At 67.6% G+C, this 57522-nt stretch carries 50 protein-coding genes and 1 pseudogene (2 of these 51 running past the window's edge); 19 read left to right on the forward strand and 32 right to left on the reverse strand.

Translation table 11 applies throughout. The features are described from left to right. From WT16_RS01055 to WT16_RS01065, 3 genes are all read left to right on the forward strand, one after another. A protein-coding gene (locus WT16_RS01055) for a TetR/AcrR family transcriptional regulator (RefSeq protein WP_063532529.1) crosses the window boundary here: on the forward strand, positions 1–730 show its 3' portion. It extends 227 nt beyond the left edge of the window; the window shows 730 of its 957 coding nt (coding positions 228–957); the start codon falls outside the window, past its left edge; the stop codon is at positions 728–730. A 184-nt stretch (positions 731–914) separates the two neighbouring features. Next, a complete protein-coding gene (locus WT16_RS01060; RefSeq protein WP_063532530.1) occupies positions 915–2687 on the forward strand; it encodes an AMP-binding protein in 1773 nt (590 codons plus the stop codon). 59 nt (positions 2688–2746) lie between these two features. Further along, the gene (locus WT16_RS01065) at positions 2747–3718 is read left to right on the forward strand and encodes a DUF1571 domain-containing protein (protein WP_063532531.1); all 972 of its coding nucleotides are present in this window, start codon (positions 2747–2749) and stop codon (positions 3716–3718) included. Between the two features lie 136 nt (positions 3719–3854). On the opposite strand, the gene WT16_RS01070 is transcribed toward WT16_RS01065, so the two are convergent. Next, positions 3855–4133: a PXPV repeat protein gene (locus WT16_RS01070; RefSeq protein WP_015600364.1), complete on the reverse strand. Its 279-nt coding sequence runs from the start codon at positions 4131–4133 to the stop codon at positions 3855–3857. A 310-nt stretch (positions 4134–4443) separates the two neighbouring features. Between WT16_RS01070 and hfq the strand changes: the two genes are divergently transcribed. Continuing rightward, positions 4444–5040, forward strand: a complete 597-nt coding sequence (gene hfq / locus WT16_RS01075) for an RNA chaperone Hfq (RefSeq protein ID WP_006026564.1) — start codon at positions 4444–4446, stop codon at positions 5038–5040. A gap of 165 nt (positions 5041–5205) precedes the next feature. Here the strand turns inward: hfq and WT16_RS01080 are convergent, their stop codons facing one another. From WT16_RS01080 to WT16_RS01145, 14 genes are all read right to left on the reverse strand, one after another. Next, a complete protein-coding gene (locus WT16_RS01080) occupies positions 5206–5916 on the reverse strand; it encodes a DUF2968 domain-containing protein (RefSeq protein ID WP_063532532.1) in 711 nt (236 codons plus the stop codon). Between the two features lie 88 nt (positions 5917–6004). Further along, the gene (locus tag WT16_RS01085; protein ID WP_006026562.1) at positions 6005–7396 is read right to left on the reverse strand and encodes a sigma-54 dependent transcriptional regulator; all 1392 of its coding nucleotides are present in this window, start codon (positions 7394–7396) and stop codon (positions 6005–6007) included. A gap of 16 nt (positions 7397–7412) precedes the next feature. Further along, positions 7413–9224 carry a TadG family pilus assembly protein gene (locus WT16_RS01090; RefSeq protein WP_063532562.1) on the reverse strand — a complete coding sequence of 604 codons (1812 nt, stop codon included), beginning with the start codon at positions 9222–9224 and terminating at the stop codon, positions 7413–7415. 8 nt (positions 9225–9232) lie between these two features. After that, positions 9233–9622 (reverse strand): DUF3613 domain-containing protein, encoded by a 390-nt coding sequence (locus tag WT16_RS01095; protein ID WP_059929663.1) that lies wholly within the window; start codon positions 9620–9622, stop codon positions 9233–9235. A gap of 21 nt (positions 9623–9643) precedes the next feature. Then, positions 9644–10588, reverse strand: coding sequence for a tetratricopeptide repeat protein (locus WT16_RS01100; RefSeq protein WP_059929665.1), 945 nt, complete (start codon positions 10586–10588; stop codon positions 9644–9646). 36 nt (positions 10589–10624) lie between these two features. Further along, the gene (locus tag WT16_RS01105; protein ID WP_059929743.1) at positions 10625–11644 is read right to left on the reverse strand and encodes a type II secretion system F family protein; all 1020 of its coding nucleotides are present in this window, start codon (positions 11642–11644) and stop codon (positions 10625–10627) included. Positions 11645–11649: 5 nt separating this feature from the next. After that, positions 11650–12645, reverse strand: coding sequence for a type II secretion system F family protein (locus tag WT16_RS01110; protein ID WP_015600665.1), 996 nt, complete (start codon positions 12643–12645; stop codon positions 11650–11652). Next, a complete protein-coding gene (locus WT16_RS01115; RefSeq protein ID WP_015600967.1) occupies positions 12638–13978 on the reverse strand; it encodes a CpaF family protein in 1341 nt (446 codons plus the stop codon). The genes WT16_RS01110 and WT16_RS01115 overlap by 8 nt, the downstream gene beginning before the upstream one ends. 3 nt (positions 13979–13981) lie before the next feature. Then, positions 13982–15220, reverse strand: coding sequence for a transcriptional regulator (locus WT16_RS01120; RefSeq protein WP_015601278.1), 1239 nt, complete (start codon positions 15218–15220; stop codon positions 13982–13984). Between the two features lie 66 nt (positions 15221–15286). Beyond that, positions 15287–16609, reverse strand: a complete 1323-nt coding sequence (locus WT16_RS01125) for a type II and III secretion system protein family protein (protein WP_063532533.1) — start codon at positions 16607–16609, stop codon at positions 15287–15289. Between the two features lie 63 nt (positions 16610–16672). Next, on the reverse strand, positions 16673–17584 hold the full coding sequence (cpaB, locus tag WT16_RS01130; RefSeq protein ID WP_015602285.1) for a Flp pilus assembly protein CpaB: 912 nt from the start codon (positions 17582–17584) through the stop codon (positions 16673–16675). Between the two features lie 87 nt (positions 17585–17671). Continuing rightward, on the reverse strand, positions 17672–18139 hold the full coding sequence (locus WT16_RS01135; protein WP_006026552.1) for a TadE family protein: 468 nt from the start codon (positions 18137–18139) through the stop codon (positions 17672–17674). Next, positions 18136–18636 (reverse strand): prepilin peptidase, encoded by a 501-nt coding sequence (locus tag WT16_RS01140; RefSeq protein ID WP_059929671.1) that lies wholly within the window; start codon positions 18634–18636, stop codon positions 18136–18138. Before WT16_RS01140 ends, WT16_RS01135 begins: the two co-directional genes overlap by 4 nt. A gap of 81 nt (positions 18637–18717) precedes the next feature. Next, entirely contained in the window at positions 18718–18915 is a 198-nt protein-coding gene (locus WT16_RS01145) for a Flp family type IVb pilin (protein WP_006026550.1), read from the reverse strand. Positions 18916–19554: 639 nt separating this feature from the next. Between WT16_RS01145 and WT16_RS01155 the strand changes: the two genes are divergently transcribed. The 4 genes from WT16_RS01155 to WT16_RS01170 all read left to right on the forward strand — a co-directional run bounded on the left by WT16_RS01155 (position 19555) and on the right by WT16_RS01170 (position 24987). Continuing rightward, positions 19555–21156 (forward strand): collagen-like triple helix repeat-containing protein, encoded by a 1602-nt coding sequence (locus WT16_RS01155; RefSeq protein WP_063532563.1) that lies wholly within the window; start codon positions 19555–19557, stop codon positions 21154–21156. Between the two features lie 49 nt (positions 21157–21205). Beyond that, positions 21206–22468 carry a collagen-like triple helix repeat-containing protein gene (locus tag WT16_RS01160; protein ID WP_063532534.1) on the forward strand — a complete coding sequence of 421 codons (1263 nt, stop codon included), beginning with the start codon at positions 21206–21208 and terminating at the stop codon, positions 22466–22468. Between the two features lie 173 nt (positions 22469–22641). After that, positions 22642–24297: a ShlB/FhaC/HecB family hemolysin secretion/activation protein gene (locus tag WT16_RS01165; protein WP_197486445.1), complete on the forward strand. Its 1656-nt coding sequence runs from the start codon at positions 22642–22644 to the stop codon at positions 24295–24297. Between the two features lie 228 nt (positions 24298–24525). Continuing rightward, positions 24526–24987, forward strand: a complete 462-nt coding sequence (locus tag WT16_RS01170; protein WP_009912631.1) for a DUF2147 domain-containing protein — start codon at positions 24526–24528, stop codon at positions 24985–24987. A gap of 147 nt (positions 24988–25134) precedes the next feature. Here WT16_RS01170 and WT16_RS01175 read toward each other — a convergent pair whose 3' ends face one another. The 6 genes from WT16_RS01175 to typA form a co-directional block, all read right to left on the reverse strand. Then, positions 25135–25545 carry a transposase gene (locus WT16_RS01175; protein ID WP_059929677.1) on the reverse strand — a complete coding sequence of 137 codons (411 nt, stop codon included), beginning with the start codon at positions 25543–25545 and terminating at the stop codon, positions 25135–25137. A gap of 174 nt (positions 25546–25719) precedes the next feature. Beyond that, positions 25720–26817: a cell division protein ZapE gene (zapE, locus tag WT16_RS01180; RefSeq protein WP_006026544.1), complete on the reverse strand. Its 1098-nt coding sequence runs from the start codon at positions 26815–26817 to the stop codon at positions 25720–25722. A 107-nt stretch (positions 26818–26924) separates the two neighbouring features. Further along, positions 26925–28355, reverse strand: coding sequence for a dihydrolipoyl dehydrogenase (gene lpdA / locus WT16_RS01185; RefSeq protein WP_015601780.1), 1431 nt, complete (start codon positions 28353–28355; stop codon positions 26925–26927). A 99-nt stretch (positions 28356–28454) separates the two neighbouring features. Next, on the reverse strand, positions 28455–29732 hold the full coding sequence (odhB, locus tag WT16_RS01190) for a 2-oxoglutarate dehydrogenase complex dihydrolipoyllysine-residue succinyltransferase (RefSeq protein ID WP_015601426.1): 1278 nt from the start codon (positions 29730–29732) through the stop codon (positions 28455–28457). A 137-nt stretch (positions 29733–29869) separates the two neighbouring features. After that, positions 29870–32734 (reverse strand): 2-oxoglutarate dehydrogenase E1 component, encoded by a 2865-nt coding sequence (locus WT16_RS01195; protein ID WP_009912636.1) that lies wholly within the window; start codon positions 32732–32734, stop codon positions 29870–29872. A 353-nt stretch (positions 32735–33087) separates the two neighbouring features. After that, positions 33088–34914, reverse strand: coding sequence for a translational GTPase TypA (gene typA / locus WT16_RS01200; RefSeq protein WP_006026540.1), 1827 nt, complete (start codon positions 34912–34914; stop codon positions 33088–33090). Between typA and WT16_RS34665 the strand changes: the two genes are divergently transcribed. The 5 genes from WT16_RS34665 to WT16_RS01220 all read left to right on the forward strand — a co-directional run bounded on the left by WT16_RS34665 (position 34867) and on the right by WT16_RS01220 (position 40191). Beyond that, a complete protein-coding gene (locus tag WT16_RS34665; protein WP_231892009.1) occupies positions 34867–35007 on the forward strand; it encodes a pyridoxal-dependent decarboxylase in 141 nt (46 codons plus the stop codon). The two genes, typA and WT16_RS34665, sit on opposite strands and share 48 nt — an antisense overlap. A 200-nt stretch (positions 35008–35207) precedes the next feature. After that, the gene (locus WT16_RS01205) at positions 35208–35705 is read left to right on the forward strand and encodes a MarR family transcriptional regulator (RefSeq protein ID WP_015601381.1); all 498 of its coding nucleotides are present in this window, start codon (positions 35208–35210) and stop codon (positions 35703–35705) included. Positions 35706–35804: 99 nt separating this feature from the next. Further along, positions 35805–37301, forward strand: a complete 1497-nt coding sequence (locus WT16_RS01210; RefSeq protein WP_063532536.1) for an efflux transporter outer membrane subunit — start codon at positions 35805–35807, stop codon at positions 37299–37301. 69 nt (positions 37302–37370) lie between these two features. After that, positions 37371–38609 carry an efflux RND transporter periplasmic adaptor subunit gene (locus tag WT16_RS01215; RefSeq protein ID WP_063532537.1) on the forward strand — a complete coding sequence of 413 codons (1239 nt, stop codon included), beginning with the start codon at positions 37371–37373 and terminating at the stop codon, positions 38607–38609. 22 nt (positions 38610–38631) lie between these two features. Beyond that, complete coding sequence (locus WT16_RS01220) at positions 38632–40191, forward strand: DHA2 family efflux MFS transporter permease subunit (RefSeq protein WP_015602236.1); 1560 nt, start codon at positions 38632–38634, stop codon at positions 40189–40191. A 102-nt stretch (positions 40192–40293) separates the two neighbouring features. Here WT16_RS01220 and truB read toward each other — a convergent pair whose 3' ends face one another. The 8 genes from truB to WT16_RS01260 all read right to left on the reverse strand — a co-directional run bounded on the left by truB (position 40294) and on the right by WT16_RS01260 (position 51375). Further along, entirely contained in the window at positions 40294–41202 is a 909-nt protein-coding gene (gene truB / locus WT16_RS01225) for a tRNA pseudouridine(55) synthase TruB (protein WP_231892013.1), read from the reverse strand. Between the two features lie 55 nt (positions 41203–41257). Further along, positions 41258–41626 (reverse strand): 30S ribosome-binding factor RbfA, encoded by a 369-nt coding sequence (gene rbfA, locus WT16_RS01230; RefSeq protein ID WP_063532539.1) that lies wholly within the window; start codon positions 41624–41626, stop codon positions 41258–41260. A gap of 105 nt (positions 41627–41731) precedes the next feature. Beyond that, positions 41732–44659 (reverse strand): translation initiation factor IF-2, encoded by a 2928-nt coding sequence (gene infB, locus WT16_RS01235; protein WP_063532540.1) that lies wholly within the window; start codon positions 44657–44659, stop codon positions 41732–41734. Positions 44660–44750: 91 nt separating this feature from the next. Further along, on the reverse strand, positions 44751–46226 hold the full coding sequence (gene nusA, locus WT16_RS01240; RefSeq protein WP_015601074.1) for a transcription termination factor NusA: 1476 nt from the start codon (positions 46224–46226) through the stop codon (positions 44751–44753). Then, a complete protein-coding gene (rimP, locus tag WT16_RS01245; RefSeq protein ID WP_004193908.1) occupies positions 46223–46684 on the reverse strand; it encodes a ribosome maturation factor RimP in 462 nt (153 codons plus the stop codon). The genes nusA and rimP overlap by 4 nt, the downstream gene beginning before the upstream one ends. A 304-nt stretch (positions 46685–46988) precedes the next feature. Further along, on the reverse strand, positions 46989–48650 hold the full coding sequence (gene rluB / locus WT16_RS01250) for a 23S rRNA pseudouridine(2605) synthase RluB (RefSeq protein WP_063532541.1): 1662 nt from the start codon (positions 48648–48650) through the stop codon (positions 46989–46991). Positions 48651–48713: 63 nt separating this feature from the next. Continuing rightward, positions 48714–50063 carry an SMC-Scp complex subunit ScpB gene (gene scpB, locus WT16_RS01255; RefSeq protein WP_063532542.1) on the reverse strand — a complete coding sequence of 450 codons (1350 nt, stop codon included), beginning with the start codon at positions 50061–50063 and terminating at the stop codon, positions 48714–48716. Positions 50064–50472: 409 nt separating this feature from the next. Then, entirely contained in the window at positions 50473–51375 is a 903-nt protein-coding gene (locus WT16_RS01260; protein WP_006026529.1) for a LysR family transcriptional regulator, read from the reverse strand. Positions 51376–51794: 419 nt separating this feature from the next. Here WT16_RS01260 and WT16_RS01265 point away from each other — a divergent pair. Together WT16_RS01265 and WT16_RS01270 are read left to right on the forward strand one after the other, a co-directional pair. Beyond that, positions 51795–52181: pseudogene (locus WT16_RS01265) on the forward strand (transposase); the annotation flags it as partial. 214 nt (positions 52182–52395) lie between these two features. After that, complete coding sequence (locus tag WT16_RS01270) at positions 52396–52647, forward strand: hypothetical protein (protein ID WP_061083874.1); 252 nt, start codon at positions 52396–52398, stop codon at positions 52645–52647. Between the two features lie 160 nt (positions 52648–52807). Here the strand turns inward: WT16_RS01270 and WT16_RS01275 are convergent, their stop codons facing one another. Next, entirely contained in the window at positions 52808–53125 is a 318-nt protein-coding gene (locus tag WT16_RS01275) for a hypothetical protein (RefSeq protein ID WP_009912654.1), read from the reverse strand. 201 nt (positions 53126–53326) lie between these two features. On the opposite strand from WT16_RS01275, the gene WT16_RS01280 reads away from it, so the two are divergent. The 3 genes from WT16_RS01280 to WT16_RS01290 all read left to right on the forward strand — a co-directional run bounded on the left by WT16_RS01280 (position 53327) and on the right by WT16_RS01290 (position 54972). Next, positions 53327–54049, forward strand: coding sequence for a YdcF family protein (locus WT16_RS01280; protein WP_063532543.1), 723 nt, complete (start codon positions 53327–53329; stop codon positions 54047–54049). 244 nt (positions 54050–54293) lie between these two features. Next, on the forward strand, positions 54294–54566 hold the full coding sequence (locus WT16_RS01285; RefSeq protein ID WP_006026525.1) for a hypothetical protein: 273 nt from the start codon (positions 54294–54296) through the stop codon (positions 54564–54566). A 148-nt stretch (positions 54567–54714) separates the two neighbouring features. Then, positions 54715–54972, forward strand: coding sequence for a hypothetical protein (locus WT16_RS01290; RefSeq protein WP_063532544.1), 258 nt, complete (start codon positions 54715–54717; stop codon positions 54970–54972). A gap of 52 nt (positions 54973–55024) precedes the next feature. Here WT16_RS01290 and WT16_RS01295 read toward each other — a convergent pair whose 3' ends face one another. Both WT16_RS01295 and bamC read right to left on the reverse strand, forming a co-directional pair. Next, entirely contained in the window at positions 55025–55315 is a 291-nt protein-coding gene (locus WT16_RS01295; RefSeq protein ID WP_006026524.1) for an antibiotic biosynthesis monooxygenase, read from the reverse strand. Positions 55316–55877: 562 nt separating this feature from the next. After that, positions 55878–57083 carry an outer membrane protein assembly factor BamC gene (bamC, locus tag WT16_RS01300; protein WP_006026523.1) on the reverse strand — a complete coding sequence of 402 codons (1206 nt, stop codon included), beginning with the start codon at positions 57081–57083 and terminating at the stop codon, positions 55878–55880. Positions 57084–57397: 314 nt separating this feature from the next. Between bamC and WT16_RS01305 the strand changes: the two genes are divergently transcribed. Next, positions 57398–57522 carry the beginning of a DUF2844 domain-containing protein gene (locus WT16_RS01305; protein ID WP_063532545.1) on the forward strand. Its footprint extends 364 nt past the window's final position, so 125 of the gene's 489 nt are visible here — the first part of the coding sequence; its start codon is at positions 57398–57400; its stop codon lies beyond the right edge, outside the window.

Below are 57522 nucleotides of genomic sequence, written 5' to 3' on the forward strand. Positions count from 1 at the left end.
GCGCATCCTCGATCGGTTCGACGCGCAACTCGGCCCGCACGTCACCTGCGAGCACGTGCTGGGCGCGATGTTCATTCCGGCGCTGCAGGCGTCGCGCGATCCGCAGCGCGGCGGCCGCGCGTTCCTGAGGCTCATCGGCCGCGCGTACACCGATCCGTCGGCGTTCGTGCGCAACTTCCTGACCGCGCACTACGCAACCGTCGCCGGCCGCTTCTTCGACGCATTCCAGCGCGCGCTGCCGAACCTGCCGCGCGCGGAGCTCGGCTGGCGGCTGCACTACGCGATCGGCGCGCTGTCCGGCGCGCTCGCGGGCGCGGAGACGGAGAGCCTCATCGACGAATTCACGCAAGGCCGCACGATGAACGACGTGCAGATGATCGCGCGGCTGTCCGCGCTGATCGTCGCGGCGCTGAACGCGCCGATGCCCGACGCGACGCAGCTCGCGATCTTCGCATCGGTGCTCGACGGCGCAGCGGCCTCGGCCAGCGCGACGATGCAGCCTGCCGGACCGCTTGCGCCCGCGCCCGCCGCCGCGCCGTCCGCAGCCCCCGCACTCGTGCCGGCCGCCGCCGTGTCGGCGCTCGCGCCAAGCGCCGTGCCGCCGGCTCCGGTCGCGCCGGCGTCCGCCGCGCCGATGCCGGCGGCCCCCGCGGCGCCGGCGTCACCCCGCACCGAGGCGTTCGCGGCCGAGCCGGTCGGCGCGGCCGCACACGAGACGCACGCGACCTGAGAAGGCTCGCGCACCGCGAACGCCGGCCGCGCGGTACGCGACTGCACGGGGCGGCGCTGACATATCGCGACCCGGCGCCCGCCTTTTCGGCGCCCACCCCGGCACGCGCATCGCGCGGCGAGTTCGCGCAACGCGCCGCCGACGCCCGCGCGCCGGCCCATACCAACGATTCAGGAGACAAGCGATGACCGCCCCCGTTGCGCCCGCCCACGCCCACACGCAAGCGCCGAACACCGACGGCATCTGGTACGCGTCGTACCCGAAAGGCGTGCCGCACGACATCGACGTCACGCAGTACGAATCGCTTGCTCAGTACTTCGACGAATGCACGACGCGCTATGCGCAGCGCATCGCCTTCATCAGCGCGGGCGCGCGGATGACCTATGCGGCGCTCGCGCACAAGGCGGCCGCGTTCGCGTCGTATCTGCAGAGCCTCGGCGTGAAGCCGGGCGACCGCGTCGCGATCATGCTGCCGAACACGTTCCAGTATCCGGTCACGCTGTTCGGCACGCTGAAGACGGGCGCGATCGTCGTCAACGTGAATCCGCTCTACACGGTGCGCGAGCTTGCGCATCAACTGAAGGACAGCGGCGCGCAGACGATCGTCGTGTTCGAGAACTTCGCGAAGACGCTGCAGGACGCGCTGCCCGAGACGCAGATCAAGCACGTCGTCGTGACCGCGCTCGGCGATCTGCTCGCCGACGGCCTCAATCCGAAAGGCCGGCTGATCAACTTCGTGCTCAAGCACGTGAAGAAGCTCGTGCCGGCGTATCGGCTGCCCCAGGCCGTGCGCCTGCGCGCGGCGCTCGCGGCCGGCGCGAGGAAGGCGCCCGCGCCCGTTGCGATCAAGCGCGATGATCTCGCGTTCCTGCAATACACGGGCGGCACGACAGGCGTCGCGAAAGGCGCGATGCTCACGCACGGCAACCTGATCGCGAACCTTCTGCAGGCGAAGACGTGGATCGAGGATCAACTGACGGGCGACGTCGAGACGGTGCTCACGCCGCTGCCGCTCTATCACATCTATTCGCTGACGGTGAACGCGTTCATCTTCCTCGGCCTCGGCGGGCGCAACATCCTGATCGCGAACCCGCGCGACACGAAGATGATGATGAAGATCCTGCGTCACGAGACCTTCACGGGCATCACCGGCATCAACACGCTCTACAACGCGTTCCTCGACAACGAGGAATTCCGCAAGCGCGACTTCTCGAAGCTCAAGCTCGCGATGGCGGGCGGCATGGCGATGCAGCGCGCGGTCGCCGAGCGCTTCGAGCAGGTGACCGGCTGCCCGATCGTCGAAGGCTACGGGCTCACCGAGTGCTCGCCGATCGTCACGATGAACCCATACGACGCGAACGAGAAGCGCGCGTTCAGCGGCTCGATCGGGCTGCCCGCGCCTTCGACGATCGTGCGCTTTCGCAAGGAGGACGGCGCATGGGCGAACGTCAGCGAGCCGGGCGAGCTGTGCGTGCACGGCCCGCAGGTGATGCGCGGCTACTGGCAGCGCCCCGACGAGACCGCGAAGGTGATCGACGCCGACGGCTGGCTCGCGACGGGCGACATCGGCGTGATGGACGAGCAGGGCTTCATCCGCCTGATCGACCGCAAGAAGGACATGATCCTCGTGTCGGGCTTCAACGTGTATCCGAACGAGATCGAAGACGTGCTCGTGTCGCATCCGGGCATCCGCGAAGCGGCGGCGATCGGCATTCCCGATCCCGTGCATGGCGAGCGCATCAAGGTGTTCGTCGTGCCTCGCGATGCGTCGCTGACGGTCGAGGACGTGCTCGCGCACTGCCGGAAGAACCTGACGGGCTACAAGATGCCGAGGGCCGTCGAGTTCCGCGACGCGCTGCCGCAGACCAACGTCGGCAAGATCCTGCGCCGCGCGCTGCGCGACGAGGAACTCGCGAAGCTCGCGAACGCGCCTGCCGATCCGTCGGCGAAGCACTGATCCGGGCGGACCGCGAAAGCCCCTCAACAGGATTCTTGATCGCGTTCTGGGAGGAATGCATGTCGTACGCGTCACCACAACACCCGTCTTCGTCGTCGCGAACACGATTCGCACGGCGCCGTCTCGCCGCCGCGTCGGCCGTGGCCGCGCTCTCGCTCGTGCCCGTGCTCGGCCAAGGCGCCGCGCACGCGCAGGCCGACGCCGAGGCGAGCGCCGCCGTCGAACCCGGCGCGCCGGGCGCGGCGCTGCCGCCCGAGCTCGCGAAGGTCGCGAAGCTGCCCGCCGACCAGCAGGCGCGCTGGCTGCGCACGGCCGCGCGTCAGGGCACGCTCGAAAAGCTCGACGACGCGACGCTCACGGCGCTCTTCGAGTCGCTCGATCCGCAGACCGTGCCGGATTACGTCGCGGCGGGACCGATCGGCCATCCGTCGTACCAATTCACGATGCTGCGCCAGGAGCGCATCAGCGGCAAATGGCCGGATACGCCCGACCACATGTTCGTCAAGGTGACGCGCGGCCCGCTGCGCGTCTACGCGAAGTGGCTGCCGGACGGCGCGCATTCGGGCCAGGAAGTGATCTACGATTCGACGAAGCGCGCCGACGAAATGTACGGCCACCTGGGCGGCCTGCTCGGCAAGCTGCCGATGTGGACGGCCGTCGACGGCACGCTCGCGCGCGCGCAATCGAATCACCAGGTGCGCGATCTCGGCACCGAGTTCGTCGCGAACCTGTTCCTGAGCGAGGCGAAGAAGTACCGCGACGCGGGCGTGCTGAAGCCGACGCACGTCGAGGCGAAGACGATCAAGGGCGTGCGCGTCGTCGCCCTCACCTACGAGACGCCCGGCGGCCGGCCGCAGTTCTACGCGAAGAAGGAAACGCTCGGGCTCGACTTGCGGCAACCGTACTTCCGAACCGTCGAATCGTACGACAACGACGGGCGCCTGTTCGAGAAGGTCGTGTTCGAGAAGATCACGCCGAAATCGCTCGACGAAACGGCGTTCGATCCGAAGAATCCCGATTACGCATTCTGATTCGTCATCGCCGTGTCATGAACGGCGGCGGCGGGCTGCGATGAAAAACGCCGCGCGGACCATCACGGCCCGCGCGGCGTTTTTTTCGTTGCGGCGGCGCGACGGGCCCGTCGCGGCGGCAGGCCGGATCGCGTGGTCAATCGTCATCGTCGTCGTGATGGCGGTGCCACTTGCGCCAGTGCTTGCGATAGTGCTTCCAGTAGTCTTCGTCATCGTCGCCGCGCCAGCCGCCGTAGTACGCCGGGTAGCCGACGACCGCGGGCTGCGGCGCGACATAGACGGGTTCCGGCGCCACATACACCGGCGCGACAGGCACGCCGACGCCGATCGACAGATCGACGCCGCCCGCCGTCGCGGCGCCCGATGCCATGAGCGCCGCGACGCCCAGCATCGTGCTCGTCAGTAATTTTTTCATGTTCGTCACCTCACCTCGTTTCGCCGGCATGGCCGGCCTTCTGCACGCACTCTATCGGACCTGCGCGGCGGCAGGTGCAACGGCCGTGCGAGACCTGTAACCCGACGTAACGAAAATGCGCGCCAACGCGCATTGGCCGATCGGACGGATCGCGCAAACGCGCGGGACCGTCTATAGTGGGTAACGATTGGACACAAACGCTCGCGCGCGCATCGGGTTCGAACAGGGTAAAATCCCGCCAAACGCTGTGTAAGTTCGCATGCGGCGAAACGCATAACTCTTAATTGACGCCGGCACCTGCCGCTTTTTAATGGCCAATCCTGCAGAATCCCATCCGCAAAACGACTTCATCAATGCCGCGCGCAAGGAACGCAAGCGCGTCGAAATTTATCTCGTCAACGGTATTCGCCTGACGGGATGCATCGAGTCGTTCGACCAGTACCTGGTGATGCTGCGCACGCCCGTCGGCCTGCAAGGCATCTATAAACGCGCCATCTCGACGATCCAGCTCGACACGGGCGGCTCCCGTCCGGGCGGCGGCCGCGGCCCGCGCGCGGGCGGCCCCCACGGCGGCGGTGGTCGCCCCGGCGGCCGCGAAGGTGGCGGTCACGGTCCGTACGGCTCGCACGGCGGCCCGCGCGGCGAAGGCGGCGGCTATGGCGCTCGCGAATCGCGCGGCGATGGCGGCTATGGCTCCCGCGAACCGCGCGGCGACGGCGGCTACGGCTCGCGCGAACCCCGCGGCGACGGCGGCTATGGCGCGCGCGAACCGCGCGAGCCCCGCGAGTCTTACGGCGCGCCGCAAGAAGGCGCATCGGCGCCCTCCGGCACGCAGGAGCGCAACGGCAACGGCCCCGTGATCGTCACGCGCCGCCGCCGTTCGCTCGGTCCGACCGACGGCCAATAAACCGGCCCCGCCAAATCGAAAGGGCAAGCCATCACCGGCTTGCCCTTTTTTGTCTCAGGCCCGTTCCCGGCGTGAACGGGCCTCAGTCTCGCGAGCCCGCGCCACGGCGAATCCCGGGGCCTGCGCGAAGCGGGACCGTCCGATCCCGCCCCGTCCGTGGTGCGATCACCGCATCTTCGGCAATCCTGCGTCGGCTTGCCGCTGCAACGAACGAACCTGCTGCTGCAGCTTGCGCAGTTGATCCTGCCGCTCGTTCTTCTGCTCCCGCAGCGCGGCCGCCTCGTCGAGCTTGTCCTTCTGCCGGCTCGCGACGGCCGCGCGCTGCTCGCGCGCGATGCTCAGATCCGCCTGCAGCCGGCTCGCCCGCTCCTGCACGGCGGCGATCTGCCGATCGGTCTGCGCTTTCTGCGATTCGAGCTTCGCGGCCTGCAGTTCATTGACCGCGAGCGTCTCGGATTGCTTCGCGAAATCGCGGTAGACCGCTTCCGCGCGCGCCTCGCTCGCCGTCCTGATCACGCGCCAGAACGCCCTTTGCTGGAACAGCGCGACAAAATACGTGCCTTCCTGGATGTTGAGCAGCAAGCTCGCGCCGTAGCTGCCGTTGTACGTCGTGCGCATTTCGGTCAGCTCGCGCGCCTGAATCTGGCGCTGCAGCTCGTCGATCGTGCTCCTGCCGTTCGCATCCGCGCTCGCGGCCGCCGCCGGCGCGCCGCCGGGCGCCGACAGATTGACGACGGCCGGCGCCGAGACGCCCGGCGCCGCCGCGGCGGATGCCGTCAACGCCGGCGACGCAGCGCCGCCTTCGCCTTCCAATGCCTGCGCATGCGCGCCGCAGAGGCCGCCCGCCGCCGCGATCGCGACGAAGACGCGCCCCATTCCCCGTATGTGGCTCATTCTGTTTTTCCTGCTTCGAAGTGTTGTAGTTTTTCGAATGCATGTTCGTCGGCTGCGTCGCAGCCCTTTTTCATTCGCTTTCCCGTGCCTCAGGCTCCTCGTCGAAAATCTGGTATTTGCGCATCTTTTCCCACAGCACCTTGCGGCTGATCCCGAGATGCTGCGCGGTATCCTGCCGACGCCAACCGTTGGCGTCAAGCGCGGCGATCACGCGGTTGCGCTCGGCCATGTCCCACTTGCTGCGATCGGCGAACACGTCGGGCGCGCTCTCCGCCGGCACCGGCTGCGCGGCGCTGCGCGCGCGCGCGACGAGCCGCTGCAGCCGCGCCGTGTCCCAGCCGCCCGTCTGCCGCACCGTCACGCCGACGCGCTCGGCCAGGTTGCGCAGCTCGCGCACGTTGCCCGGGAAGTACGAATCGGCGACCGCCTCGGCAAGCCAGTAAGGCAGCTCCGGCAGCGCGGCGAGCCGATCCTCGCCGACGACCGACGCGACGAACGACTTGAAGAGCGCGATCTTGTCGACGGGCCCGCGCTCCTCGAGCGACGGAATGCTCAACTCGATCACCGCGAGCCGGTAATACAGGTCCGCCCTGAACAAGCCGTCCTTGACGAGCAGCGGCAGTTTCTTGTTGCTCGCCGCGACGAGCCGGAAGTCCACCTTGACGGGCGCGGTTGCGCCGATGCGCAGCACCGCGCCGTCCTCGAGCACGCGCAGCAGCTTCACCTGCTGGTAGAGCGGCAGGTCGCCCACTTCGTCGAGAAAGAGCGTGCCGCCCGCCGCCTGCTCGAAGTAGCCCTTGTGCGTGCCGACCGCGCCCGTGAACGAGCCCTTCGCGTGCCCGAAGAAGAGCGACTCGAACAGGCCGTCCGGAATCGCGCCGCAGTTGACGGGCACGAACTCCCCCATGCAATAGCGCGAGTGCTTCTCGTGCAGCAGTTGCGCGACCCGCTCCTTGCCGACGCCCGTCTCGCCGTGCAGCAGCACGTTCGTGTCGCAGTCGGCAAACGTGTCGACTTCCTGCAGCAGCGCCTGCATGCAGTCCGAATGCGCGACGAGCGTGCTCGGCTCGAGCGTTTTCGCCGCATGCGCGCGCAGTTGCACCGCGAGCTTCGAGATCATGCCGCGCAGTTCCGCGCACGTGAAATCGAGCGGCAGGATGTGCGAATACTCGGGCGGATACTGCGACGGATCGTGATCGCGCGCCGCGCCGACCCAGACCACCGGCATGCCGATGTCCGCCTGCCAGGTGCGCAGGAACGCCGCGCCGCTCTCGATCATCGACACGCTGATGATCGCGAGCGACGGCCGCATCGCGGTTCGATCGGGCGACAGCGCCTCGTTGTCCGCGCGGATCACTTCGACGTCGAAGCTCGACATGCAGCGCGCGACCCGGTCGACGATGTCGGCCTTGCCCTCCCAGACGTACAGGTCGAGTCCTTCGATTGCGTTCGTGTTTCTCATCGTTATGCGTGAATCTTCAATAAACCGTTTGCGCGGCGCCGCAGGTCAGCGCCAGGTTGTGAACCGTCGCCGCGCCGAGCTGCACGCCGAGCAGGCTCAAAAGCGGCACGACGACCTGATCGAGCGAGCCCAGCACGGGGCCGAGCAGGTTCAGCAGCACGGAGACCACCGGCCCCAGCGCATCGCCGACGGGCACCGGCATTTGCAGCACATAGAGCGTGAGGCCGTTCGGCCCCGTCAGCGATTGCGCGGCGCCCGACAGCGCGTTCGAGATCACCGAGCCCACCGCGTTCGAATTCGTCGTCTGATAATCGTCGGCGTCGCCCGTCACGCCGTTGAACGTGAGCGTCGCGGCGCTGGCCCTCGGCACGACCGCCGGCAGCGCGACGGCCGACTTGACCTGCAGGAGCGGCGCGTTCGCCAGGCCGATCGATGCAATCGTCGCAGGCGCGTCGCAGGCGAACGTCTGCTGCGCGGAAAGATCCGTCGGCGGGTTGCCCACGCACAGGTTCGCGAGGCCCGGCTGCACGACGATCGTCGCGCGGCTCGCTGCGGCGGTTGCAGCGCAACTCGTCGACTGCAGCCACGCGGAGCCCGTCGCGACCTGCAGCGCGATCGGCAGGCTCAGATCGACCTGTATCAGGTTCTGCACGAGGCTCACGAGCGGCGCAAGCGGCAACAGCGCGCCGGTGGGCGACAGCCCCGTGGTGCCGAGACTCACTTTCACATACAACCGGATCTGCGCATTGTTCGCCTGCGTGCGCCACGCCCCCGTCTTCGGGTCCGTTCCCGCCTCGCCGATCACGATCGTCGGCGGCTCGATGACCTGCAGCTTCAGCGTCGCACCCTGGCCCGCCGCGAGCTGCAGCTTCGTCGCGACGTCGACGGCCGGCTTGCCCGCCGCCGCCACCTCGGCCGCGACCATCAGCGCATCGAGCACGTCGATCTTCGCGTCGGCGGCCGCCTGCGTGTCGGACAGCCCGAGCGCGAACACGCCGGGCCCGCCCGACTGGCCGCCGAGGCTGAATTTCCCGCCGCCGGGATTCGCGCCGGCGATCGCCTGCAGCGCGGCGACGCTCGCCTGCAGGTTCGCGTTCACGACTTGCGTGCGCGACAGCGCGGTCAGCATCAGATCGACGAACTGCCCCGCCGTCACCTGCGTCGCGAGCAGTTCGTTGACGGTCAGCACGTTCGCGGCCGCCATCAGGTCGCCGACCTTGATCTGCGTCGACGCGAGCGCCTGGTACGACAGCGCGCTCAGGCCCAGATTCGTGCCGAGCAGCGCATTGAGCACGCCGTTCACGAGGCCGCCCTGCAAGCTCGCGAGCGTCGTGCCGATCGTGAACTGGTCGACGTTGGTCGCCTTCGCGGTCGACGTCGCGCTCACCGTGCGCGACGGGCCGAGGAAGAAATACGGCACGGTCTGCGTTGCCGTCACCTGCACCGCGTTGAGCGGCGTCGACGCCGTGTTGAAGTAGCTCGGCCCCACGTTGCTTTGCGTGTCCCAGCGCCCGCACGCGACCGTCAGCGTGTTGCCGCCCGCCGACGGATCGAAGCCGTTCGAGCTCGCGTTCGCGGCGGCGGCCGCGTTCGGCTGCGCGCATCGATCGTCCATTCTCTGCGCGCCGGCGAGCGCGGCCACGTCGGCGACCCGCTGCAAGTCGCGGCGCACGAAGAACACGTTGCCGATGTCGACCGCGCCGAGCGCGGCGATCGCGACGAGCATCCAGATCGCCGCGACGACCGCGAACGAGCCGCGCTCGCGCGCGATCGCCGCGCGTCCGCGGGCGGAAGGCCGATGCTCGGCGCGACGGCGGGCCAATGGCATGCGATCGCTCACTGCGAACGCGACGCCGGCGTGAGGAGATAGTCCGCGCCACCGCCTCCTCCGCCGCTCATGCCCGCGGCCGATCCGTAGAACGCCGGGATCTTCGTCTTGAACGACTCGAGATAGCGCGCGTACGCGAGCGACGCCGCCTCGCCGATCATCGGCTGCGCCGGCGCCGCCTCGCGGTTGCTGGCCTGCAACGCAAACCATGTCTGTGACGCGTGGCCGATTTCCGATGCGGGCGGCGCGTCGTGTTGCGGCTGCGGCTGCGACGATTGCGCGCGGGCGGCGCCCGCCGCGCACGCGAGCGCGGCCGCGAGCGCGAGCGTCGCCGCGCAAAGCGCGCGGCCGCGCCCGGAGCGGGCAGCGGCGGTCTGGGTATGGTCATGCGTCGTCATGTCGACTCCGTATCACGTCTGTCATTGCGAGAATCGCTGCAAGAGCGGCACCGTCGGCTCGAACGCCGGCGCCGTGGCGGCCGCGACGGGCGCGGGCGCGGCCGCGCCGGCCACGGCGCCCCTGCTGGCCGCCGCCTCGCCGCTCGAACCCGCCGCGCCGCCCGCCGCCGCGTTCGCGGCGATCGCCATGCCCGCGGCAGCGGCCGCGCCCGGCGCGCCCGGGCGCGCGAGCGCCCGCTGCCGCGCGCGCGACGCGGCTGCGATCTTCGTCGCGTCGTTGCGGATTTCCGTGCGCACCGCGGGCGCGAGCTTCAGTTGGTTCATCAGGCCGAGCGCGTCGCGCGTCTGCCCCGTCGCGAGCAGAAAGAGCGCGAGATTGCTGAGGATCTTCGGATTGTTCTGGTCGAGCTCCGCCGCCTTCATCAACGGCACGCGCGCGCCCCCGACATCGCCGCTGCGCATCCGCGCATACGCGAGATCGGACAGCGTCAGCGAATCGGTCGGCGCGAGCGCGCTCGCCTGCGCGAGCGCCTGCGACGCGGCGTCGAAATCGCCCGACGCGCCGGCCAGCAAACCGAGCCCGCGATAGCCGCGCGCGGCAAGCGGCGTGCCGAGCAACTGCCTGTACGCGACCGTGCTCGCGGCCGGCTGGTCGGTCGCGCGCAGCGCGTCCGCGCGCAGCAGGATCGTGTCCGGCGACGCGCCGTACTGCTTCTCGTAAGCGTCGATGTGCGCGAGCGACGCGTAATGGAGCCCCTGCGACTGCATCCGGCCGATGAGGCCGAGATACATGCCGGGCGTGTCGGGCGTCGCGTTCCTGTCGGCCGCGGCCTGCATCAGCGCCGCGCGCTCGGCCTGCGCGCCGATCCCGTAGCCCGACTCCTTGAACGCCCCGCACGCGGCGAGCGACAGCGCAAGCGCCGCGAGCGCCGCCGTCGTCATCGGTGAAAAGCTGCTTCGTCTCATGTCGTTCCTTCCTTCGTTGCGCGGCGGCAAACGCGGCTAGCGGCGCGCGGCCGTGAGCGCGTGCGTGACGGCGAGCATCCCCGGCCCCGCGGTCACGATGAAGAGCGCGGGCAGCAGCGTGAGAATCATCACGCCCGTCATCTTCACCGTGAGGCGGCCGATCCGCTCGCGCAGCATCGCGCGGCGCACTTCGCGCAGCCGGTCGCCGAACTGCTTGAGCGGCTCCTGCACCGCGCCGCCGTGCTTGTCGACCTGGATCAGCAGGCGCACGATCGCGCGCAGATCCTCGTTGTCGAAGCTCGTCGCGAGGCGCTGCAGCGACTGCTCGCGCGTGCGCCCCGCGACGAACTGCCGCTGCGCGATCCCGAGCTCCGACGACAGCACGGGCAGCATCCCCTTGAAGTCGTTCGTGACGACCTGGATGCTCTGGTCGAGCGACAGCCCGACGCCCTGCAACAGCCGCAGCATGTCGACGAGCAGCGGCATCTCGTCGACGACGGACTGGCGGCGCGCCGCCGCGCGGCGGCGCACGTAGATCTTCGGCAGCATGAAGCCGGCGATGACGCAGAGCGCGACCCAGGCGGTCAGATGCGTGCGGACCGTCTCGCCGCCGGCGAGCGCGACAGCGGCGGGCAGCGCGATCGCGCACGCGATCCGCGCGCTCAGGAAGACGCCGCGCGTGTGCGCGTCGACGTAGCCGCACTGCTCGAGCAGCATCCGGTCTTCTTCGGCGACGATCTGCTTGCCGAGCCGCGTGTCGAGCAGGCGCATCCCGAACTTGCCGGCGCGATCGAGCAGCGTCGCGAAGCGCGGACGGCACTCGTCCGGCGCCGCGTCCGCGGCGCTCGCGCGCGCCGCGCCGAGCGCCGACGCCGCACCCGCCGCCGCACGCGCGGCGGCCGCCTCGAGCGCAGCGGCGCGCTGGTCGAGCGCGTCCGCAAGCGTGCGGCCGGTGCGCCGCGCGAGCACGGCCTGCATGATCGCGAGCCCGGCGAGCATCAGCACGCCGATTGAGCCGAGGACGAGCGCGATTGCGCCAAGACGGCTGGGGTCCATCGTGATCACCTCAATCGGGCGAGCCGGTACAGCCAGTAGCCGCCGGCGACTTGCAGGATGAACGCGAGATACACGAGCTGGCGGCCCATCGGATCGAGCCACATCGCGCTGAAATACTTCGGATTCGTCGCGATCACGAAGCTGCCGATGCCCACGGGCAGCGCGCCGAGTACCCACGCCGACAGCCGCGTCTCCGCCGACATCGCGACGAGCTCACGCTCCGCCTGCTCGAGGTCGCGCATGAAGACGGCCATCCGGTCGAGCATCACGTCGGCGCGGCCGCCGTACTTGACGGACAGCCGCAGCACCGAGCCGACGAGCTCGAACTCCTTGATCCGGTAGAGCGTCGCGACATAGACCATCGCGCGATCGATCTCGACGCCCGAGCGCAGCATCCGCGACACGTGGTCGAGGCAGCCGCGCAGCGGCGCCTCGGTCGTCTGCAGCGTCGCCTGGAACGCGGCGGGCACGCTGTTGCCGAGCGTGACGAGGCGCACGATGCCGTCGAGGAACGACGGCAACTGGCGCACGATCCGCAGCCGCCGCTTCTGCATCCGCGACACGAGCCAGAAGACCACGAGCGTCGCGCCCGCGACGAACGCCGCGACGGCGGCGAGCAGCCCGCCGCGCAGGCCCGCCCACAGCGTCGCGACGGCCGTCGCCGCAACGAGCGCGATGAGCGGCGTGCGAATCTCGGACACGCCCGCGCGGTTCGACACGTTCAGCCACGCATCGGCCGCGCGTTCGCGCCAGCGCGCGAGGCCCTCGGCGGGCTTCGCCGCGGGCGCGCCCGCCGCCGGCACCGCCGCCGCGCGCTTCGGCTCGGCCGCGGCCGGCATCTTCGGCGGCGCGCCCGGGCGCGCGCCGGGCTCGAGCCGGCTGTCGATGTAGCGCGCCGCGTGCGCGCGCTCCTTGTTCGCCGCGCCGCGCCGCCATAGTGCGAGCGCCCCGGCGACGCACAGCAGCGCGAGCGCGAGCGCCCAGAGCGCCGCGCTAGACATTGAAGCCCCCGCCGCGGCCGTACGGCTCGCCGCCGAAGCCGCCGCCCGCGAGCGCCTGCCTGAACCGCGCGAGCTTCGGCGAATGCGGATGGATGCCGAGCGATTCCCACGCGTCGGTCTCGTCGCCGTCCACGTTCACGCGCGGCTCGTAGCGATAGAGCTCCTGCGTCGCGATGATGTTGTCGGACAGCCCCGTCACCTCGGTGACCGACAGGATGCGCCGCCGCCCGTTCGACAGCCGCCCGATCTGCACGATGAAATCGACCGCGTTCGCGATCTGCCGGCGCAGGCTCGATTCGGTGCCCTGGAAGCCCGCGAAGCCGGCGAGCATCTCGAGTCGGTACAGGCACTCGCGCGGCGAGCTCGCGTGGATCGTGCCCATCGAGCCGTCGTGACCGGTATTCATCGCCTGCATCATCTCGAGCACTTCGCCGCCGCGCACTTCGCCGACGATGATCCGGTCCGGGCGCATCCGCAGCGTGTTGCGCAGCAGGTCGCGGATCGACACGACGCCCGTGCCGTCGAAGCCGCCCGGCCGGCTCTCGAGCCGCACCACATGCGGGTGGTTGAGCGACAGCTCGGCCGTGTCCTCGATCGTCACGACGCGCTCGACTTCGGGAATGTGGAACGCGAGCGCGTTCAGAAGCGACGTCTTGCCGGAGCTCGTGCCGCCCGACACAAGGATGTTGCAGCGCGCGGCGACCGCAGCTTCGAGCAGCGCGCCGATCTCGTCGTTGAACGTGCCGTTCGCGAGCAGATCGGCGGGCTTCAGCGGGTCCTTGCGGAACTTGCGGATCGACACGACCGGGCCGTCGATCGACAGCGGCTCGATCACGACGTTCACGCGCCCGCCGTCCGGCAGCCGCGCGTCGACCATCGGATTCGACTCGTCGAGCCGGCGGCCGATCGGCGCGAGAATGCGCCGCACGATGCGCAGCAGGTGTGCGTTGTCGGTGAAGCGCACGGGCAGCTTCGTCAGGATTCCGTGCTTCGACACGTAGACGTCGCTGTAGCCGTTGATCAGGATGTCCTCGACGTGCGGATCGGCGAGCAGGTCCTCGATCGGGCCGAAGCCCGCGAGCTCCTTCGTCAGCGCCTGCGCGACCGCGCGCACCTCGTTCTCGTTGAGCGGAATGCGGCGCAGCCGCACGAAGCTGTCGATCTCCAGATCGACGAACTGGTTGATCGCCTGCCGCGACCAGCGCCCGAACTCCGCGCCCAGCTCCTCGATGCGCGTCAGAAGGTGCTCGTGCGCGGCGTTCTTGATGTCGTGAAACTGCTGCGTTTGCGAGAACGGCGTCGCCCCGTCGGCAAATTGAATGTCGTGTGCCATCTCTTACGACCGCTTGGAGGTGGGTTGAATGAAGCGCCTGAGCGCGGAAAAGCCGCCCGCCGGGCGCGGCGCGGCGGCCCCCGTGCCGCCCGTCGCGCGTTCGACGAGCGGCTCGAGCGCGCGCACGTAGGGATCGCGCTCGGCCGCGTCGACGATCAGCTTGCCTTGATTGGCCGCATGCCCGATCGGCACGCGCCGCGACGGCAACGTCGCGGCGAGCGCGAGGCCGAGGCGCTCGGCGATCTGCGCGGGCGCGAGGCCGAGCGCCGGATCGTACTGGTTCACGACGAGCCGCACGTTGTCCGTGTCGACGCCCGCGTCGCGCAGCGATTCCAGCAGCTCGGCGGCCGACACGACGGACGCGACGCCCTGGTCGCACAAGAGCCACGATTCGTCGGCCGCGTTCGCGGTCTGCGCGACGAAGTCGCGGTTCGAGAAGCCGCCCAGGTCGACGATCTGGCAGTCGAAGAACGCGCGCAGGCGGTTCAGCAGGCCGACGCACGACGCGTACGACACGTCGCGCAGCCCGGTCAGGCTCGGCGGCAGCGACGTCAGCGCGACGCCGCTCGGATGGCGCGCGAGCGCCGTGTTCACGAAGGTCCGGTCGAAGCGGCGCAGGTTGCGCACCGCCTCGACGAAATCGAATTCGCAGCGCGTGTTCAGGAACAGCGCGCCGTCGCCCGCCGGCAGGCCGAGATCGACGAGCGCCGTCTGGCGGCCGAGCGCAGCCGAGCGTTTTTGCACCAGCACCGACAGGTTCGCGGCGAGCGTGCTCGCGCCCATCCCGGCGCGCGCGCCGAGGAGCGCGATCAGCCGGCCGTGGCGGCTCGGCTGCTCGCCGACGTGATCGAGCAGCCCGCGCGTGATCCTGAGCGCGTCCTCGGCGGGCGCGGAAAAATCGATGAAGTCGCGCACGCCGGCGCGCAGCGCGGCGAGCGCGCTTTCCGGCTCGCCGAGCGAGCCGAGCGCGACGATCGGCAGCCCCGGATGCGACACCCGCACCGCGGCCGCCGCGGCGCTCGCCGCCTGCGCGCGGCCGCCCGAGAAATCGACGAAGACGAGCACCGGGTTGAGCCCGGCGATCCGCTGCGCGAGCGCCGCCGGCTCGAGCGGCGCGGACTCGACCGCGCCCGCCGAGACGAGCGTCTGCGCGAGCCAGCGCACGTGCTCGCCGTGAGGCGACGCGCAGACGAAGTAGTCGGTGACGGCGGGCTCAGCCAAGGATTGTGTTCTCGCGTTCATGGTGATGCATCCCGGTTGCGCGCCGCATCACGGCGCTCGCGCGTGCGCTGTCGTGGCGTCGCGCGCTCATTTCGAGAACCCCGGCCCTGCGTCCGGCGACAGCGCGCCGCCGAGATACGACCGCCACACCGGCCCGTCGCGCTGCTCGGACAGTTCACCGGGCGTCGCGGGCAGCGACGCGTTCTTCGCGATCGGCGCGACGAGATGCGGCGTCACGATGATCACGAGCTCCTTGTCGTTCTGCTGATAACTGAGGTGCTTGAAGAACGTGCCGATGATCGGCAGATCGCCGAGGAACGGCACCTTGTCGACGTTCGACGTCGTCTCGCGGTCGATCAGGCCGCCGATCACGAAGCTCTCGCCGTCGCCGAGCTCGACCGTCGTGTCCGCGCGGCGCGTCGTGAGCGCGGGCACCGTCACGCCGTTGATCGTGATCGAATGGACGAAGTCGAGCTGGCTCGATTCCGGCGCGACCTTCAGCGCGATCCGGCGCGGGCTCAGCACGGTCGGCGTGAGCGTGAGGCCGACGCCGTACGGCTTCCAGTCGATCGAGATCGTGCCGAGCGACTGCGGCACCGGCACCGGGATCTCGCCGCCCGCGAGGAAGCTCGCGCTCTGCCCGGACAGCGCGACGAGCGTCGGCTGCGCAAGCACGCGCGCGAGGTTGTTCGCCTCGAGGATCGACAGATCGGCGAAGAGGCCGCGCGTCGCGGAGCCGACGACGAGATTGAACGCGGACGCGATCGGAATGTTCGCCGACACCGACATCGACGACGTGCCGCCGCCCGTCACCGACGCGAGGCCGGCGGGCGCGAACGAGCCGAACGTGAAGCCGTTGTTCTGCTTGAAGAAGTTCAGGCCCGCCTGCTTGAGCACCGAGCGGCTGAACTCGACGACGCGCACGTCGACCTGCACGACGTTCTTGCCGCCGACCGTCGATGCGTCGACGACGCCGCCCTTGCCCGCCATTCCCTTGCCGACGGCGAGCGCGCGCGCATGCGCATCGAGCGTCGCGGCCGAGCCGGACACGACCGCCGTGCCGTCGTACGCCTTCACGCCCGGCGCGCCGCCGTCGAGGAGCGCGCGCGCCGAGCCGCTCACGACGTCGACCGTGTAGACCGCGGGCTCGTCGCGGCCGCGCTCCCACACCATCAGGCTCGTCGAGCCGGCCGCCTTTGCGACGAGCAGCACGCCGCCGCGCCCGCCCTTGATGACGAGCACGTCGGCGACGTTCGGATCGCCGATCGCGACCCGCTGCACGCCGCGCCCGACGGCAATCTGCCGCTGCGCGCCCGTCGTGAGCTCGATCGCCCCCATCTCGGCCGCCTGCGTGGCGAACGACAGCAACACGCCAAACGCCATCGTCCATGCAATCAGTTTATTTTTCATCGTGTCGGAGACCGGCGCGAGCCGGCCTTCCCCCTGCCGTCACTGTTCGAAACTGCTTGTCGATCAATAGGCGACCGTCTCGGCCCGCCCACCCCGGATTACCTCGATGCCGCCTCCCGCACGCGGCGCGGCCGCCGCCGTCACCCGCGCGGGCGCGGGCGCCGCGCGCGCCGTCTGCGCTGACGCGCCGCCGCCCGACAGCGCACTCAGCACGAGCCCCGCCGCCGCCTGGTTCGACGCCCCCGCGCCGCCCGGCGCGCGGATCGCCACCGTCTGGGCGGCGACATCCTCGTCGCGCGGGCTGCGCAGCGCGAGCACGAGCCGGCCGCTCGCCTCGGCGAGCGTCAGCGCGTCGACCTGCGCGGTCGGCACGGCGAGCACCGCGGTGCGCGCGCCCGCGCCCGTCGGGCCCGGCGTGCCGTCGCGATCGGCCGTCGCGTCGCCGAACGACAGCACGCGCACCCGCGACAGCAGCAGCCGCGCCTGCGTTTGCGCGATCTCGGCGCCGGTCGCGCCGAAGCCGCCTTCGCGCTTCAGGTTCACGAATACATCGACGAAATTGCCGGGACGCAGCCGGTTGCCGACCGCGTTCGTGTCGTCGACCTTGATCGCGACCGCGCGCTCGCCTGGCGCGATCTGATCGGCGAGGCCCGACATCAGCTCGCTCTCGAGCACCGGCGCCTGCGCGACGATGTCGCTCGCCGGGATGCGCCCCGTGACGAGCGTCGGATTCGGGAAGGCGCCGGCGATCGGCGTCGGCGTCTGCTGCACTTTCAGCGCATCGGCGGGAATGGGCTGCCCGGCGGGCAGCGCGCGCGCCGCGACGACGACGGGCACCATCGCCGTCGCGGCGGCGGGCGCGGCGGCAGGCGCGACGGGCGCCGGCTTGCGCCCGAGCACCCACGCGTATAGGCCGAGCAGGATCGCGATCCCGATCAGCAACACCGCGATGATCTTGGTCAGATGGTTGGCCATGATTGTTATCAGTGCAGCGGCAAGGAAAAACGTTGGAGAAAACCGGTGGCGCGCGGCGCGTCGGTCCGGCCTAGTCGATCGTGTTCTTCATATGATGTTCGTCGGATTGATCTGCACCGTCGCCCGGCTCGTCAGCGTGGTCGGCAGCACCGCGTCGAACAGCGCGACCGCCGGCACGAGCGGATTGGCCGCGTACGGATACGTGACCGTGACCTGGATGCAAAACATCGTCGAATCGTACGAGCACGTGTAGTTCGACGAAGTCGTGCACGTCGCGCCCGACAGCCAGCCCGTCAGATTGTTCGCGGCCGTGCACGCGGCCGCCGCGCGCAGGCCGAGCGCCGCCGCCTGGGTCTGCGCGACCTGATAGTTGAGCGCGGCGCGCGCGCCCTCCGTCGCGGCGAGCGTCAGGCTCTGCTGCGCGGCGAAGATCATGCCGTATGTCACGATCCCGTAGAGGATCAGAAAGAACAGCGGAAACAGGATCGCGAATTCGATCGCGGTCGCGCCGCGCTGGCGGCGCGGCGAGCGGAATCGGCCGAGCGCGCGCATCATCGCGTGCCTCCGGTGTGAATCAGATAGGCGAGCCACGCGGCGGCGGGCGCGACGAGAAACGCCGCATAAGGCGCGGAGCGGCGCGCGCCGAGCGCGAACGCGGGCGCGCCGTTGCGCCCGAGCGAGCCGAGCGGCGTGCGGGTCACGAGCATCAGGCCAAGCGCGTGGATGCCCGCCGCGACGCTCGCGACGATCCATAGCCGCGGCAACGCCGGCAGCCCGCACCACGCGCCGAGCACCGCGAATACCTTCACGTCGGCGGCGCCCATCACGCGCAGCGCGAAAAACGGAAAAAGGGAAACGAGACCGACTGTTGCGCCGACCAATGCGCCGGTCAATGTCGTTTCGAACGGATTTTGTCGGCAGGCTGTAAAAATGATAACGGCGGCGAAACCGGCGAGCACCAATTCATTGGGAATACGGCGATTGCGACAATCTGCAATTGCAACAGCCGCAGCCCAGGCGAAAAAGAATCCAATACTGAAGAGACGAATCATCTCAGCCCCAGCCGCCCAGCGACGTTTGCGGATTGCCGAAGCAATCCGCAATTCGTGGTCATGCGTAATTGGATGTGAAAGTCAGGCCGCCGGCAATTTGCTGGCGATCGTGCTGAACAGCGAGCTCAGATCGGTACCGACCGTGCCGACCGTCGTCGCGATGGCCACCGCGATAAGACCTGCGATCAACCCGTATTCGATCGCGGTCACCCCGGCCTCTTCCTTGAAGAAGCGATGCATCAGTTGTTTCATGTTGATCCTCGTGCCTTGAGTCTTCATTGGCCTTGCTTTTCGCTATCGGCCGACCTTGCCCCCGCCAGTCCGACTTTAATGCCGGCTCGGGCGGTTTCGTTATAACTCCTTTTTTCAAGAGTTTCTAACAATTTGATACAAGTTAACATTTATGTCGGCGGCGTCCCCCTCGTATTCCCTGATGTACTAGGTCGTACAAATAGCGCACGAGCGCATCTTATATCCGAACCCTTTTTTGTTCCACATTTTTCATCGATTTTGATCAGACACTATGACCGTGCGCACGCTTATTTTTACGATCTGTCGGTAGTCCTTACACATAAGGACTTACGATAGGTTAGATCTACATACCTAATTCATCAGTAAAACGCAGGGTTCAAATGTCGACGGCGCGCGACGCGTTTCTGTCGCACGTTACGCCGCATCCGTAACGCGCGCCATGCGGCGTTACGTTACGAACGCATAAAAACACGCCCTCGCCGCACCCGCCCCATCGTTTTTCCCGCGCCATCCCGCTCCGCCAAAACCCTTGTCTGACAAGGGTTTGCCGGATCTCGCCGCACGCACCGAAAAGATCGTCCAACGAAATGGCACGCCAGTTGCAGAGTAGTCGTGCGCAAGTGCGGCAAATCAAGCAACAGACAACACACCAATGCGAGGACGATGATGAACATCAGCACGATTTCCCATGGCACGCTCCGGACGACTTTGATCGCGGCCACCGTGGCAGCCATGCTTTCCCTTTCCGCGTGCGGCGGCTCCGGCTCGATCAGCAAGGGGCTCGACGGCTCGGGCTCGGGCAGCGGCAGCGGCAACGCGATTTCCACGACGGGGGACGGCGGCTCCGGCTCGGGCGGCACGAGCGGCTCGGGTTCGGGCGGCTCCGGCGGTTCCGGCTCGACGGGCGGCCTGTCGGGCGGCGGCGGCTCGACCTCCGGCGGCGGCTCCACGTCGGGCGGCGGTTCGACCTCGGGCGGCGGCTCCACGTCAGGCGGCGGCTCGACGACGTCGAGCATCAACGCACTCGGCACGATCGCCGGCAACACGGGCGGCATCGTCAGCGGCGCCGGCTCGACCGTGTCGGGTCTCGGCACCGTCGTCGGCAGCCAGACGCTGCCCGGCGTGAACCCGCAGACGACGCAGGCGCTCGGCGGTGTCATTCAGAGCCTCGGCGGCGCGGTCAGCGCGCTCGGCTCCGGCGTGACGAGCGGCATCGGCCAGCTCGGCTCGTCAACCAACCCGATCGGCACGACCGTCGCAAGCACGGGCGGCGTGGTCAGCCAGTTGGGCGGCGCCGTCACTCAGACGGGCAACCTCGTGACGAGCCTCGGCAGCGGCCCGCTCGCGCCGCTGTTGCCGCTCACGTCGCCGCTCGGCGGCGCGGTCAGCACGCTCGGCAACACGATCACCGCGGGCGGCACGACGCTCACCACCGCGCTGTCGACGGGCCCCGTCCAGCAACTGACGCAGACGGTCAGCTCGGCGATCACGCCGATCACGTCGATGGTCACGGGCACGACGCAGACGGTCGGCAACGTGACGGGCCTCGGCGCGCCCGCCAACACGCTGCTCGGCACGATCGGCGGAGGCCTGAACCAGGCCGGCGCGCTGATCACGAAGACGGGCAACAACCCGGTCACGACGGGCCTCGGCCAGACGGTGTCGGCAACCGGCAACACGATCACGTCGGTCGGCGGCCTGCTGACGGGCGGCACCGGCTCCACGAATCCGCTCGCGCCGATCACGGCCGCCGTCGGCGGCCTGACGGGCACGCTGAGCGGCGTCGGCGGCGCAACCTCGGGCACCCCGCTCGCGCCGCTCACGAACGTCGTGTCGACGGTCACGGGCGCGCTCTCGGGCGCTGCGGGCAGCGCAGGCTCGAGTTCGCCGCTCGCGCCGCTCACGAACATCGTGTCGACGGTCACGGGCGCGCTCACGAGCGCCGCGGGCAGCACAGGCGGCAGCAGCCCGCTCGCGCCCGTCACGGGCCTCGTGTCGACCGTCACGGGCGCACTCTCGGGCGCCACCGGCGGCGCGACGTCGACGAGCCCGCTCGCCCCCGTCACGAACCTCGTCTCGACCGCGACGGGCGCGCTCGGCGGTGCAACCGCCGCGCCGGCGACGGGTTCGACGACGACCGCGACGAACCCGGTCGCGAGCCTCACCGCGCCGCTGACCGGCGCGAGCAGCGGCACGGGCGGCTCGACCAACCTGCTGTCGCCCGTCACGTCGCTCGTCGGCGGCCTGCTCGGCGGCATCAAGAAGTAAAAGGGCCGGCGCCCATCCAGCATCAGAGAAGACAGCGAGGAGCAGCATCATGAACCAGCAACGTTTCGTCCCGTCATTCGCGCTCGCGGCCTGGCGCGTTCCGCTCACCGCGCTCGCAACCGCGTGCGTGCTCGCCGCGTGCGGCGGCAGCGACGTCACCGCGCCGCCGTCCGCCGGCGGCAGCACCAGCGGGACCAGCGGCACGAGTGGAACCAGTGGCACGAGCGGCACCAGCGGCACGGCGGGCACGTCGGGCGTCGTCAACACGCTCGGCAAGACCGCGACCGATCTCGGCAACACAATCGGCTCGACGAGCGTGCCGGGCCTCGGCAGCGGCGTCACCCAGGGCGTCGGCGCGACGGTCGGCAGCACGGGCGGCATCGTCAACGCCGCGGCGGATGCGCTCAGCAACGGCCTCGGCCAGATCGGCTCCACGCAGAATCCGGTCGGCACGACAGTCGCGGGCCTCGGCAACGTCGTGAGCGCGGCGAGCAACACCGTGCAGGGCCTCAGCCAGACCGTGCAGGCGCTCGGCACGGGCCCGCTCGCCCCGCTCTCGCCCGTCACGACGCCTGTCGCGGGCGCGCTCGCGACGGCCGCGAACGGCGTGAACGCGGCCGGCACGATGCTCGGCAACGCGCTGTCGACGGGGCCTGTCCAGCAGATCACGCAGCCGATCAGCTCCGCGGTCACGCCGCTCGTCATCACGGCGGGCCAGGTCACGCAGACGGTCGGCACGACGACGGGCGTCGGCCAGCCGGTGTCGGGCCTGCTGCAGCAAGTCGGCGGCGCGATCAGCTCGGCCGGCAAGCAGATCGCGGGCACGTCCCCGTCGCAGCCGCTCGTCGGCGACGTCGGCCAGCTCGTGTCGGCGGTCGGCAACACCGTGACGAACGCGGGCGGCCTCGTGAACCCGGCCGCACCGAACGGCGCGGCGCCGATCCCGGGCCTCATCACGAGCCTCGTCGGCGGCTCGACGGCAACGGTCGCGACCGGCTCGGGCACGAGCTCGGGCTCGACGCTCGGCAGCCCGCTGAGCGGCCTGCTGTCGAGCCTCGGCGGCGGCGCGCTGCCGACCAGCTCACTCGGCGGCAGCGCGGTGTCGGGCGGCGCGAGCAACCCGCTCGCGCCGATCACGAGCCTCGCGAGCGGCGGCACGAGCGCTGGTGCGAACCCGCTCGCGCCCGTCACCGGTTTGCTCAATCCTCTCACGGGCACGCTGTCCGGTTCGACGTCGTCGACGGGCGGCGCGACGGGGCTCCTCGCCCCTGTGACGGGTACGCTCGGCACGCTGGGCAGTTTCGGCAAGTGATGCGACATACCGCGCGCGCCTTCCGGCAAGGAGCGCGCGGCGCAGTGGCAGTCGCATAGAACAACGGAAGACCACGTTGCGCGGCCCGCCAGGCGCCGCGCAACGGCATTAGAAGATCACAAGCACAAAGAGGCCCACGAGGAATCACAATGAAATCCAGACACGATTCTTGGATGCTGCTGCTCGCGCTCGTCGCGGCCGCCGGTGCCGCGCATGCGCAAAGCCGCTCGGGCGGCAATCCGCTCGAAGCGCTGCCGCAGATCAACACGCCGAGCAAGCCGAGCGTGACCGTGCAGGTCGCGCCGCAGGAAGTCCAGGTGCAGGCGCTCCTCGCGCGCCATCTGACGCCGACCTCGTTCCAGGTCGAGGGCGTCAGGTCGATTCCGTTCGAAGAGATCTCGCAGCGCTTCACGCCGCTCGTCGGCAAGGACATCACGATCGGCCAGTTGATCGAGACGGCGAACGGCGTGACGAAGCTGTATCAGGAGCGCGGCTATGCGCTGTCGTTCGCGTTCGTTCCCGCGCAGACGTTCGAAGGCGGCGTCGTGCGCGTGACGGTCGTCGAGGGCTATGTCGCGAACCTGAAGATCACCGGCCGGCCCGGCGCGATGGAGCCGAAGGTGCGCGCGATCGCCGCGCACATCATGGACGACCGCCCGCTGCGCCGCGCGACGTTCGAGCGCTACGTGAACACGTTCGGCCTGCTGCCCGGCGTGACGGTGAAGGCAAACGTGCCGCCGCCGCAGAACACCGACGGCGCGACGACGCTCGAGCTCAACGTCGATCGCAAGCCGATCAACGTGAGCGCGGGCCTCAATACGAACAACCCAGGCGTACAAGGGCTTTTCACCGTGACCGAGAACGGCCTCACGTCGCTCGGCGAGCAGATGAGCATCTCCGCGCTGTTCCCGAAGGGGCCGAACAATCAGACGTACGTATCGTTCAGCGGCGCCGTGCCGATCGGCAGCAACGGCCTCGTCACGCGCCTCGACGCGAGCCACTACCGCGGCAATCCGTCCGTCGACCAGACCGTGCTGCCCAACGTGCAGCGCACCGTGATCAACGACAAGCTCGGCCTGTCCGCGTCGTATCCGCTGATGCTGAGCAACCAGCGCAGCCTGCTCGGCACGGTGTCGGGCTACGCGTCGCACAACGAAGACCGCTACCAGAACCGGAGCACGGGCGCGATGATCGGCCTGCGCTCGCAGGTGCGCGTGCTGCAGATGCAGCTCGACTACACGAGCGTGCAGCCGAAGCAGATGCAGAAGCTGAGCTTCAATGTGGCGAAGGCGTTCGACATTCTCGGCGCGTCGAAGTCGGGCTTCACGAACCTGCCGGGCGTCACCACGACGAACCCCGCCTCGACGACGTTCGTGCGCACGGGCGCGACGTTCGCGCAGACGAACGAGTGGCCGTTCAAGATCGGCTCGACCGTGCAGCTCACGGGCCAGTACAGCCCCGATTCGCTGCCGACCACCGAGCAGATCTCGTTCGGCGCGCAGCGTTTCGCGCTCGGCTATCAGCCGGGCGAGACGTCGGGCGATTCGGGATGGGGCGCGTCGTTCGAACTCAATCGCGCATTCACGCCGGGCTTCACGTACCTGAAGAACATCACGCCGTACATCGCGTACGACATGGCCCGCGTGTATCTGCATTCGGGCACGCCGGTGCCGCGCCGCCTGTCGTCGGTCGGGCTCGGCGTGCGCCTGACCGATAGCCGTTTCTACAATCTCGACGTGTCGATCGCGAAACCCGTCGGCGACGCGCCGATCGAAAGCGCGTCGCGCAGCCCGCGCGTGAACGCATCGTTCTCGTATCAGCTCTACTGACGTCCGCCCGCCCCGCTCGTTTGCGCTTCGCGGCCCGTCGCACGGCGGGCCGCGCGCGTTTGCATTTTTTCATTTTTGCATCGCACGTCGCCACTTCGATTAGAAGCACTTGTATCAAACGCCGCGCGCGGATTCACGTATTCTGCGCAAAGCTCGCATCCACCGCCGTCCGACGCAGACGGCCCGCGGGCTGACGAAAACGACATCGTGCGATCCAAGGAGGAAGACATGTTTCAAATGACTCGTTCACTGCGCTCGATCACCGTGGCAGGCGCACTTCTCGCATGCGCCGCGAGCGCGTTCGCTCAGGCGGACAGCCCGATCGGCACGTGGCAGACGATCGACGATCACACGGGCAAGCCGAAGGCGCTCGTGCAGATCACCGCAGACTCGGCCGGCGAGTTGTCCGGCAAGGTCCTCAAGGGCCTCGGCGAGAACGACACGCCGGACCGCCGCTGCACCGCGTGCACCGACGAGCGCAAGGATCAGCTCATCAAGGGCATGACGATCATCAAGGCGATGAAGAAGGACGGCGAAGGCTGGGACGGCGGCAACATCCTCGACCCGGAAAACGGCAAGGTCTACAAGTGCAAGATGAAGCTCGAGGAAGGCGGCCAGAAGCTCATCGTGCGCGGCTACATCGGCGTATCGCTGCTCGGCCGCTCGCAGACGTGGATGCGCGCTCAATAAGCCAAGCGCCCGTCTCCCGATGCACCGGTCGCCGCTTGCGCGCCGCGTCCCGCGAACGCCAGGCGGCAAAAGCGGCAAAAACAAAACCGGCCTCGCGCATCTGCGCGAGGCCGGTTTTTTCATGCGTGCGAGACGCCGCGCGCCGTGTCAGGCGATGTGCTCGAGCGAGTGTTCGTGACGCGGCGCGGGCGAGGTCGCCGTCGATGCCGCGCCGCTGCGCGCCTGCGCGGCCTTCGAGCGCGCATGCGTACGCATGCGCATCGCCATCAGCTCGCACAGATCGTCGCTCTGCGTGCCGAACAGCTCGACGAGCACGCGCTTCAACGCGCCGGATTCGTGCCACGCCTTGAAGCGGCGATGGCAAGTCTGATACGCGGGAAAGCGGCGCGGCATCGCCGACCAGTTCGCACCGCTGTAGATCACCCACAGCACGCCATTCAGCACCGCGCGCGTGTCCGCGAGCGGCCTGCCGCGCAATTCCTTGCGCGGACGCAGCTCGGGCAGCAATGGAGCGACGCGCTGCCACTCCTCATCGGTAATATCGCGATACGGCGTCATGTGCTTCTCCGTTCATGAAGAACATGACCGCAACGATATCGAGACGAACCGGCGTTGGATACACGACGCGCGCCGATTTAAGAATAGTTAATACCGAATTAACCGAAGTTAACCGTCTGCGCGCGTTTTCGAATTCGGGTCGGGTCGTTCGCGGCGCACGGCGCGCGAACCGGATCAGGTCAGCGACGTATCGATCAGGCGCCGCGGCGCCTCGAGATATTCCTTCGACTGCATCTCGACGATCCGCGAAACCGTGCGGCTGAATTCGTTCGCCATCGGTCCTTCGACGTACAGATCATCGGCCGCCACCGCGGCCGACATCAGCAGCTTCACCTTGTGGTCGTACAGCACGTCGATGAGCCACGTGAAGCGGCGCGCCTCGGACGCCATCCGCGGCGACATCTGCGGCACGTCGGACAGCACGATCGCATGGAAGCGGCTTGCGAGCTCGAGATAGTCGTTCTGCGAGCGCGGACCGCCGCAGAGCGTCGCGAAATCGAACCAGACGACACCGTCCGCACGGCGCAGCGCCTTGATCTCGCGCTTCTCGATGTGCAGGATCGGGTTCTCGTCCGGCACCGCGGCGAGCTGCGCGAACGCGTGGCGCAACTCGCGGTCGGCTTGCGCGCCGAGCGGCGTGTGATACATCCGCACCTGCGTGAGCGTGCGCTGCCGATAGTCGACGCCCGCGTCGACGTTCAGCACGTCGAGCCGCTCCTTCAGAAGCGCGATCGCGGGCAGCATCCGGTCGCGATGCAGGCCGTCCGGATACAGATCGTCCGGATCGTAGTTGGACGTCATCACGAACTGCACGCCGTTCGAGAACAGCCGGTCGAGCAGCCGGTACAGGATCATCGCGTCGGCGATGTCCGACACATGGAATTCGTCGAAGCAGATGAGCCGGTAGCGTTTCGCGATCCGGCGCGCGAGCTCGTCGAGCGGATCGGCCTGCCCTTTCAGCTCCTCGAGCTCGCGATGCACTTCGCGCATGAACTCGTGGAAGTGCAGCCGCGTCTTGCGCTGCACCGGCACGACCGCGTAGAAGCTGTCCATCAGGAAGCTCTTGCCGCGCCCGACGCCGCCCCACATGTAGACGCCGCGCGGCAGATCCGGGCGGATGACGAGTTTCTTGAACGCGTTCGAGCGGCGCGCCTTGTAGGCGACCCATTCGCCGTAGCAGCGCTGCAGGCGTTCGACCGCGGCGCGCTGCGCGGCATCGGACTGATAGCCGCGCGTCTTCAGCTCGTGCTCGTAGTATTCGGTGACATTCATCATGCAAGCCGGCAAAAAACGAAGGCGAGCGGAAAATCCCGCCCGCCTTCGCCGAGAAACTGCGCGGCCGGCCGCGAAGGCCGGCGCGCGGTGCTGCGCCGTCGCGCTTAGCTGTTGAGCGAGCGCTTGTCGACGGCGAGCGCCGCTTCGCGCATCACTTCGGACATCGACGGGTGCGGATGGCAGATGCGGGCAACGTCTTCCGACGCCGCCTTGAACTCCATCGCGACGACGGCTTCGGCGATCAGATCCGACGCGTTCGCGGCGATCACGTGCACGCCGAGCAGCTCGTCCGTCTTCGCGTCCGCGATCATCTTCACGAAGCCGTCCGGCGCGTTCATGCCGAGCGCGCGGCCGTTGATCGAGAACGGGAACCGGCCCGACTTGATCTCGCGGCCCTCGGCCTTCAGTTGCTGCTCCGTCTTGCCGACCCACGCGATTTCCGGATACGTGTAGATCACCCACGGAATGCAGTTGTAGTCGATGTGCGGCTTCTGGCCGTCGATCACTTCCGCGACCAGCACGCCTTCGTCTTCCGCCTTGTGCGCGAGCATCGGGCCGCGCACGACGTCGCCGATCGCGTACACGTTCGGCACCGCGGTGCGGCAGTGGTCGTCGACGTCGATGAAGCCGCGCTCGTTCGCCTTCAGGCCGATCGCCTCGAGGCCGAGGTTCTCGGTGTTCGGCACGCGGCCGACCGACACGATCAGGCGGTCGGCGTCGAGCGTCTTCGCGTTGCCGTCCTTGTCCGTGTAAGCGATCGACACGCCGTTCGCGCCCGTCTTCACTTCGTCGATCTTCACGCCGAGGTGGATGTCGAGGCCCTGCTTCTTGAACAGCTTCGCCGCTTCCTTCGCGAGCGCCTCGTCGGCCGCGCCGAGGAACGCCGGCAGCGCTTCGAGCACCGTCACTTCGGCGCCGAGGCGCCGCCACACCGAGCCGAGCTCCAGGCCGATCACGCCCGCGCCGATCACGGCGAGCTTCTTCGGCACCGTGTCGAACGTCAGCGCGCCTTCGTTGTCCGCGACGATCTTGTTGTCGACCGGCACGTTCGGCAGGTGACGCGCCTTCGAGCCCGTCGCGATGATCACGTTCTTCGCGGTGACGACTTCGGTCTCGCCTTCGCCGCTCACTTCGATCGTGACGCCGGCGTCGGTCTTGCCGGTGAACTTGCCGTGGCCCTTGAGCCACGTGATCTTGTTCTTCTTGAACAGGAACTCGATCCCGCCCGTCATCTTCTCGACGATCCCGTCCTTGCGCGCGAGCATCTTCGCGACGTCCATCTTCACGCCGTCGACGCTGATGCCGTGGTCGGCGAGGTGGTGCTGCGCGTTCTCGAATTCCTCCGACGACGCGAGCAGCGCCTTCGACGGGATGCAGCCGACGTTCAGGCACGTGCCGCCCAGCTTCAGCGCGCCGGCCGGGTTCTTCCATTTTTCGATGCAGGCAACCGTTTTGCCCAGTTGAGCGGCACGGATCGCGGCGATATAGCCGCCCGGGCCCGCGCCGATCACGACGACGTCAAATTCCTTCGACATGACAATCCTTTGATTTGGCTCCGGCAAGCCGAGCAGGCGCCTCGCAATGGGCGCCCGCGCGGCCCGCCGAAGCGGTTCGATACGGTGAGAAAAGCGTGCTTACAGGTCGAGCAGCAGGCGCGCCGGGTCTTCGAGCGCGTCCTTCATCGCGACGAGCGACAGCACCGCTTCGCGGCCGTCGATGATCCGGTGGTCATACGACAGCGCGAGATAGTTGATCGGACGGATCACGATCTGGCCGTTCTCGACGACCGGACGTTCCTTCGTCGCATGCACGCCGAGGATGGCCGACTGCGGCGGGTTGATGATCGGGGTCGACAGCATCGAGCCGAACACGCCGCCGTTCGAGATCGAGAACGTGCCGCCCGTCATTTCCTCGATCGACAGCTTGCCGTCCTTCGCCTTCTGGCCGAATTCGGCGATCTTCTTCTCGATGTCGGCGAGGCTCATCTGATCCGCGTTGCGCAGGATCGGCACGACGAGGCCGCGCGGCGAACCGACCGCGATGCCGATGTCGAAATAGCCGTGATAGACGATGTCGTTGCCGTCGATCGACGCGTTCACGAGCGGGAACTTCTTCAGCGCGTGGACGGCCGCCTTCACGAAGAACGACATGAAGCCGAGCTTCACACCGTGTTCCTTCTCGAACTTGTCCTTGTACTTCGCGCGCAGATCCATCACGGGCTGCATGTTCACTTCGTTGAACGTCGTCAGGATCGCGTTGGTCTGCTGCGATTCGAGCAGACGCTCGGCGATACGCGCGCGCAGGCGCGACATCGGCACGCGCTGCTCCGGACGGTCGTTGAGCCACGTCGTCGCCGACGCCGGCACCTTCACTTCCGGCAGCGACGGCTTCGCCGCGGCCAACGCCTGCGCGGGGGCCGCCGCGGCCTTCGGCGCGCTGCCCGCGGACAGCACGTCGCCCTTCGTGATGCGGCCGTCGCGGCCCGAGCCTGCGACGTCGGCCGCGCCGATGCCCTTCTCGGCCATCAGCTTCGATGCGGCGGGCGATGCGGCCGCGGCGCTCGACGCGGCGGCGGCAGCCGGCTGCGCGGCGGGCGCCGGCGCGGCGGCGGGAGCGGCGGCCGGCTTGACTTCGGCGGCGCCTGCCGCGGCTTCGGCCGCGCCCGCCTTCGCTTCGGTGTCGATCGTCGCGATCACCTGGTCGGCGACGACCGTGTCACCGTCGTTCTGCAGCACTTGCGCGAGCACGCCCGCGGCGGGCGCCGGCACTTCGAGGACGACCTTGTCGGTCTCGAGCTCGATCAGGATTTCGTCTTGTGCGACGGCTTCGCCGGGCTTCTTCTTCCACTGCAGCATGGTCGCTTCCGAAACCGACTCCGAAAGCTGGGGGACTTTGACTTCTACGATAGCCATGTGAATTTCCTGGATGCTTAATCTGGGTAATGACGAGACGTCCGCATGCGCTGCCGGGTATCGCGGCGCGCGTCGCGCGCGGGCGCCCGACAGCGCGCGGGAAAGCGCGCCGCGCCTTCCCGCTTCGCTACGTCTCTTTATTTCGCGACCGATGCGCTCTTCAAGCGGCCGAATGCGCCTTCGATGAGGGCCTTCTGCTGCTCGTAGTGCTTCGCGTAATAGCCGACGGCCGGCGAGGCGGAAGCCGGGCGGCCGCTGTACGCGAGCTTCTGCCCTTCCTTCATGCCTTCCTTCAGGTGGTGTTCGACATAGAACCACGGCCCCTGATTTTGCGGCTCGTCCTGCACCCAGACCACTTCCGTCGCGTTCTCGTACTTCTTCATTTCCGCTTCGAACTGCTTGTGCGCGAACGGATAGAGCTGCTCGATCCGCACGATCGCGGCGTCGTTCGCCTTCGCTTCACGGCGATGCGCGACGAGGTCGTAGTACACGCGGCCCGAGCACGCGATCACGCGCTTGACCTTCTTCGCGTCGATGCCGCCGTCGACTTCGCCGAGCACCGGCTGGAACGAACCCTTCGCGAGCTCCGACAGATCCGACACAGCTTCCTTGTGGCGCAGCAGCGACTTCGGCGTCGCGACGATGAGCGGCTTGCGGAACAGGCGGATCATCTGGCGGCGCAGCAGGTGGAAAATCTGCGCGGGCGTCGTCGGCTGGACGACCTGCATGTTGTGCTCCGCGCACAACTGCAGATAGCGCTCGATGCGCGCCGACGAGTGCTCCGGACCCTGGCCTTCATAGCCGTGCGGCAGCAGCATCGTGAGGCCCGACACGCGGCCCCACTTCACTTCGCCCGACGAGATGAACTGGTCGATCACCACCTGCGCGCCGTTCGCGAAATCGCCGAACTGCGCTTCCCACAGCACGAGCGTGTTCGGCTCGGCGGTCGAGTAGCCGTATTCGAAGCCGAGCACCGCCTCTTCGGACAGCACCGAGTCGATCACGTTGAACTTCGCCTGGCCTTCCGAGATGTTCTGCAGCGGCACGTACGTGCCGTCGTTCCAGCGCTCGCGGTTCTGGTCGTGCAGCACCGCATGACGGTGCGTGAACGTGCCGCGGCCCGAATCCTGGCCCGTCAGGCGCACGGCGTAGCCGGACGCGACGAGCGATGCGTACGCGAGGTGCTCGCCCATGCCCCAGTCGAGGGGCTGATCGCCGCGCGCCATGTTGCGGCGGTCGTTGATCACGCGCTCGACGAGCGGGTGGACCTTGAAGTTTTGCGGCACCGTCGTGATGCGTTCGCCGAGGCGCTTCAGCTCGGCGAGCGGCACCGCGGTGTCGGCGGCGTCCGTCCACTTGCGGTTCAGGAACGGCATCCAGTCGACCGCGTACTTGCTCTTGTAGTTCGACAGCACCGGATCGACCGTGTGGTGGCCGTCGTCCATCGCCTTGCGGTACGCCTTCACGAAGCCGTCGGCGTCCTCGGCGCTGATCACGCCCTGCTGCGCAAGCTTCTCCGCGTACAGCGCGCGGGTGCCCGGGTGCTGAGCGATCTTCTTGTACATCAGCGGCTGCGTGACGGCCGGCGTGTCCTGCTCGTTGTGCCCGAGCTTGCGGAAGCAGACGATGTCGATCACGACATCCTTGTGGAACTGCATCCGGTAGTCGATCGCGATCTGCGTCGCGAGCACGACCGCTTCCGGATCGTCGCCGTTCACGTGCAGCACCGGCGCCTCGATCATCTTGACGACGTCCGTGCAGTACAGCGTCGAGCGCGCGTCGCGCGGGTCCGACGTCGTGAAGCCGATCTGGTTGTTGATGACGATGTGCAGCGTGCCGTGCGTGCCGTAGCCGCGCGTCTGCGCGAGGTTCAGCGTTTCCATCACGACGCCCTGGCCGGCGAACGCCGCGTCGCCGTGGATCTGCACGGGCAGCACCTGCAGGCCGTCGGCGTCGCCGCGGCGGTCCATCCGCGCCTTCGCGGAGCCCTCGACCACCGGGTTCACGATTTCGAGGTGCGACGGGTTGAACGCGAGCGACAGGTGGACCGGGCCGCCTTCCGTCGCGATGTCGGACGAGAAGCCCTTGTGGTACTTCACGTCGCCTGCCGGCAGGTCGTCGACGTGCTTGCCCTCGAATTCGGCGAAGAGATCCGCCGGCATCTTGCCGAGCGTGTTCACGAGCACGTTCAGACGGCCGCGGTGCGCCATGCCGATGACGATTTCCTGCACGCCCTTCGAGCCTGCGCGCTGGACGACTTCGTCCATCGACGCGATGAAGCTCTCGCCGCCTTCGAGCGAGAAGCGCTTCTGGCCGACGTACTTCGTGTGCAGATAGCGCTCGAGGCCTTCGGCGGCCGTCAGGCGGTTCAGGATGTGCTTCTTCTTGTCGGCCGAGAAGTTCGGCGTCGCGCGGCTCGACTCGAGGCGCTCCTGCCACCAGCGCTTCTGCTCGGGATCGCTGATGTACATGAATTCGACGCCGATCGTGCCGCAGTACGTGTCGCGCAGCCCCTTGACGATGTCGCGCAGCGACGCCTGCTCGAACCCGAAATACAGGTTGCTCGCGCTGAACGTCTGGTCGAGGTCGGCTTCGGAGAAATCGTAGAACGCGGGTTCCAGCTCGGGAATCGCGGGGCGTTCGCGGCGCTTCAGGGGATCGAGGTTGGCCCATTGCGAGCCGAGGAAGCGATACGCGCTGATGAGGGACTGAACGTGGACTTGCTTGCGGGCGGTGGCGAGGTTGCCGCCGCTTTCGCGCGGGATGAAAGCGTTGGCTTTCGCGCGCTGGGCGAACGACTCTACGATCGGGTTGTGGGCCACGTCGCTCGCGCTCGAACCATCGGTTGCGGGGACGTTTTGCAGCGCATCGAAATATTCGCGCCAGTTGTCCGGCACCGACGCCGGGTTATCCAAATAGGCTTCGTACAGTTCTTCAACATACGAAGCATTGCCGCCGAACAGATACGAGTTCAGCTGGAATTGCTTCATTACATCTGACATTTGACGCTCACCTTTCTTCGAGCTTCTCGAGAAATAGCGGGTTACTCAACCTTCCGCGACACGGCCTGACCGTTTAGCGGATTGCGCGAATCAAGTCTTGCTTGGAAGGACCTAAAACTTGCGTGCGCGCAGCATAGCACAGAAAACCCTGCGGCGAGCGCGGCGATAGCGCCCTGAAAGCCCGCTGCGACGGGCTTTCGCGGGCATCGCGCGCATTCCCGAGCACGCATGAAACACAGTTTTTCAACCGGCGCGCCCGCCACCCGTCGGCGCATGCAAAAAAGCCGCCCGAAGGCGGCTTTCGAGATGCGCGGCGAATGCGGCGCGACGCCCGGACGATGCCCGGCGCACGCTCAGCCGGCCTCGGCCTCGCGGCTCGCGCGGCGGCGCTCGTGCTCCTTCAGGTGGCGCTTGCGCAAGCGGATCGACTGCGGCGTCACTTCGACGAGCTCGTCGTCATCGATGAATTCGACTGCGTATTCGAGCGACATCTGGATCGGCGGCACGAGACGCACCGCTTCGTCGGTGCCCGACGCGCGCACGTTGGTCAGTTGCTTGCCCTTGATCGGGTTCACGACGAGGTCGTTGTCGCGGCTGTGAATGCCGATGATCATGCCCTCGTAAAGCGCGTCGCCCGGCTTCACGAACATGCGACCGCGATCCTGCAGCTTCCAGAGCGCATACGCTACCGCCGCGCCGTCGTCCTGCGAGATCAGCACGCCGTTGCGGCGCTCGCCGACCGAGCCTTCCCTGACAGGCGCGTACGAATCGAAGATATGGCTCATCAGGCCCGTGCCGCGCGTAAGCGTCAGGAATTCGCTCTGGAAGCCGATCAGGCCGCGCGCCGGAATCCGGTACTCGAGACGCGTGCGGCCGCGCCCGTCCGACACCATGTCGAGCATTTCACCCTTGCGGCGCCCCAACTCCTCCATCACGCCGCCCTGATGCTCGTCCTCGAGATCGACCGTCAGCAGCTCGTACGGCTCGTGCTTGACGCCGTCGACCTCCTGCATCACGACGCGCGGACGCGACACCGCGAGCTCGTAGCCTTCGCGGCGCATGTTCTCGACGAGGATCGTCAGGTGCAGCTCGCCGCGGCCCGACACTTCGAACACGGTTTCGTCGCCCGTATCCTTCACGCGCAGCGCGACGTTGTGGTTCAGCTCCTTCATCAGGCGATCGCGGATCTGGCGGCTCGTCACGAATTTGCCTTCGCGGCCGGCGAGCGGCGACGAATTGACGAGGAAGTTCATCGTCAGCGTCGGCTCGTCGACCGTGATCATCGGCAGCGCTTCAGGCGCTTCGACCGCGCAGATCGTCGCGCCAATGCCGACGTCCTCGATCCCGTTGATGAGAACGATGTCGCCCGCCTCGGCCGACTCGACCTGCACGCGCTCGAGCCCCTTGAACGACAGCACCTGGTTGATCTTGCGGTTGAGCACCTCGCCTTCCGGGCCGAAGCGCATCACGACCGGCTGGCCCGGCTTGATGCGCCCGCGCGTGATGCGGCCGACGCCGATCCGGCCGACGTACGTCGAGTAGTCGAGCGACGTGATCTGCAGTTGCAGCGGCGCCTCCGGATCGGCCGGACGCACCGGCACGTGCTGGAGGATCGCCTCGAACAGCGGACGCATGTCGCCGTCGCGCGCGGCCGGATCGAGCGACGCGTAGCCGTTCAGGCCCGACGCGTAGACTACGGGGAAGTCGAGCTGCTCCTCGGTTGCGCCGAGCTTGTCGAACAGGTCGAAGGTCTGGTTGATCACCCAGTCGATCCGCGCGCCCGGGCGGTCGACCTTGTTGACGACGACGATCGGCTTCAGGCCGAGCGCGAGCGCCTTCTTCGTCACGAAGCGGGTCTGCGGCATCGGGCCCTCGACCGCGTCGACGAGCAGCAGCACCGAGTCGACCATCGACAGCACGCGCTCCACTTCGCCGCCGAAGTCCGCGTGCCCGGGCGTGTCGACGATGTTGATGTGCGTGCCTTCGTACTCGACCGCGCAGTTCTTCGCGAGGATCGTGATCCCGCGCTCCTTTTCGATGTCGTTCGAGTCCATCACCCGTTCTGCGACCTGCTGGTTCTCGCGGAAGGTGCCGGACTGGCGAAGCAGTTGGTCGACGAGCGTCGTCTTGCCGTGGTCGACGTGGGCGATGATGGCGATGTTGCGAAGGGCGCGGGTCATAGAAACCTGAAAACGGATGGAACGCGCAAGCGCGCGCACACCGTTTTGCCCGATGCGCGCGCGATTTGCAGCTTGGAAAGCCTGAAATTATAGCACGCCAAGATGTCGCGAGCGGCGCACTCCGTTGCAGCGCGGCATCGACGCCACCCTGCGCGCGAGGCCATTGATGAGCCCACTCGCGTCAGGGCCATTTTTGCAACTCTGCAACCAAATCGCGCTTCAATTAACATTTGCCGCAGCAACTATTCGCGTTATACTGCTGCCTAGTCAACTATTGCAGCCTCAGAGAATTTATGTCGGATCCCTCTTCCCCGCGGCCCGATCAGGATCTGGCCCTGTACCAGATCAACGACAGCGTCGGCTACCTGATGTCGCGCGTGAAATCGCTGATGACGAACATGGTCACGCAGCGCACGCAAACCGAGCTCGGCATCACCGGCACGCAGGCGACGATGCTGTTCATGCTCGCCGTCGGCAAATGCTCGACGGCGGCCGAGCTGGCGCGCGAGTACGGCATCGACGCGAGCGCGATCACGCGGCTGCTCGATCGCGTCGAGAAGCGCGGCTTGCTGCAGCGAGTGCGCAGCAGCGAAGACCGGCGCGTCGTGCGGCTCGAGCTGACCGACGAGGGACGCGAACTCACGAGGCGCATGCCGGTGATCTTCCGCAGCGTGCTCGATCAGGTGCTCGACGGCCTCACGCCCGAGGAAGTCGGCTTCCTCAAGAGCATGCTGCGCCGCATTCTCGTGAATTCGGGCGAATGCCCTGGCGCGACCGGAAGCCCGTCATAAATATTGCCGCAACAATTAATTTAGACAGATAAATGTAAGGAAATCCTTGCAGTGTCCATTATTCATTCCGAGTCAGATTCCGAGTCAGGAAACCCAGCGATGAAAACCTTCCCGTTATCCGCTTGCCGGACCGCCACGGCCGTCGCGGTCGCCGCGCTGGCGCTCGCGGGATGCGCGAACTATTTCGGCATCAAGAGCGACAAGACGATCGCGCCCGCGGCGCAGTTCGAAAGCGCGCAGAGCCTGCCCGCGCAGGGCGGCCAGTGGCCGTCGCTCGACTGGGCGAGCCAGTTCGGCGATCCGCAGTTGCCGAAGCTGATCGACGAGGCGCTCGAAGGCAATCCGACGATCGCGCAGGCGCAGGCGCGCCTCGCGAAGGCGTCGTCGTACATCGAGTCGTCGCGCTCGACGCTCCTGCCGAAGGCGGACGCTCAATACTCGTGGACCCGCGAGCTGTATTCCGGCAACGCCCTCGTTCCGCCGCCCTTTGGCGGCCAGTGGTACAGCGAGAACAACGCGCTCGCGAGCGCGTCGTGGGAACTCGACCTGTGGGGCAAGAACCGCGCGCGCCTCCATGCGGCCGTGTCGCAGGAAAAGGCCGCCGAAGCCGACATGCAGCAGGCGCGCGTGACCCTCGCGACGTCGGTCGCGCGCACGTACAACCAGCTCGCGCAGCTATACGCGCTGCGCGACATCGCCGAGCACGAGATCTCGAACCGGCAGACGGTCGGCAAGATCACCGACGGCCGCGTCGGCGCGGGTCTGGACACGAACGTCGAGCGCCAGACCGCGCGCGGCAACATCGCGACGAGCCAGTCGACGCTGTCCGATCTCGACGGCCAGATCACGAACGTCCGTTATCAGCTCGCCGCGCTGCTCGGCAAGGGCCCGGACCGCGGGCTGCAGATCGCCGCGCCCGTGCTGAGCCCGGGCGGCGCCGTCGCGCTGCCGGACAGCCTGCCCGCCGATCTCGTGTCGCGCCGCCCGGACCTCGTCGCCGCGCGCTGGCAGGTCGAGGCGGCGATGCACGACGTGAAGGAAGCGAAAGCCGAGTTCTTCCCGGACATCAACCTCGCGGCGGGCTTCGGCTTCGACGCGTTCGGCTGGGGACGATTCCTGAACTTCGCGAGCCGCCAGGCGCAGTTCGGCCCGGCGATCCATCTGCCGATCTTCGACGGCGGCGCGCTGCGCGCGCAGTTGAAGGGCCGCTACGCGGACTTCGATCTGTCGGTCGCGAACTACAACCAGACGCTCGTCAATGCGCTGAACGACGTCGCGACGCAAGTCGCGTCGATCCGCTCGGTCGACACGCAGATGGGCGACGCGCAGCGCGCGCTCGACGCATCGACGCGCGCATACGAGCTCGCGGTGATCCGCTACAAGGCGGGCCTGTCGCCGCAGTTGCAGGTGCTGAACGCGGACAGCAACCGGCTCGCCGCCGAGCAGACGGTGACGAACCTGAAGATGCGCCGCCGCGACCTGCAGATCGGCCTCGTGAAGGCGCTCGGCGGCGGCTTCGACGCCACCGGCACGCCGCTCGCCGCCCCCGCGTCCGCATCGGCGCCGGCCGCGGCCGCGCAGCACGCGTCGAACTGAACCGAATCATTCCCGGCACGCCGCCGGATATCGCTTTAATCGCCTAGATACAAGACGGAGAAACTCGCCATGAGCGACCCTCAACAAAACGCAGCGCCCGCGCAGCCGCAGAACAACGGCAAGCGCAAGCGAATGATGACGCTGCTCTTCGTGGTGATCGCGATCGCCGCGATCGCGTACGGCCTCTATTACCTGCTCGTCGCGCGCTTCCACGAAACCACCGATGACGCATACGTGAACGGCAACGTCGTGCAGATCACGCCGCAGGTGACGGGCACCGTGATCGCAGTGAAGGCGGACGACACGCAGACCGTGAAGGCGGGCGATCCGCTCGTCGTGCTCGATCCGGCCGATTCGCAGGTCGCGTTGCAGCAGGCCGAGGCGAATCTCGCGCAGACGGTGCGCCAGGTGCGCGGCCTCTACGTGAACGACGACCAGTACCGCGCGCAGGTCGCGCTGCGCCAGTCGGATCTGTCGAAGGCGCAGGACGACTTGCGCCGCCGGCTCGCCGTCGCGCAGACGGGCGCCGTGTCGCAGGAGGAAATCTCGCACGCGCGCGACGCGGTGAAGGCCGCGCAGGCATCGCTCGACGCCGCCGACCAGCAGCTCGCGTCGAACCGCGCGCTCACCGCGAACACGACTGTCGCCGATCACCCGAACGTGCTCGCCGCCGCCGCGAAGGTCCGCGACGCGTACCTGAACAACGCGCGCAACATGCTGCCCGCGCCCGTCACGGGCTACGTCGCGAAGCGCTCGGTGCAGGTCGGCCAGCGCGTGTCGCCGGGCACGCCGCTGATGTCGGTCGTGCCGCTCTCCGCCGTGTGGGTCGACGCGAACTTCAAGGAAGTGCAACTGAAGCACATGCGGATCGGCCAGCCGGTCGAGCTGACGGCCGACATCTACGGCTCGTCGGTCAAGTACCACGGCAAGGTCGTCGGCTTCTCGGCGGGCACGGGCGCGGCGTTCTCGCTGCTGCCGGCGCAGAACGCGACGGGCAACTGGATCAAGGTCGTCCAGCGCCTGCCGGTGCGCGTCGAGCTCGATCCGAAGGAGCTGAAGGAGCATCCGCTGCGCATCGGCCTGTCGATGCAGGTCGACGTCGACATCAAGGACGAACGCGGCAACCAGCTCGGCAACGTGCAGAACACCGTCTACGAGACCGACGTGTTCGCGAAGTACGGCGACGATGCGAACGCGGAGATCGCGCGCATCATCGCGCAGAACGCGGGCAGCGGCGCGCCGGCCGGCGCAGTTGCGCCGACGCCGGCGGCGAAGGTCGTCAGCGGCCGCGCATCGAACCTGATGTAAGCGCCCCCCCGGCCGAACCAGCATGGCACAGCCACACGCTCCCCTTCCTCCGCTCAAGGGCGGACAACTGATACTCGGCACGATCGCGGTATCGCTCGCCGTGTTCATGAACGTGCTCGATACGTCGATCGCCAACGTCGCTATCCCGACGATCTCGGGCGACCTCGGCGTATCGTCCGACCAGGGCACCTGGGTCATCACGTCGTTCGCGGTCGCCAACGCGATCTCGGTGCCGCTCACGGGCTGGCTCACCGATCGCATCGGCCAGGTGCGCCTCTTCCTCGCGTCGATCATGCTGTTCGTGATCTCGTCGTGGATGTGCGGCCTCGCGCCGACGCTGCCGTTCCTGCTAGCGTCGCGCGTGCTGCAGGGCGCAGTCGCCGGACCGATGATCCCGCTGTCGCAAGCGCTGCTGCTGTCGAGCTATCCGCGCGCGAAAGCGCCGATGGCGCTCGCGCTCTGGTCGATGACGACGCTGATCGCGCCCGTGGCAGGCCCGATTCTCGGCGGCTGGATCTCGGACAATTACTCGTGGCCGTGGATCTTCTACGTGAACATTCCGGTCGGCATCGCCGCCGCGGCCGTCACGTGGATGATCTATCGCAGCCGCGAGTCGGCCGTGCGCCGCGCGCCGATCGACGGCGTCGGGCTCGCGCTCCTCGTGATCTGGGTCGGCTCGCTGCAGATCATGCTCGACAAGGGCAAGGACCTCGACTGGTTCGCGTCGACGACGATCGTCGTGCTCGCGCTCACCGCGCTGATCGCGTTCGCGTTCTTCGTCGTCTGGGAATTGACGGCCGAGCACCCGGTCGTCGACCTGTCGCTGTTCCGGATGCGCAACTTCTCCGGCGGCACGATCGCGCTGTCGGTTGGCTACGGCCTCTACTTCGGCAACCTCGTGCTGCTGCCGCTCTGGCTGCAGACGCAGATCGGCTACACGGCCACCGACGCGGGGCTCGTGATGGCGCCCGTCGGCTTCTTCGCGATCCTGCTGTCGCCGCTCACGGGCAAGTACCTGTCGCGCACCGATCCGCGCTACATCGCAACGGCCGCGTTCCTCACGTTCGCGCTGTGCTTCTGGATGCGCTCGCGCTATACGACGGGCGTCGACGAATGGTCGCTGATGGCACCGACCTTCGTGCAGGGGATCGCGATGGCGGGCTTCTTCATCCCGCTCGTGTCGATCACGCTGTCCGGCCTCCCAGGCCACCGGATTCCGGCGGCGTCGGGCCTGTCGAACTTCGTGCGGATCATGTGCGGCGGCATCGGGACGTCAATCTTCCAGACCGCATGGGACCATCGGAACAACTTCCACCACGCGCAGCTCGTCGAGCAGGCGACCCCGTACAACCCGACCTTCAACCAGGCGGTCACGCAGATGGGGCAGCTCGGGCTCACGCGGGACCAGGCGCACGGGCTCATCAACAACATGGCGACGCAGCAGGCCGCGCAACTGGGCGTGAACGATCTGTTCTACATCTCGGCCGCGATCTTCGTGCTGCTGATCGCGCTCATCTGGATCACGAAGCCCGAGCGCGCGGGCGGCGGCAACTCGAGCGCGGCGGCGTCGGCCGCGCACTGAGCAGCGTCCCGCGCCGTTCGCGGCGCGCGAAGCGAAACGCCCGGCTTTCGAGCCGGGCGTTTTCGTTGTGTCGACGCGATGCGATACGCGGCGCGAATGCGGCTACGCGCCCGTCACGACGAGCCGCTCCGGCGCAAGCACGCCTTCCGACGCGCGCGCGACGCCGAGCAGCCGGTCATCGGCATCATAGACGCGCACGCGCGCGCCTTCGTTCGCCTCGGGTCGCGCCGCGAGCTCGGAGAGCTTCAGCCGCTGTCCGTGCAGAAAACGCTTCGCGAGCGCCGCGTCGAGCGTCACGAACGGGAACGTCGACAGCAGCGCGTCGACGGGCGCGAGCCGCGCGTCGCGCTCGTCCTGCGTCGCGGCGTCGAGCGCATCGAGCGTCACCGCATGCTCGAGCGTCAGCGAGCCGACGCCCGTCCGCCGCAACATCGTCAGATGCGCGCCGCAACCGAGCGCCGCGCCGATGTCCTCCGCGAGCGTGCGCACGTATGTCCCCTTGCTGCACGTCACGCGAAACGTGACGTCGGGCAGCGCGCACGACAGGAGCTCGAGCGAGCGGATCGTCACCGTGCGCCCTTCGCGCTCGACCGTCTGGCCGGCGCGCGCGTATTCGTAAAGCGGCTTGCCGTCGCGTTTGAGCGCCGAATACATCGGCGGCACCTGCACGATGTCGCCGACGAAGCGCGCGAGCGCCGCGCCGACCGCTGCTTCGTCGCAGGTGACGTCGCGCGTGTCGAGCACGTCGCCTTCGGCGTCGCCCGTCGTCGTGCGCACGCCGAGCCGCATCGTCGCTTCATAGGTCTTGTCGGCGTCGAGCAGATCCTGCGAGAACTTCGTCGCCTCACCGAAGCAAAGCGGCAGCAGCCCCGATGCGAGCGGGTCGAGCGTGCCCGTATGGCCCGCCTTCTTCGCAAGATACAAACGCTTCGCGCGCATCAGCGCGTCGTTGCTCGAAAGCCCGACCGGCTTGTCGAGCAGCAGCACGCCGTCGAGCGCGCGGCGGGCAATCCGGGGGCGGGGCGAAACAGTCGTCATGGTCAGCGCGCAATGGCTCGTGCGATGCTCAGTCGTCCTTCGCGCGCGTCGCGTTCGCCTCGTCGATGAGGCGCGACATCGCGACGGCCTTCTCGATCGTCTGGTCGTAGTGGAAATGCAGCGTCGGCACCGTATGAATGTGCAGGCGCTTGAAAAGCAGATTGTGCAGATGGCCGGCCGCATGGTCGAGCGCTTCCTGCGTGTCCGCGGGATTGCCCGTGAGCGCGGTGAAGTAGACCTTGGCGTGCGCGTAGTCGGGCGTGAGCTCGACCGACTGGATCGTCACGATCCCGATGCGCGGGTCCTTGACCTCGCGCATGATGAGCTCGGACAGATCCCGCTGGATCTGATCGGCGATCTGCACGTTGCGATTGGGAGAACTGCGTTTTTTCGACATGATAAATCCGTCATCCGGTTGATCGGCGAAGCGCGCGACACCGTTCATGAAAATGGGCGGGGCGGGCCCAAGCCCGACCCGCCCATTCAAGCCGTCACGCCGGCGTTACAGCGTACGCGCGACTTCCGTGACCTCGAACACCTCGAACTGGTCGCCTTCGACAATATCGTTGAAGTTCTTGATCGACATACCGCATTCGAAACCCTGCTTCACTTCCTTGACGTCGTCCTTGAAGCGCTTCAGCGAATCGAGCTCGCCCGTGAAGATCACGACGTTGTTGCGCAGCACGCGCACCGACGACGAGCGCTTGACGATGCCGTCCGTGACCATACAGCCGGCGACCGCGCCGACCTTCGGCACCTTGAACACCTGGCGCACCTCGACCATGCCCGTCACGACTTCGCGCTTCTCCGGCGCGAGCATGCCCGACATCGCCGCCTTCACCTCATCCACCGCGTCGTAGATGATGTTGTAGTAGCGGATGTCGATGCCGTTCGCCTCGGCGAGCTTGCGCGCCTGGGCGTCCGCACGCGTGTTGAAGCCGATGATGACGGCCTTCGACGCGGTCGCGAGATTGACGTCGCTTTCGCTGATGCCGCCCACCGCGCTGTGCACGATCTGCACGCGCACTTCGCTGGTCGACAGCTTGAGCAGCGATTGCACGAGCGCTTCCTGCGAGCCCTGTACGTCCGCCTTGATGATGAGCGGCAGGTTCTGCACTTCGCCTTCGCCCATCTGCTCGAGCATGCTTTCGAGCTTCGCCGCCTGCTGCTTCGCGAGCTTGACGTCGCGGAACTTGCCCTGACGGAACAGCGCGATTTCGCGCGCCTTGCGCTCGTCCGGCAGCACGATGACTTCCTCGCCCGCGCCCGGCACTTCGGACAGGCCCTGGATCTCGACCGGAATCGACGGGCCGGCTTCCTTCGTCGGCTTGCCGTTCTCGTCGAGCATCGCGCGCACGCGGCCGTAGGCGGTGCCAGCGAGCACGACGTCGCCGCGGTTCAGCGTGCCGGACTGCACGAGCACCGTCGCGACCGGGCCCTTGCCCTTGTCGAGCTTCGCTTCGATCACGATGCCCTTCGCCGGCGAATCGACAGGCGCCTTCAGCTCCAGCACTTCCGCTTGCAGCAGCACGTTCTCGAGCAGTTCGTCGATGCCCGCGCCCGTCTTCGCCGACACCGGCACGAACGGCGAATCGCCGCCGTACTCTTCCGGCACGACGCCTTCCGCGACGAGTTCCTGCTTGACGCGATCGGGGTTCGCGTCCGGCTTGTCGATCTTGTTGATCGCGACGACGATCGGCACCCCGCCCGCCTTCGCGTGCGAGATCGCTTCCTTCGTCTGCGGCATCACGCCGTCGTCGGCCGCCACCACCAGAATGACGATGTCGGTCGCCTTCGCGCCGCGCGCACGCATGGCCGTGAATGCTTCGTGACCCGGCGTATCGAGGAACGTGACGACGCCGCGCGGCGTTTCGACGTGATACGCGCCGATGTGCTGCGTGATGCCGCCCGCTTCGCCCGCCGCGACCTTCGCGCGGCGGATGTAGTCGAGCAGCGACGTCTTGCCGTGGTCGACGTGACCCATGACGGTGACGACGGGCGGCCGCGGCAGTTGCTCCGCATCGCTGCCGACTTCGCCTTCGACGAGCAGCGCCTCCGGATCGTCGAGCTTCGCGGCGAGCGCGCGGTGGCCCAGTTCCTCGACGACGATCATCGCCGTTTCCTGGTCCAGCACCTGGTTGATCGTAACCATCTGGCCCATCTTCATCATCATCTTGATGACTTCCGATGCCTTGATCGCCATCTTGTGCGCGAGATCCGCGACGGAGATGGTCTCCGGCACGTGCACTTCACGCACGATCGGCTCGGTCGGCGCCTGGAACGACGACCCGTTGTCCTGATGCTTGCCGCGCCCCTTCGGGCCGCCGCGCCAGCCACGGTCGACGCCGCCGCTCGAATCGCCGCGCGTCTTGATGCCGCGGCGCTTCGCAGCGTCGTCCTGCCAGGGGCCCTTGCCTGCGCCCGGCTTCTTGTTGCGGTCGCCCGCGGGCGCGGTGGCGGGCGCCGCCGCGCCACTTGCCGGCTTCTTCGCCGCAGGACGGGCCGCAGCCGCCTCGCCGGCGGGCTTCGCCGGCTTGTGCAGCGTGCCCTTCGCCTCGGCCGCCTTCGCAGCCGGCTGCTCGGCCGGCTTCGGCGGCTCGACCGCCTTGACCTGCGCGCGGCGCGGCGTGTTCATCATTTCGCGGATCGCGCGCGCTTCGGCCTCGGCAGCTTCGCGGCGCTTGCGAATCTCTTCCTGCTCGGCGCGCGCCTTGTCGGCCGCTTCGCGCGCGGCGTCCTCGGCCTTCTTCGCCGCTTCGCGCTGTGCAGCGCGCTCGGCAGCCGCGCGCGCTTCGTCCTGAGCGGTCTGCTCGCTCTGCTCGCTCTGCGCGCGCTGCGCTTCCTCGCGAGCCGCCGCGGCCTGCTGCGCGGCTTCCGCCTGCGCTGCCGCCGCGCGCTTCGCCGCAGCCTCTTCTTCCGCGCGGCGGCGCTCAGCCTCGGCCGCTTCCTCGCGCGCGCGGCGCTCGGCTTCCTCGCGCTCGAGACGCTCCTGGCGCTCGCGCAGTTCCTGCGCCTGCTTCGTGAGCAGCTCGGCCTCGCGGCGCGCTTCTTCCTCGCGGCGCTTCAGCTCGGCTTCCGCCTGCTCGTCGGTCTGCGCCTGAGCCTGGTCGGCGCCCGTCTCGCTCACGTCATCGCGCTTGACGAACGTGCGCTTCTTGCGCACCTCGACCTGAATGGTGCGAGCCTTACCCGTTGCGTCGGCCTGCTTGATCTCCGACGTGTGCCGGCGAGTCAGCGTGATCTTGCGCTTGTCGCCATCGGACGCACCGTGCGACTTGCGCAAATGATCGAGCAGACGCGCCTTGTCCGTCTCCGACAGCGCATCGTCCTCGCTCGCTTTCTGGACGCCCGCTGCCTGCAGTTGTTCGAGCAGCACACCAGCAGGCATTTTCAGTTCCGCGGCAAATTGGGCTACGTTGTTACTCGCCATTCATTCCTCTTAGTGCAAGGACCGATTCCTTGCGGTTAGCATCGGGTCAGGCCTTCCGGCCGCCAGCAAATCAGTGCGCCATGGTCATTTCTCACTGGAACCAGTGTTCGCGCGCCTTCATGATCAGCGCCTTCGCGGCTTCCTCTTCCATGCCGGTCATGTCGACCAGCTCGTCCACGGCGAGCTCCGCGAGATCGTCGCGCGTCTGCACGCCCTGCTCGGCCAGCTTCGTGAGCAGTTCGGCCGTGACGCCGTCGAGGCTCTTCAGATCGAGGGCGGCCGTCTCGACCTTCTCCTCGTTCGCGATCGCCATCGTGAGCAGCGCGTCGCGCGAGCGGTTGCGCAGCTCGTGGACGGTATCCTCGTCGAATGCCTCGATTTCGAGCATTTCGTTGAGCGGCACGTAGGCGATCTCTTCGAGGCTCGTGAAGCCTTCGTCGATCAGGATGTCCGCGACTTCCTCGTCGACGTCGAGGCGCGCCATGAACAGGCCGCGCAGCGCGTCGCGCTCTTCATTCTGCTTCTGGGCGGATTCGTCCGGCGTCATGATGTTGATCTGCCAGCCGGTCAGTTCGCTGGCAAGACGCACGTTCTGGCCGCTGCGGCCGATCGCGACAGCCAGTTCGTTCTCGTCGACGACGACGTCCATCGAATGCTTTTCTTCATCGACGACGATCGACTGGACGGCCGCCGGCGCGAGCGCGCCGATCACGAACTGGGCAGGATCCTCCGACCATAGCACGATGTCGATGTTTTCGCCACCGAGCTCGTTGCGCACGGCCTGCACGCGCGAGCCGCGGATGCCGACGCACGTGCCGATCGGATCGATCCGCTTGTCGTACGCGACGACGCCGATCTTCGCGCGCACGCCCGGATCGCGGGCCGCCGCCTTGATCTCGAGAAGCCCCTGCTCGATTTCCGGCACTTCCATCTCGAAGAGCTTCATCAGGAATTCGGGCGCGGTGCGCGACAGCTCGATCTGCGGGCCGCGGGCGGTGCGGTCGACCTTCGCGATGTACGCGCGCACGCGGTCACCCACGCGCAGGTTTTCCTTCGGAATGAGCTGGTCGCGGCGCAACAGCGCCTCGACGCGGCCCGACTCGACGATGAAGTTGCCCTTGTCGAGGCGCTTCACCGTGCCCGTCATGATCTTCTCGCCGCGCTCGAGGTAGTCGTTCAGGATCTGCTCGCGCTCCGCGTCGCGCACCTTCTGCAGGATCACCTGCTTCGCGGCCTGCGCGCCGATCCGGCCGAACTCGATCGACGGCACCGGCTCCTCGATGTAGTCGCCCACCTCGACTTCGGGCTTCTGCTCGCGCGCCTCGAACAGCAGGATCTCGCGATCCGGCTCCTGCAGGCCCGCCTCGTCTGGCACGACGAGCCAGCGACGGAACGTCTCGTGTTCACCGCTCTCGCGATCGATATGCACGCGGATCTCGGCGCCTTCGTCGAACAGTTTCTTGGAAGCCGACGCGAGGGCCGCTTCGAGCGCGCCCAGCACGACGTCCTTGTCGACGTTCTTCTCGCGCGCCAGCGCATCCACCAACATCAACACTTCGCGACTCATTGTTTGCGGCTCCTAAAGTCAACGTGCGGAATCAGGCGGGCTTTGTCGATGTCCGCCAGCGTGAAATCCAGCATGGCCGCCTCGCCCTTCTTCCTCTCAAATTCCAAACCGATCGTCTCGCCGTTCGGCGCGTGCAGAATGCCCCGGTACGTCTTGCGCCCGTCCAACGGCTTTTTCAAGGTGATGACGGCCTCGCTGCCCGCGAAACGCGTGAAGTCAGCCAGCTTCTTCAACGGCCGGTCGAGCCCCGGTGACGAGACCTCGAGCCGTTCGTAATCGATGTTTTCGACCGTCAGTACGTGCTGGAGCTGACGCGTGACCTTTTCGCAATCGTCGATCGTAATGCCGGCGGGCTGATCGATGTAGACGCAGACCATGCCGCGCCCGGTGCGCTCGAGATCGACGAGCTCGTAGCCGAGCCCCGTGACCGTAGTTTCTATCAGTTCCGTCAGTTGCACAGTGTCCTCTCAGGTGTCCGCGCCCGCCCCTCGCGATTCACCCGCTGAACGCGCGCCTTAGCCGGCGCAGGAAGCGCTACCCGAGATGCCCAACCGTTTCGGCAAAAAAAAATGGGCGCAACGCCCATCTTGTTACCGGTGGTCGCACCTGAGCTACACATCGAATCCGTACGCCCAGCGACTTCGCGATTATAGCGATTTTTGGCCCGAACGCAAAGCTCGGCCCCGCAAAATCAGCCGAAAACGGCGATTTTGCGGGGCACTCGCAACGCGCGCCGCGGTTGCGAATGCCGTTCTCACCCGCTCAGCGGCTGCGCGAACGATTGCGCTGCTGCGGCGTACGCTGGCCGCCGCGTGCGCCGCCTTCGGCGCGATTGCCGTTCGGGTTGCGGCCGCCCTTGCCGGCGCCGCGCTTGTTGGCGCCCGCGCCGCCGTAGGACGCGCGGTTGCCGTCGACGTCGCGGCCGCCCTGGCGCGGCGCGCCGCCGCCGTAGCCCGGCAGGCCCGCGTAGCCGCCCAGCCCCGCGCCGAAGCCGCCGCCCGCCGGGCCGCGGCGGCCGCGCCGCGGCTGGTCGAGCTGGCCGTGAGTCGTCAGCACGGGTTCGCGATTGATGAAGCCCATCGACGTCTGCATCGGATCGGGCTGGCGGCGCTCGGTCGCGCCGCCGCGCTTGCCCTTCTCCTCGGTCGGCGCTTTCAGGCCGACCGTCGACATCAGGCGCCGCACCTGCGCCTCGTCGAGCTCCTCCCAGCGGCCGCGCTTCAGCCCGCGCGGCAGCGGAATCGGGCCGTGGCGCGTGCGGATCAGGCGGCTCACCATCAAGCCGACCGCCTCGAACATCCGCCGCACCTCGCGGTTGCGGCCTTCGGCGAGCGCGACGTGATACCAGTGATTCGTGCCTTCGCCGCCGCCGTCGCGGATGCGCAGGAAGTTCGCCGGGCCGTCGTCGAGCTCGACGCCGTGCAGCAGCTTCTGGCGCGACGCCTCGGACAGCTCGCCGACGACGCGCACCGCATACTCGCGCTCGACGCTGTAGCGCGGGTGCATGAAGCGGTTCGCGAGGTCGCCCGACGTCGTCAGCATCAGCAGGCCCTCGGTATTGAAGTCGAGGCGGCCGACCGCGAGCCATTTCGCGGTCTTCATCGGCGGCAGCCGGTCGAACACCGACGGACGGCCCTCCGGATCCGCGTGGCTCACGATCTCGCCCGTCGGCTTGTGGTACAGCAGCACGCGCGGCGGCTTGTTCGGCAGCTTGCGCTTGACCGGCTTGCCGTTGATCCGGACCTGATCGGTCGGCATGATCCGCTGGCCGATGTGCGCCGGCTCGCCGTTCACCGACACGCGGCCGGCGACGATGAGCTCTTCCATCTCGCGGCGCGAGCCCATGCCGGCTTCCGCGAGCACCTTGTGCAGCTTCGGCGCGTCGTCTTCCGGCGACAGCACGCGCTTCGGCTGATTCTGGCGGCCCCGGCGCAGCATCGGCGCGCGCACGCCACCGCCCGACGCGTTGTTGTCAGCGTCGAACGCGGGTGAAATCACGTAGGCAAATACATCGTCCTGGGCCGCCTCGGCGGACGACGGGACCGGCGCAGCCGGCGCGCCCCGCTTCGCCTGGCCGCCTTGCCGCGCCGCGCCTTCGCGCTTGCCTGCCGCCTTGCGCGGCGCCTTCGCCGCGGCGTCCTTGCTGCGCGGCGCGCGAGCCGGCGCTTTCGCTGCGTCGGCGCCCGCGCCCGCGCCGGCGTCGGCCGCCGGCGCCGCTTCAGCGCCTTCCGCCGCGTCGGTATTCTTCGACTTCGCGGCCGCGCGGCGGCGCGCGATCAAGCTGCGCGGCCCGCGCCGCAAGCCGCGGCGCGGGCGGTCTTCGCCGCCCCCGTCCGCAGCGGACTGCTCGGGTGCGCCGTCGGCGCGCGCCGTCGCAACGGCATGCGCAGATTCGGACGAATCGATGTCGTGGGTATCAGTCAAAACAACCTCAAAATGTCAGGTCTCGCGCCCGTCGCGGGCACGGCTGGGGTTCGGCCGCCCGTCTCAGGCGCGACGCTTCGCAGGCTCTTCTTCTTCGTCCTGCTGCGCGCGCTCGGGGACCGCCTCGCTTGCACTGCGCACGGCGTCGGCGAGACTGCCGGACGTGTCGTCCAACGCCTCCTCCGCGTGCGCCCGGACCGGCTCGGCATCGTGCGGGATGCCGCCGATCGCGCCGTGGTCTTCCTTCGTCGCTCGGCCCGCCGCCGGGTCGGCGGCCGCCTCGCGGGTTGCTGCGTGTGCCGCGTCGGCAGGCTCCGCGCCCGGCCGCGCGACGGAGTTTGCGCTTTCGTTCGCCCGTGCGGGCGATTCGGCGTGCTCGCCGCCGCCGGCGGCAACGCCGGCCGCTTCTTCGGCATGCGGCGCCATGACGGCGTCCGCTGCATCCTGCGCATCATCCTGTGCGACCGCGTGCTCGTGCGACGCAGTCGTGTCGGCTGCTTCACTGCCCGCCGACGCCGGCTCGGTCATTCCGCCCGATTCGATCTCGCGAGCGGCGTGGCCGGCCGCCTGCCCGGATGCGCTGTCGCCGCACGGCGCATCGACGTCCGCATCGGCGCCGGCTCGGTCGTCATTATCGGCCGGATCGACGATCCGTGCTGCCGAACCGTCCATCCCTCCGGATCGCGCAGCGCCCGCGCTCGTCGATGCGGCATCCGCTTGCGCCGGCCCATCGCCGGCCCGCGTCGCGCCTTCGCGCGGCGAAACCGTCGGATCGGCTGCCGGCCCAGCGATCTCGCCCGCTTCCGCGCCGGGCGCGTCGACAAGCACCTCGCCGACGCCGCGCACATCATCCGGAAAGTCGATCGCCTGCTGCGCGAGGAGGCTCGCCTCCAGATGCGCGGCCGGCTCCTCGAGCGCCGGCAGATCGTCGAGCGCCTTCAGGCCGAGGTCGTCGAGAAACTGCTTCGTCGTTGCATAGAGCGCCGGACGGCCCGGCACGTCGCGATGACCGATCACCTCGATCCAGCCGCGGTCCTCGAGCTGCTTGACAACCTGCGTGTTCACCGTGACGCCGCGAATTTCCTCGATGTCACCGCGCGTGACCGGCTGCCGGTACGCAATGATCGCAAGCGTCTCCAGCACGGCCCGCGAATATTTCGGCGGCTTCTCCGGATGCAGCCGGTCGAGATACGCGCGCATCGCCGGCTTGCTCTGGAAGCGCCAGCCCGAAGCGAGCGCGACGAGTTCGACCCCACGTCCGGTCCATTCCTGTTTCAGATCTTCGAGCAGTGTTCGGACTGTGTCCGCCGACACGCCGTCGGCAAAGAGCTTGCGCAAATCGCCGAGTTTCAGCGGCTCCTGCGCGCAGATCAAAGCAGTCTCGAGGACGATTTTCGCCTCTTGGGTATTCATGCAGCTAGGTCAGACCCTGTGGTCAAACGAACCGGATCAATCGAACAGACGAAAGGAACGGAAGACGCGCTCGCCCGATTCTGATCGGTCATATTGATGGGAGCACGAACCGGGGGCGGCGAACCAACTCTCAAGCCCAACCCGAACCGGACGGAACAGCGCGGAACCATGCCGGAACCGCGTGACTGAGCGCCATCTTACGCAAAATTAACCGGTGCGTAAAGACAAAGAACGTACGGCAAAAGACATATCCCCGACGCGCAGCCGGCCACGAAAGCGGCCTCCGGCGCCGCCTTTGCCGCGCCCGCGAATCGCCGCTCCACGCCGGCAAACGGCGATCCGCCCCGAAACCGGGCGCCCCGCGCGAACGACGCGTCGAGACGCCGGAAAGTCTGTGTGCGACACATCGTCAGCCCAGATCCTCGACACGCGCCGGCATTTCCTTCACGAGCCCCCAGACCGCGTCCGCCGCCGGCGACAGCGAGCGGTCGCGCCGCCGAACGAGCTCGACGGTGCGCTCGGCGCGAGGCGTCAGCGGCCGCGCGACGAGCGACGAGCCGGCCGGCAGCGGCAGCGACAGCCACGGCAGCACGCTCACGCCGACGCCCGCCTCGATGAGGCCGAACACCGTCGCCGAATGGCCGAGCTCCTGCACGACGCTCGCCGCAACCCGATGCGCCGCGAGCGCCGCGTCGATCAGCGGCCGGCTGCCCGATGCGTAGTCGAGCAATACGAGCCGCTCGCCCGCGAGCGCCGTCCACGGCACGCGATCGCGCGCGGCGAGCGGATGATCGGCGCGCGCGACGAGGCAAAACGAATCGGTCATCAACGGCTCGCTGATCAAATCGTTCGTCGCGAGCGGCCCGATCACGACGCCGAAATCGACCTCGCCCGATTTCACCTTGCGCAGCACGTCGCTCTGCACGTCGTCGCGCAGACCGAGCGTGACGAACGGAAAGCGTCGCTCGCACGCGGCGACGATGCGCGGCATCAGCCGGCACGCTATCGTCGGGCTCGCCGCGACGATCACGCGCCCGCGACGCTGCTCGCCGATCTCACGGATCTCGCGCAGCGTATCGTCGAGATCGCCAAGCAGACGCGACACGCTCGCGATCAGATTGGCGCCGACGTCGGTCAGTTGCACGTCGCGCGTGGTTCGGTCGATCAGCTTGAGTCCGATCTCGCCTTCCAGCTCGCGCACCGAGCGGCTCACGGCCGACTGCGTGAGACCGATCTCGTCGCCCGCCCGGCTGAAGCTCTTGAGCCGCGCGACCTCGATGAACACGCGCAACTGCCTGAGCGTGATATTCATGGGATTCCCTCATCAATCGGACGCATCGATGCGCGATTGTATTGCGTCCTGACTATCTCGTGCCGTGTGTCGGTGCGGTGCAGCACTCGGCTGAAACGCACGTCTCACGGGCCGGACTGCACAAGATTGGTGATTGTCCTTATTTGCTCGACGGTCATTTTGGCGTCTTATACGCCCCTAGCTGACGCGGCTATCAGCTAGCTGCCAGGCGGCTTTGGGACGGTCGTCGCCAACATGGCACGCTTCCTGCGTTAGCAGGCGCACAGGGCTGCGGGCGTTCGGACTTCTCGCGGCGGATCGCGCAACATCCGCCGCCTCATGGAGCCGATGCCCTCACCCGGCACTCGCTGGACGAGTGCTCGACGAGTGCGCGGCGCAGGGCGGCGCACCGGAGTTAGCTTCGCTGAGGTGAGGACATGATGCTGTTCGACGATTTGAGAGACAACGAATGGGCGCTGCTCGAGGGACTGTTCTGCTCCGAGCCCGCACGCAGTGAGCGCCGCGGTCGTCCCCGCGTGGAAGCCCGCTCGGTGGTGAACGCCGTTCTCTGGGTGCTGTCGACGGGCGAAGGCTGGTCGAAGCTGCCCGGCCGCTATCCGTCGCCGCCGACTTGCCGTCGACGCTTCGACGAATGGCAGGCCGACGGCACGCTCGCCGAAGTGGTGAAGCGCCTCGGGACGAGCGGCCGCCAGATCTCGCTGCGCGGACGCATCGGCGCAAGCGCGGTCAAGCCGCCCGCGCCGCCGAGCCGCGATCGACTGCGCGGCGCCTTCTGGACCAATCCGGAATCCTGGCGCGCTCCCGTCAAGATGGCATGAATTCGATTTCTGGGCGGCACTGGCCGCCCAGAATCGTTTTCGGCGCCCCCTTCGGCACACGGCCGCCTGTTCGCTCGGACTCCTGACGACGCGATCCTGCGAAACATCTATTTACTAATATTTACAGCGCGCCTTCGCTCCCCCGCTTAACTTAGCGATATATGAACGAGCCGTTCGACGGCTTGAAAGGGAGCTTCCAACGATGAAACCCATGTCACTGCTCACGGCATGCGGCGTTGTCGTTTCGCTGGCGCTCGCCGCTCCTTCACGCGCCGACTCATTTCCACCCAGACAACACGGTCAGCAGGAGCAAGTCACCCGCTCGCAGGCCCGTGCGGCCGTGCCAAGTGCGCGACCCAATGCGCCGCGCGGCGATCTGCGCGGCGACATCGCGAGCAACGCACGCGCACACAACGACGCGCAACGCCCGCCCAACGATTCGAACCATCACTGACGCCGCGCCAGGAAAAATCCGCGCGCCCGGGAACTGCGCGACGCACGCCGAGTCAGATGGTTGCCATGAGCACAGCGTGGCAGCAGCAATGTACCCGGTACCGCCCGTATCCTCGCGATACGGGCTTTTTTTCGCGCGAAAGAGGCGGTGCGCGGCAGTGCTATAAGCGGCTTTCGAGAATCGACACGGCGCTCGCTTCGCTGAGCGCGTAGTCTTCGATTCGGCGAGCCTCCCAATCGGGCTGCCTCTCGTCTCGTTCGAGCCGAGCGAATTCGACTCGCCCGTTATCCGTCAAAACGGCAATATCGACGGGCGCGTGGAAACCGGGCGCGGGCGCGACAGTCTTCTGCCGAACCGTATCCATCAAGCCGAGCGCACGCAGGTATTCGAATACACCCGGACGCCTCGCCCACGGAACCTGACGGTACTGGACGCGCCTGAGCGCGTCGAGCACTGCTTCGTTGGAATACGTGGCCATCTCGATTCTTTCTTAAAGTGCGGCGACATTGCAAAGCAGCCCCGCCGAGCGAGGTCTCCGCCCACCGGCGCCGCCACGCAGCTCAAGAGGGGTCCTTATAATCCCTCCACCCCATCCGACCCGATCCCTGGCGCTTCGTTCGCGCCTTACGGGGACAGATCAACAATCGCTCCCGCAAAAAGCTACCTTACCCCAATCAAATTGATTCTGTTTAACTCATTTGGACTTCTCTTCGTCGTTTTCCTGCTCTGCCGCAAACGGCGCGCCGCGTTCGCGATACTCGCGGCCGGCGCCGCACTCTTGTGGCTGATCGCTTCCGGCTGGCTCGCCGCGCCGCTCGTCGCGCTCGCGGAAGCCGGCGTGCGGCCGGTCGCGCATCCGGCGATGACGGGCGACACGACGATCGTGATGCTCGGCGCGGGCATCAGGCGCCACGACGGCGCCGTAGTGCCGCCGCGCGACGCACTCGCCCGCATCGACAAGACCGCCGAACTCTATTCGGCATGCCAACGAACGGCGAAGCGCTGCACGGTCGTCGTGTCGGGCGGCGATCCGCAGATGCGCGGCATCACCGAAGCGGACACGTATGCGCCCTATCTACTCGCGCGCGGCGTTGCGCACGCCGACCTGATCCGCGAGAGAAGCAGCCACACGACCTATGAAAACGCGCGCTTCACCGTTCCCATATTACGCGCCCAACATTACGATGATCTGATTCTCGTCACTTCGTCATATCAGATGAAACGCGCGCTCCTCGATTTCGAGCGGCTCGGGATCGTGCCGCAACCCGTCTACGCAAACCGCAGGGACGCGCGGCTCGGCTGGCTGCCGCGCGCGGCCAACCTCGTCAACGCCGAGTTGGCGCTGCACGAGATCGTCGGTGTCGCGCAATTTCATGTGTACCGCCGCCTCGGCTGGTTTTAGCGGCGCACGCCACTTTGTCCGCGCCGGATCGTCGCGGCCTCGGTGCCGCCGATGCTCGCCGCAACCGCGCGAATGGCGCAGCGATGACGGATTGCGCCACTGTTGCGCTCGATCCACGCGACGCAGCGCCAAGACGCAATCGAATGCACTGATCCGTCACTTTTGATAAACTCGGCTCACTCGATTGCAGACGCCAGACAAATCGGCAACACTCGGGTCCATCACCACTTAGCGGAGGTAAGCAATGAAGAAGATGACCATGGCTATCCTGGTTTCGATGTCGGCTCTGGCTGGCGCGGCCCATGCGCAAGAGAGCACGGAAATCAAGACGATCACCGATCCGGCGAAGATCGCTGAAATCGAGCAACGCGCGCAAGCGCTGCAACAACAGCAGGCCGCCGAACCGGCCGCCGAGGCGAAGCCGATGCACGAGCAGCACAAGCATCACATGAAGAAGGCTCACAAGGGCGCGAAGAAGGCAGCCAAGGCGGCTCCGGCAGACGCCGCCAGCCAATAAAGCACGGCTCGTCCCGCTTGCGCGAAAGCCGAATCCGGCCTGCCGGGTTCGGCTTTTTCATTGGCGCGCCCGAATGAGCACGCAGCGCATTGTGCTAAAGTCGCGCACCGACTTTTCCAACCGTGCGCACCCCGGTGCGGAGGACTGAATGAGCAACATCCAACTGGACATCGAATGGACCGAAGCCGCGACGCGCAAGATCAAGCAATTGATGCCGCGCGGCGCCGATGACGCGTTCCTCGCGCTGCCGCCGATCGAATGCCTGCCGATGGAAGGCGACGTGCTTTTCCTCGGCCCGCAAGGCAAACAGCAGCCGTTCATCGTCGCGGAGCGGCAATACCACCACGACGGCGACGCCGACTGGACGATCATCCTGATCCTCGACGTTCCGAACGCATCGCACTGACCGTCGTTGCACTTACTGGGCTGGGCCGGGCCGCGCACGGCCCCTCGCTTCGCTACGCGATCTTCGACGCGACGCGAATTTCCGAATGCTCGATCCAATCCGCTGCGGCGCGCTTGTACGCGTCGATATGCGCGGAGCGCGCATGGGCGGCAAGCGCGGCTTCGCTGGCCCACCGCTCGATGAAAATGAAACGGCGCGGCTCCTGTAAGTCGCGATGCAGATCGTATTGCAGCGCGCCCTCTTCGTTGCGCGTCGGCCCAACAATCCCCTCGAGTTGTTCCAACAGTTCCGCTTCTGCGCCAGGCTTGGCGACGATGAGCGCGACGACGGCGACTTCGGACATGCAGATCTCCTTTGCTTCGTGACAAAGGGGTCAGCATACGCGAATCGAAGCAAGCAGGCTTTCGCGTTTCGACGCTCACCCGCCTCAAAAAAATAGCCCGCGCTTCACGGGAAGCGCGGGCAAAACCGTCGCCCTACGAGGATAGGCGACGGGGCCACCGAGACCCGCGCGAACGCGCGGGTCATCGTCCAGTACGGCAGCTTCGCCGACAGCGGCGACTGCCCGAAACGTCGATATCCACACTAGGCGGGAGGCACGCGTAATCGAACCTGGCTGTTTTTTTGGCGCCCGCCCTGATTGCTTGTTGACGATAGAAGGAGCAGCTTCCGTGCCAGCCAAAAGCGAATTATCAAGTGATTGATTTTTAACGATTAATTATCAAATGGCGGGCAGAAATGCGCATTCACTCCGGTCGTTACGATGTGACGTTACGTAACACGACGGGCGTGTGACGGGCGCACGCGCGTGCGCCCGGGCCGGCATTGACGTCCGACGCAGATAAAAAAAGCCCGCCGAAAGGCGGGCTTCGCTGGTTCGGCGCGAAGTGCCGCGCGCAGCAACCTCAGCGCAACTGATTGACGAGGAGCGACATGATCTGCCGCGCGGGCGCCGACGCATCGACGTTGCCCTTGTCGTCGACGACCGCGATGCGCGTCTCGCCTTCCGTCACCGCCTTCACGTTGACGACGTATTGCTTCGCCTTCTTTTCCTTCTTGCCGTGGAAAAGCTGGCTCCAGAAGCCCTGCTCCTCGACGCTCAGGTCCTTCGGATCGACGTAGCGGACGTAGTACAGCCCCTTCGTGCGATCGCGATCGTCGACCGTGAAGTTCGCGCGATCGAGCGCCAGGCCGACATGCAGCCACGAACGATCGTACGGCTCGGCAAGCGTCACTTCAGGCGGCACGTCCGGCACGGCCGCTTCGCTCGGAGTGCTCGACGTCGACGCGCTCGCGACGTTCTTCGCAGCGATCGCCGCGGCCGCCTCCTTGCTCTTGCTGCTCGACGCCTTCGCGCGCGACGGCGCCGCATCGTCGACGATCGGCACGCCGCCCGCCTTCACGCGCGCGTCGTTCTGTGCGATCACGGCCATCAGGCGCTTCAGGTATTCGGTTTCGAGACCGGGATCGTTCGGCTTCGGCTCCCACTTGCTCGAATCGTTGTTCGCGCCCGTCAGCGCCTCGCGCATCCCCTTCTGACTGATGAACACGTACGTGCCGCCGTTCGGCGCGGTGTCGAGGCGCGTGCGGTACTTGTTGCGCTCCGCCGTCACGTACGAGTTGCCCATCGCCTTCGAGATCACCCCGCGAATCAGGCCATCGTTGATCTGCGGATGGGTTTCGTTCCAGTCGGTTTCCATCACGCCCTTGTCACGCTGCTCGACGACGAGCAGGAAGCCCTGCTCCTGCCAGAAGCGGCGCACCTGGGGCCAGATTTGCGCGGGCGCCTTGTCGTCGATCACGAGCCAGCTCTCGGTGCCGTCGCGCTGAATGCGCATGCCCGGCACGGCGGGCGCGACCGCATCGGTGGGCGGCGCGGCCTGCTGCACCTGCTGCAGGCTGGAAAGCGACGTCGCACCGCCCTGCGGCGGCAGCGAACGTTGATCCGGCGTCTCGTCGAGCATGTTGGGCGGCACCGCGAGCGACACCCCCTTCGATTTCGAATCGCTCTTGTAGTCGATTTTCGTAGGCGACGGCGAACTGCAGCCGGCCACGAACGCGCCGGTTGCAAGCAGTGCTGCGAACCGCTTGGTAAGACGAAGATCAGTCATGTTCTGGGAATCCTTCCACTAGACTAGGTCACGGCGACTTTTCCGTGAGTCAACTTTCTATTTTACCGGTCCGGCGGCAGACCGTGCAAAAAGCGCACAGTCTCATTCGCGCTCATTTGCCCGCCCGCATTCCCGTTTGTTCGCGCGCGGGCCGCGCTCGCCCGAAACGTCAGCGCGATGCCCCGCGCCCCCGCGCCGCCGACTAGGGATAACGAGCATCCGCTTCCCTCGATTTCGGGCGCGGCACGCACCGGGACTCACTATCATTGATTGAACAGTGACCCCACCCGTATCCACCTGCGGAGGGCAGTCGCATGAACGACAAGAAATCATTCCCCCTGACACGGCGCCGCCCGGCGCACGCCCTTCTCGTTGCCGCCGCCGCCACCCTCGCCCCCGTTACCGCACACTCGCAGCTCGGCGGCACCGTCACGAATTC

Origin of the sequence: Burkholderia sp. MSMB1589WGS (assembly GCF_001636105.1) — a bacterium.
GTDB lineage: Bacteria > Pseudomonadota > Gammaproteobacteria > Burkholderiales > Burkholderiaceae > Burkholderia > Burkholderia humptydooensis.

Excerpts from the sequence above, each read along its gene's own strand:
- WT16_RS01060 (WP_063532530.1), top strand. The coding sequence starts at position 915 with ATGACCGCCCCCGTTGCGCCCGCCCACGCCCACACGCAAGCGCCGAAC.
- WT16_RS01065 (WP_063532531.1), top strand. The coding sequence starts at position 2,747 with ATGTCGTACGCGTCACCACAACACCCGTCTTCGTCGTCGCGAACACGA.
- WT16_RS01070 (WP_015600364.1), bottom strand. The coding sequence starts at position 4,133 with ATGAAAAAATTACTGACGAGCACGATGCTGGGCGTCGCGGCGCTCATG.
- hfq (WP_006026564.1), top strand. The coding sequence starts at position 4,444 with ATGGCCAATCCTGCAGAATCCCATCCGCAAAACGACTTCATCAATGCC.
- WT16_RS01080 (WP_063532532.1), bottom strand. The coding sequence starts at position 5,916 with ATGGGGCGCGTCTTCGTCGCGATCGCGGCGGCGGGCGGCCTCTGCGGC.
- WT16_RS01085 (WP_006026562.1), bottom strand. The coding sequence starts at position 7,396 with ATGAGAAACACGAACGCAATCGAAGGACTCGACCTGTACGTCTGGGAG.
- WT16_RS01090 (WP_063532562.1), bottom strand. The coding sequence starts at position 9,224 with ATGCCATTGGCCCGCCGTCGCGCCGAGCATCGGCCTTCCGCCCGCGGA.
- WT16_RS01095 (WP_059929663.1), bottom strand. The coding sequence starts at position 9,622 with ATGACGACGCATGACCATACCCAGACCGCCGCTGCCCGCTCCGGGCGC.
- WT16_RS01100 (WP_059929665.1), bottom strand. The coding sequence starts at position 10,588 with ATGAGACGAAGCAGCTTTTCACCGATGACGACGGCGGCGCTCGCGGCG.
- WT16_RS01105 (WP_059929743.1), bottom strand. The coding sequence starts at position 11,644 with ATGGACCCCAGCCGTCTTGGCGCAATCGCGCTCGTCCTCGGCTCAATC.
- WT16_RS01110 (WP_015600665.1), bottom strand. The coding sequence starts at position 12,645 with ATGTCTAGCGCGGCGCTCTGGGCGCTCGCGCTCGCGCTGCTGTGCGTC.
- WT16_RS01115 (WP_015600967.1), bottom strand. The coding sequence starts at position 13,978 with ATGGCACACGACATTCAATTTGCCGACGGGGCGACGCCGTTCTCGCAA.
- WT16_RS01120 (WP_015601278.1), bottom strand. The coding sequence starts at position 15,220 with ATGAACGCGAGAACACAATCCTTGGCTGAGCCCGCCGTCACCGACTAC.
- WT16_RS01125 (WP_063532533.1), bottom strand. The coding sequence starts at position 16,609 with ATGAAAAATAAACTGATTGCATGGACGATGGCGTTTGGCGTGTTGCTG.
- cpaB (WP_015602285.1), bottom strand. The coding sequence starts at position 17,584 with ATGGCCAACCATCTGACCAAGATCATCGCGGTGTTGCTGATCGGGATC.
- WT16_RS01135 (WP_006026552.1), bottom strand. The coding sequence starts at position 18,139 with ATGATGCGCGCGCTCGGCCGATTCCGCTCGCCGCGCCGCCAGCGCGGC.
- WT16_RS01140 (WP_059929671.1), bottom strand. The coding sequence starts at position 18,636 with ATGATTCGTCTCTTCAGTATTGGATTCTTTTTCGCCTGGGCTGCGGCT.
- WT16_RS01145 (WP_006026550.1), bottom strand. The coding sequence starts at position 18,915 with ATGAAGACTCAAGGCACGAGGATCAACATGAAACAACTGATGCATCGC.
- WT16_RS01155 (WP_063532563.1), top strand. The coding sequence starts at position 19,555 with ATGAACATCAGCACGATTTCCCATGGCACGCTCCGGACGACTTTGATC.
- WT16_RS01160 (WP_063532534.1), top strand. The coding sequence starts at position 21,206 with ATGAACCAGCAACGTTTCGTCCCGTCATTCGCGCTCGCGGCCTGGCGC.
- WT16_RS01165 (WP_197486445.1), top strand. The coding sequence starts at position 22,642 with ATGCTGCTGCTCGCGCTCGTCGCGGCCGCCGGTGCCGCGCATGCGCAA.
- WT16_RS01170 (WP_009912631.1), top strand. The coding sequence starts at position 24,526 with ATGTTTCAAATGACTCGTTCACTGCGCTCGATCACCGTGGCAGGCGCA.
- WT16_RS01175 (WP_059929677.1), bottom strand. The coding sequence starts at position 25,545 with ATGACGCCGTATCGCGATATTACCGATGAGGAGTGGCAGCGCGTCGCT.
- zapE (WP_006026544.1), bottom strand. The coding sequence starts at position 26,817 with ATGAATGTCACCGAATACTACGAGCACGAGCTGAAGACGCGCGGCTAT.
- lpdA (WP_015601780.1), bottom strand. The coding sequence starts at position 28,355 with ATGTCGAAGGAATTTGACGTCGTCGTGATCGGCGCGGGCCCGGGCGGC.
- odhB (WP_015601426.1), bottom strand. The coding sequence starts at position 29,732 with ATGGCTATCGTAGAAGTCAAAGTCCCCCAGCTTTCGGAGTCGGTTTCG.
- WT16_RS01195 (WP_009912636.1), bottom strand. The coding sequence starts at position 32,734 with ATGTCAGATGTAATGAAGCAATTCCAGCTGAACTCGTATCTGTTCGGC.
- typA (WP_006026540.1), bottom strand. The coding sequence starts at position 34,914 with ATGACCCGCGCCCTTCGCAACATCGCCATCATCGCCCACGTCGACCAC.
- WT16_RS01205 (WP_015601381.1), top strand. The coding sequence starts at position 35,208 with ATGTCGGATCCCTCTTCCCCGCGGCCCGATCAGGATCTGGCCCTGTAC.
- WT16_RS01210 (WP_063532536.1), top strand. The coding sequence starts at position 35,805 with ATGAAAACCTTCCCGTTATCCGCTTGCCGGACCGCCACGGCCGTCGCG.
- WT16_RS01215 (WP_063532537.1), top strand. The coding sequence starts at position 37,371 with ATGAGCGACCCTCAACAAAACGCAGCGCCCGCGCAGCCGCAGAACAAC.
- WT16_RS01220 (WP_015602236.1), top strand. The coding sequence starts at position 38,632 with ATGGCACAGCCACACGCTCCCCTTCCTCCGCTCAAGGGCGGACAACTG.
- rbfA (WP_063532539.1), bottom strand. The coding sequence starts at position 41,626 with ATGTCGAAAAAACGCAGTTCTCCCAATCGCAACGTGCAGATCGCCGAT.
- infB (WP_063532540.1), bottom strand. The coding sequence starts at position 44,659 with ATGGCGAGTAACAACGTAGCCCAATTTGCCGCGGAACTGAAAATGCCT.
- nusA (WP_015601074.1), bottom strand. The coding sequence starts at position 46,226 with ATGAGTCGCGAAGTGTTGATGTTGGTGGATGCGCTGGCGCGCGAGAAG.
- scpB (WP_063532542.1), bottom strand. The coding sequence starts at position 50,063 with ATGAATACCCAAGAGGCGAAAATCGTCCTCGAGACTGCTTTGATCTGC.
- WT16_RS01260 (WP_006026529.1), bottom strand. The coding sequence starts at position 51,375 with ATGAATATCACGCTCAGGCAGTTGCGCGTGTTCATCGAGGTCGCGCGG.
- WT16_RS01270 (WP_061083874.1), top strand. The coding sequence starts at position 52,396 with ATGAAACCCATGTCACTGCTCACGGCATGCGGCGTTGTCGTTTCGCTG.
- WT16_RS01275 (WP_009912654.1), bottom strand. The coding sequence starts at position 53,125 with ATGGCCACGTATTCCAACGAAGCAGTGCTCGACGCGCTCAGGCGCGTC.
- WT16_RS01285 (WP_006026525.1), top strand. The coding sequence starts at position 54,294 with ATGAAGAAGATGACCATGGCTATCCTGGTTTCGATGTCGGCTCTGGCT.
- WT16_RS01290 (WP_063532544.1), top strand. The coding sequence starts at position 54,715 with ATGAGCAACATCCAACTGGACATCGAATGGACCGAAGCCGCGACGCGC.
- WT16_RS01295 (WP_006026524.1), bottom strand. The coding sequence starts at position 55,315 with ATGTCCGAAGTCGCCGTCGTCGCGCTCATCGTCGCCAAGCCTGGCGCA.
- bamC (WP_006026523.1), bottom strand. The coding sequence starts at position 57,083 with ATGACTGATCTTCGTCTTACCAAGCGGTTCGCAGCACTGCTTGCAACC.